The organism is Salegentibacter haimaensis, from assembly GCF_054121495.1.
Genome location: NZ_JBSYGH010000001.1, coordinates 118314 through 174876 on the forward strand (window position 1 = coordinate 118314; position 56563 = coordinate 174876).

Consider the following 56563-nt stretch of genomic DNA (forward strand, 5'->3'; position numbering starts at 1 on the left):
TCGAAAAAATCAGGAACCTTCCTGCAAGGTTTAGAAAACCTTGTAGGTATGCAGAGAAAGGAGTCTTCGGAAGAATCGTTTTCAACTCGAAGGAAAAAGACCTACAAGGTCTTGGAGACCTTGCAGGACAAGCATGAACAAGTGAAAACTTTCGAAAACAGGCAGAATTGAAAAAAATAATTTTAAAAGGGCACAGGCTTCGAAAAAATCAGGAACCTTCCTGCAAGGTTTAGAAAACCTTGTAGGTATGCAGAGAAAGGAGTCTTCGGAAGAATCTTTTTCAACTCGAAGGAAAAAGACCTACAAGGTCTTGGAGACCTTGCAGGACAAGAGTAAACAACTGAAAGGTTGAGAAAACTGGCAGAATTGAAAAAATTAATTTTAAAAGGGTACAGGCTTCGAAAAAGGTAGGAACCTTCTTGCAAGGTTTAGAAAACCTTGTAGGTTTGAGGAGAAACGTGCACAGGAATGATTGGATTAGTCTTTAATAGACTCCTTGAAAGATAATAATTAATATAGAGCTCATCTTGAAACTTGAAGTTTTAAATAAAGATTTTTATTACCACATCTATAATCGCGGCATTAATAGAGAAGTAATCTTTGAGACTGATGAGAATAAGCGCTATTTCCTTTTATTGTATAAGAAATATTTGTCTGATTTAATTTCCACTTTTGCTTACTGTTTAATGGATAATCATTTTCACTTTTTAATTAGAATTGATAGTGACCCAAAGAAAGTTACCCAGGCATTGAGCAATTTATTGAACGCTTACGCAAAAGCTTTTAATAAGCAACAAAACAGAACCGGCAGTCTTTTTGAAAAGCATTTCAAACGAATTAGATTAACTGATGAAAATTATCTACGTCGATTAATACTTTACATTCATCTGAATCCGAAAAATCATTTGGGAATTGACTTTGAAAACTTTAAATTCTCATCTTATCCAGCTTACTTTTCAGACAAACAAAGTGTGGTTAAAAGAAATGAGATAATTAATTTATTCGATGATCTCCAAAACTTTAGAAAAGTTCATAGAAATTCTAATTTTGAATTGGAAGAAAAATATAGTTTGGAATAAAAAGGCCAGGGCTGATTCAGAAGGGAAACCGAAAATAAACAGTAGCAATATCTGCAAGGTTTATAAAACATTGTGGGTATAAATAAAAAATATAATCGCCTTCAAGAAAAAGACCTACAAGGTCTTGGAGACCTTGCAGGACAAGAGATAACGGCTGAAAGATTTGAAAAGATTGACAGCCCGAAAAAAAATTATAAAAAGAAACAGGCTTCGAAAAGGTCAGAAACCCTCCTGCAAGGTTTAGAAAACCTTGTAGGTATGCAGAAAAACGAGTCTCCGGAAGAATCGTTTTCAATTTGAAGAAAATAGACCTACAAGGTCTTGGAGACCTTGCAGGATAAGAGATAACGGTTAAAGGAGTTGAAAAGATTAACAGCACGAAAAGAAATTATAAAAAGGAACAGGCTTCGAAAATGTCAGGAACCTTCCCGCAAGGTTTAGAAAACCTTGTAGGTATGCGAAGAAACGAGTCTCGGGAAGGATCGCTCTCGTTTTTAAAAAACCAAGACCTACAAGGTCCTGGAGACCTTGCAGGACAAGAGATAACGGCTGAAAGATTTGAAAAGATTGACAGCCCGAAAAAAAATTATAAAAACAAACAGGCTTCGAAAATGTCAGGAACCTCCTGCAAGGTTTAGAAAAACCTTGTAGGTTTGAGATATCTACGAACCCAGAGAAGTAAGCGTAAAGCAAAAAAGGACCTGAAAGGATTTAAAGGCCTTTCAGAATAAACCAAAATTCGATATGATTAAAAACGATCTTTTTTTAAAAGCTTTAAAAGGCGAAAGCGTAGAACGTCCGCCGGTATGGATGATGCGTCAGGCAGGAAGGTATCTTCCCGATTTTATGAAGTTGAAGGAAAAATATGATTTCTTCACCCGCTGCCGCACTCCCGAGCTGGCTACCGAAATCACCGTGATGCCCATTCATCAGGTAGGGACCGATGCTGCTATTTTGTTCAGCGATATATTGGTGGTGCCTCAGGCGATGAACATCGAGGTAGAGATGAAACCTGGCGTAGGTCCCTGGTTGCCCAACCCAATTAGATCTCAAAAAGACGTGGATAGTGTGATCGTACCCGATGTGGAAGAAACTTTAGGATACGTACTCGAAGCGGTTAAGATGACCAAAAAAGAACTGAATGACGAGGTTCCTCTAATTGGTTTTGCCGGTTCTCCCTGGACGATTCTTTGTTATGCCGTGCAGGGGCAGGGTTCCAAAAACTTTGATATCGCAAAAAAATTCTGTTTTACCAATCCATTGGCGGCGCATCAATTGCTTCAGAAAATTACCGATACCACCATTGCCTATCTCAAAGCAAAAGTGGCAGCAGGAGTTGATGCCGTTCAAATTTTTGATTCCTGGGGAGGAATGCTAAGCCCTACCGATTATGAGGAATTTTCCTGGAAATATATTCAGCAAATCATCGATGCCTTAAAAGATGAGATCCCGGTGATCGCCTTCGGGAAAGGTTGCTGGTTTGCATTACATACAATGGCAAGATCGGGCGCTTCGGCACTGGGAGTAGACTGGACTATAACCGCACGAAATGCGCGGTACCTCAGCGGCGGACAAATCACCCTGCAAGGGAATTTTGACCCTGCGAGGCTATATTCGCCACCTTCAGAAATAAAGAAAATGGTGAAGCAAATGATAGACGAATTCGGGAAAGATCGCTATATCGTAAACCTTGGTCACGGGATTTTACCAGATATTCCGGTAGAAAATGCGATCGCCTTTGTGGAAGCGGTGAAAGAATACAATTAAAATGTCTGTTTGGAGCAGGCTTAGAGATATGAGTCCGCGGGAATTGTTTGAACTTTCCCGCGTATGCTTCAAACAACCCAAATTTATTTATCCCACATTTCAGGCCACCCGGGAGAGCCTTAAATTATGTGATAATGCCTTCGGAAAAGCCCATCACGGGAACAATCCCACAAATGCTTTCAGGCACGCTTACTGGAATTATTTAATCGCTAAAAAATGTTTTGCAATTTGCAATTCAGAAGAAACCGCGATAAGCTGGGCAAAACGCATCACCGATTTACACGAAGAGCTGGCACCAAATGCCCCGCTTGAAAGAGCCGTAGATTTGCATAATAATGAAATAGGCCGGCAGGTTTTTTTGAATCAGAAATCCGGAGGTTTGGAAGTGCTAAAATTAATGATGAACGATGCGGTAAAAGTTGAAAGTCTGGCAGAGGTTGTTAACTTTCCCAATAATATGATTTATACTGAAGACGACAAATGAGAGAGAGATTTTATCAATATATAGAGAATCTACAGGATCGAATTACCAAAAAACTTGAAGAGGTTGACGGCGAAGCCAAATTTCAACAGGATCTTTGGGAACGCCCCGAAGGCGGTGGAGGCCGCACCCGGGTGATTCAGAACGGAAAGGTTTTTGAAAAAGGCGGAGTAAATATTTCGGCTGTTCACGGCCCGCTTCCCGCTGCAATGCAATCGTATTTCAAGGTTGGGGATGTAGATTTTTTCGCCTGCGGGCTTAGCCTGGTACTACATCCTAAAAATCCGATGGTTCCCACGGTTCACGCCAATTGGCGGTATTTTGAAATGTACGATAAGAGCGGCCAGGTAATCGACCAATGGTTTGGGGGTGGGCAGGATCTCACGCCTTACTATTTGTTTGAGGAAGATGCCCGGCATTTTCATCAAATTTCAAAACAGGCCTGCGACAAACACGATTCAGAATTTTATGCGGAATACAAAAAAAAATGCGATGAGTATTTTTGGAATGCCCACAGAGACGAGGCCCGGGGAGTGGGCGGATTGTTTTTCGATTATTTAAAGGCATCGGAAAGCAGGAGCATCGAAGATTGGTATAATTTCGTTACCGAAGTTGGTGACAGTTTCCTTGAAGCCTATGTGCCGATAGTTGAAAGGAGGAAAAATTTATCTTATTCCAAAGCGCAACGCAACTGGCAGGAGATTAGACGGGGAAGGTACGTGGAATTCAATCTGGTTCACGATAAAGGTACCCTGTTTGGCCTTAAAACCAACGGGAGAATTGAGAGCATTTTGATGAGCCTGCCACCCCACGTACAGTGGGTTTACGACCACCAACCCGAACCCGGAAGCGAAGAAGAAAAATTATTGGAGGTGTTAAAAAAACCGAAGGAATGGGTTTGATTTAAGATTTCGCTCCGCTGACTAAAAACAAATCTTTCTACTATAAATATTTCGCCTCTACGAGGCTTTTGAAAAAATCTAAAAATTATTCCGGTGGTGAAATAATTTATAAACTCTTATCTTTTATTCCATCGGTAAAGTTAGCTCCGTAGGAGAGGTATATTTATAGCGAATAATTCAAAATTTAGAATAGGAGCCTCGTAGAGAATCCTCAATACTGATTACTAAATACTAAAAATATGTATCCATTAAACCGAAACCGCCGTCTTAGAACTTCTGAAGCTATTCGTAGCCTTGTACGGGAAACTGCTATTACGCCTAATGATTTTCTGGTGCCTTTATTTATTGTAGAAGGTAAAAATATAAAGGAAGAAATCAATTCTATGCCCGGTTATTACAGGTTCAGCCTGGATTTACTCAAAAAGGAGGTGAAGGAACTTTGGAAAATGGGTCTAAAATCGGTCTTGCTTTTTGTAAAGGTTCCCGAAGATTTAAAAGATAATGCCGGTACCGAAGCTTTGAATGCCGAAGGTTTAATGCAACGCGCCATTAAAACCGTAAAAGATGCAGTTCCCGAAATGCTGGTGATGACCGATGTTGCCCTTGACCCCTACTCGATTTATGGGCACGATGGAGTTGTTGCTGAAGGTAAAGTAATAAACGATGACACTACGGCAATTCTTTCTGAAATGGCCCTCTCACACGCCCGTGCCGGTGCCGATTTTGTTGCGCCCAGCGATATGATGGATGGACGTATTTTCGAAATTCGAAGTTTGTTGGAAGATGAAGGCTTTCACGATACCGGAATTATGAGCTATAGTGCCAAATATGCTTCAGCCTTTTATGGGCCCTTCAGGGATGCTTTAGATTCGGCGCCGGTAGATGCTAAAGATATTCCGAAGAATAAAAAAACCTACCAAATGGACCCGGCCAACCGGGATGAAGCAATTCGCGAAACCTTGATGGATATCGATGAAGGAGCCGATATCGTGATGGTAAAACCGGGCTTATGTTATCTTGACATAGTACGTGACATTAAAAACGTAGTAAATGTACCAGTGGCAGTGTACCAGGTAAGCGGCGAATATGCAATGATCAAAGCCGCTGCCGAAAAGGGCTGGCTGGAGCAGGATGCGGTAATCCTCGAGCAACTTACCGCCATTAAAAGAGCTGGCGCCAATATGATCGCGAGCTATTTTGCCAAAGATGCGGTAAAATTGATCTCTTAGGCGCGTAATTTGATAATGGTATTTTCAGAAAAAAATTTTTGAACTTGAAAAAGCAGGATTTTAACTTCAAAATACTCTTTATAATATGGGCTTTGCTGGCAGTTTTTGGCCAGCAGAGCTTTGCTTTTTCATCGCCTCAGTTTATTCAGGATGAACCCGATCGCTCCTATTTCCAGACAGAGCAAAATTTCGACGGAATTCTCCTAAGAGAATTTTCCGTTGAATTTTCCCGAGGAAACTCTGAAACATCTTCAGAATACAACACTTCTGGTACCTGGGGGAATTTTACTTTTAGGCTAAACACTTTTTTTGGAAAACAGGCAAAACCTGTTTTCTATCTTCCCGATCACAGGGCGAATATTCATCAGCAAATCTTTCCTTTTCATTTTTTCTGGTGAAGCAGGGCGTTATTTCTAAAAATTTAGAAATGATATGCTGAAGCTTCAGCAATAGCGCACATAATATTCACTTGAAAAAATTAAAAAAATGGATACAGCTTCAACCATTATTGGTTTGGGACTCTTATTGGCATTTATTGGTCCCATAGGACTGCTCATCATAAAAGAGCAAAAAAAACAACATAAAAATTTAGATAAATTAATACAACTAAGCCGGCAATATCAAATTCAGCCCGGTGAAACCGAATACTCCAATAGCTTGATGCTGGGATTGGACAGGCCGGCCAAAAAGTTGCTCGTGGTAGAACCAAAAAATAACCATCAGCATCGTGTTATCGACTTAAGCCAGGTTAAATTCTCAAAAATAAAGCTGCAGGATTTTCCGCATAAAAAAGGAAAAATCAATCAGGTGAGTCTGGAATTATTTTCAGATTCAGGCACCGCGAAAACAGGAGAAATTTTATTTTACGATGAAGATGATAATGAAAACACCGATCCCGAAAACCGGCTTCTTATTGCCCGAAAATGGGAAAGGCTGGTGAATTCTGCGATCTAAATCGCATCGATTAATAAGAAAAGGCCCGGAAAATTAGCAGTTCTTTCGGGCCTTTATAATTTCTTTTTAATATTATCGAAGGAGATTGTCTAAATTAGTCTAACGAACCAGTTTTAAAATTTTATGGGCTTACTCATTTTATATGCCGTGCTTTCCATCTTTTTCTCTTTTATGTGTTCCATTTTGGAAGCGGCCTTATTGAGTTTTACGCCTTCTTTCATCAAGATGAAGAAAAAAGAAGGCAAATCTTATGCTAAAGATCTATTGCACTTAAAACAGGATATCGATAAACCTCTTATCGCAATTCTCACGGTGAATACCGTAGCACATACGGTGGGCGCAATAATGGTGGGGGTACAGGCCGAAAAAGCTTTTGGCGATGGCACTAATGCGGTGGGGATAGTTTCGGCGGTGATGACTTTGGCTATCCTAATTTTGTCTGAGATCATTCCAAAAACCATTGGGGCCACCTACTGGAAAAGCCTTGGAAGTTTTACGGCAACTTCGCTTAAATTAATGATTTTTCCATTAAAATATACCGGAATTCTTTGGCTTATGATGCTTACTACAAAACTAATTGGTAAATCGGCACACGTAACGACCATTAGCAAAGAAGAGTTTGCCGCCATTACCGACGCCGCCGAAGAGGAGGGGGTATTTGAAGAAAGCGAAACCACGGTAATCAAGAATTTACTGGTGTTTAAATCGGTAGAAGCCAAGGATATTATGACCCCTTTTTCGGTTGCTGTGATAGAAGATGAAGAAACCAGTATTGAAGATTTTCACAACACCCACCGAAATTTAAAATTCTCAAGAATTCCCGTGTATAAAGATCACTCCCATAACATCACGGGATTCATACTTAAAGATGATGTTTTGGAAGAGATGATAGACGGGGAAGGTCCCGAACCTCTTACTAAAATTAAACGGGACATTTTTATGACGCCTTCAGACACTCCTATTCCCGAACTATTTGAAAAGTTTGTGCAGCAAAGAGCCCATATTACCCTGGTTGTTGATGAATATGGTTATAGTCTTGGTTTAGTCACTATGGAAGATATTATTGAGACCCTGCTGGGGCTTGAAATAATGGACGAAAGCGACAGTGTGGAAGATATGCAACTGCTGGCCCGAAAAAACTGGGAAAAGCGCGCAAAACGCCTGGGATTGATAAAACAGGATATAAGCAGCAACAATGAACACGAAAATATCGACAGCCCAGCTAAAGACTCCCCTGGGGATAGCGAAGATAAGCGGGAATGAGCAGGGAATTTCAGAAATAAAAATTCTTGATGAAGCTGAAGATACCTCAGCAGCTGTTCCCGATTTTTTGCAGAATGCAATAGACCAGCTTCAGGAGTATTTTGCCGGGGAACGCAAACATTTTGAGTTAAAACTCAATGCGAAAGGCAGCGAATTTCAGCAAAAAGTTTGGCAGGAACTGCTTAAAGTCCCCTTCGGGAAAACCTGCAGCTACCTCGAACTGGCGAAACGGGTGGGCGATGTTAATGCAATTCGGGCAGTAGCGGCTGCCAATGGCAAAAATCCCCTTTGGGTGGTGGTTCCCTGCCATAGAGTTATTGGCAGTAATGGAGAATTAACAGGATACGCCGGGGGTTTACACCGCAAAAAGTGGTTGCTTAACCACGAATCTCCCCATCCGCAACAGGATTTGTTTTCCTGAAAATTGGGAGGGTACTTTTAGCATAAGCAGGAATTTAGGAAAATGTGAACTAAAATTTAAGCTTTCCAAATTTTGAAAATCCCTACATTTAAAGTTCAAAAGATGTAGATGAAGTTATTAAAGATTCTGGGATACGTGTTTGGGCTTATTGGCCTTCTGCTACTTTTCCTTGTTGTTTTCGATTATGATTATTTATTGAGAGGCGTGAGATTAACCTACTTAAAGGGATATACCACGGCCTATATCTCAGATTATCACAGCTTCGACAATCGAATAATTGAGGCGGGGGACCAGGCCTGGGAATGGCCAAAAACCACAGATTATAATGAGATTCCCCCTACCCCTGAATTTGACGAACTCAACAAAAAACTCAATACTGTTGCCTTTCTTATTATCAAAAATGACAGTCTTTGGTATGAGCAGTATTTCGATGAATATACCCCGGCCATTCGTTCCAATTCCTTTTCGATGGCTAAAAGCATAACCGTAGCCCTTTTGGGCAAAGCGATTATGGAGGGGCATATCGAAAGCCTGGACCAACCCGTAGCCGATTTCTATCCTCAATTTTCAGAAAAATTAAAAGTAGGAGATTTGGCTTCTATGGCTTCAGGGCTTAATTGGAAAGAAGATTATTATAATCCTTTTGGACAAACGGCCCGCGCCTATTACGGTAATGATATTTCAAAACTTATAATGGAGCTGGAGGTAATTGAAGAGCCTGGGGAGCAGTTTAAATATTTAAGTGGAAATACCCAATTATTGGGAATGATTATAAGCAAAGCTACAGGCAAAAGTCTATCGCAATATCTTAGCGAGAGTTTCTGGAAACCTATGGGGATGCAAAGCAACGCGTTTTGGCAGTTGGATAGTGAAAATTCCGGAATGGAGAAGGCTTACTGCTGTATTGCCTCTAATGCCCGGGATTTTGCCCGCTTCGGAAAATTGTTTAAAAACAACGGCATCTGGGAAGATAAAAGGCTTCTGAGTGCCGATTTGGTGTCCACTTTTACCCGACCAAGATTTGAGGAAAGTCCGCAGTATGGCTATGGCTTCTGGCTTAGCGATTATATGGACAAAGAAATTTTTTATATGCGGGGCATTCTGGGACAATATGTTATTGCAATTCCCGAAGACGATCTTATAATAGTTAGGTTGGGGAAAAAACTTATAAAGAAGCAGGAAGGAGAAGAACATTCCCCCGATTTTTTCAGGTATATCGATGAGACCTATAAAATGCTGGAAAATGGTAGACAAACTCAAACTTGAAAACATCCTCTTCCTGGATATTGAAAGCGTGCCGCAGTTTGGTGAACACGCTATGCTCGATGAAGAAACCAAAACGCTTTGGGAACAAAAAACCCAGTACCAGAGAAGAGACGAAATTTCGGCTGAAGATTTTTATGAAAGAGCCGGTATTTGGGCCGAATTTGGAAAGATCGTATGCCTCTCGGCAGGTTATTTCCATTTTAAAGGGGAAGCCCGAAGTTTTAGAATCACCAGTTTCCAGGGGCCTGAAAAAGAATTGCTGGAAAAATTCAGCAAACTTCTGGCTGAACATTTTTCTGCAGCACGACATTTGCTTTGTGCTCATAATGGCAAAGAATTCGATTTTCCGTTTATCGCCCGGCGAATGATTATACACGGAATTAAACTTCCCGAGAAATTAAATCTATTCGGAAGACGACCCTGGGAAGTACCCCACCTCGATACGATGGAACTCTGGAAATTTGGCGACCACAAGCACTTTACTTCCCTGAAACTGCTTACCCACGTTTTAGGAATTCCCTCCCCAAAAGATGATATAAGCGGAGCCGATGTTTGCCGGGTGTATTATAAAGACAACGACCTACCCAGAATCGTGGAGTACTGTGAAAAAGATGTAATCGCCATTGCCCAGGTATTGCTTCGGTTACGACAGGAAGCACTGCTCACTCCCGAAGAGATAATTAGCGTTTAAATAAGCTGAGCTCCCTCATATTTCGCTAAACTTCAGTTAATTCCACCCCGAAGGCAATTCAGAAATTTGTAACTTTAAGTTGACTTCGGAAATGTTAAACATTTTCCGGGTTAATTTTTAACCAATTAAAACCTGAATTATGTATCTATATGTAGAGATGTGGAATGTCACTCCAAAATGGATGAAACTTTCAAAAGAAGAGCGCCGTAAGGTCTTTGAGGCAATGGAAGCCAGGATCACCGAGATGAAAAATCGCGGGGTTGAAAACCTGGGTTGGGCGCGAAATGATGAGCTCACTCCGTATCGAAGCGATTACCGTTATTTTACCATTTGGAAGATGCCTTCGATGGAAGACGTTAAAAGTCTGGAAGAAAATTTAAAACAGGCCGGCTGGTATAAATATTTCTCTCAGGCTAACTCGAGAGGCGAAATGATAAACCGCGACCGGGCAATCGACTTTCTGGTAAATTTAGAAGAAACCTCAACTTCGATGTTGGATACCTGATATAGAAAAGGCTGTCTAAACTTAATATTTCAGCAAAGCAGGGAATTATTTTAGAGCTATACTTCCAGGCTTCGTTTTATTAATTTTAGACAGCCTCTATTTTATAATTGCATTTCGGGGATTTCGCCCTCGATGATCAGTTCCCCTTCGGTAGCTTTTTTAATTTCTTCTACCGTAACTCCCGGGGCTCTTTCCAGAAGCTTAAAGCCGTTTTCGGTTACCTCTAACACAGCCAGATTGGTCACCACTTTGGTTACGCAACCCACTCCCGTGAGCGGCAGGGTACAGCGTTTGAGCAATTTTGATTCCCCGGCCTTGTTGGTGTGCATCATTGCCACGATGATATTTTCTGCACTGGCCACAAGGTCCATCGCGCCGCCCATACCTTTAACCATTTTCCCCGGAATTTTCCAGTTGGCAATATCACCATTTTCGGCTACTTCCATTGCTCCCAAAATGGTAAGATCTACGTGTTGGCCGCGAATCATTCCAAAACTCATCGCCGAATCAAAGAAACTGGCTCCCGGCAGTGCCGTAATGGTTTGTTTTCCTGCGTTTATAAGGTCTGGATCTTCTTCACCTTCAAAAGGAAAAGGTCCCATTCCCAGAATTCCATTTTCGCTTTGAAATTCAACATCTATATCGTCTCTCACAAAATTGGCTACCAGGGTAGGAATTCCTATTCCCAGGTTAACGTAATACCCGTCTTTAACTTCTTTTGCTATGCGTTGTGCTATTCCGTTTTTATCTAACATGATTTAATTTGAAGATTATCAATTTGAAGATTTGAGAATTATTTGATTTAATTTGAAAATTATCAATTTGAAGATTTGAAAATTAAACCACTATTCCTTCCCTTTCTTCTTACTTGAACTTATAATTTTGGAGGTAATGCGAATTATGCTTTGAAGATCTGAAAAATATTTAGGATTTGGATCGGGATAATGAGGAGAAGCCTTACAGAGCTTAAGCCAATAATTAGTTTCATCTGCCTCCTTTGCCGCTATTTTGAACTTGTGAATGAAATCTGCAGGACTTTCAGCATTTTGCGCTTCATTAATATTTGCGCCTATTGAAGTGCCACTCTTGAAAAGTTGAGTGGCCATTTCATATTTATGAAGAGACCTCAATTTTTCAGAAAAATCAATTGCATCGAGTGCAAATTGAAAAGACAGATTCACGACCAAATTATCCTTATCATCCCTCATTTTCAAATTATCAAATTTTCAAATTACTTTTCGCGTACAGTTCTCTGTTCAATTCTTTTCTCGTAGTTTTTTCCTTCGAAAATTCGCTGCACGAAAATTCCCGGAATATGAATTTGATTGGGATCGAGTTCGCCCGGTTCTACCAGTTCTTCCACTTCAGCCACGGTTATGCTGGCTGAACCACACATCACCGGATTAAAATTACGGGCCGTGCCTTTAAAAATAAGGTTACCGGCTTTATCGCCTTTCCAGGCTTTTACAAAGGCAAAATCGGCTTTAAAAGCTCTTTCGAGCACGTACATTTTGCCGTCAAAATCCCGGGTTTCTTTGTTGAGAGCTACTTCGGTACCGTAACCCGCTGGCGTGTAGATGGCCGGGAATCCCTGTTGAGCCGCCTGGCATCGAGCCGCAAGCGTTCCCTGCGGAATTAGCTCTACATCAAGCTCGCCGCTTAGCATTTGCCTTTCGAATTCTTCGTTCTCCCCTACATAGGAAGAAACCATTTTCTTGATTTGTTTTTTGTGAAGTAAGAGTCCCAGCCCAAAGTCATCAACGCCCGCATTATTGGAAATACAGGTAAGATCCTTGATATTGAGTTTTACCAGTTCTGAAATGGCATTTTCAGGAATTCCACTCAGGCCGAATCCGCCTAACATGAATGTCATTCCATCCTTTACCCCCTCCAGGGCCTGCTGAACATTATCTACGTTTTTTCGAATCATCGGTTAAAATTTTACCGAAAAATACGAAAATATAAAGCCCGTTACAATGCAAAAACCGGGATAAATTATGATTTTCTAAATTATCCCGGTTTATTTTACGAAAAATTAAAAATCCAGCTCATCCGGCACCCCTTCATCGTAACTTCTGTTTCTTCGGGCGTACTCACTGCAGTTGGTTTCAATACTCAAATTTTCAGGTCTTGGAAAATCGTCGTCAGATACATCTAAATCTTTATCGGCATAAAGCTCTTTCATATAAATTCCCCAAATGGGTAATGCCATAGTAGCTCCCTGACCATAGGTTAATGTCGGGAAGTGAACTGCACGGTCTTCGGCTCCCACCCAAACTCCGGTAACCAGGTTGGGCACCATCCCCATAAACCAGCCATCACTTTGATTCTGTGTGGTTCCGGTCTTTCCGGCAATAGGGTTTTTAAAGTCATAGGGATAACCTGTAACTCCGCGCTTATAATGTTCCTGGTTGCCTGCCCAGGTTCCCCGCAAGCGAATTCCCGATCCAGATTGGGTAACCCCTTCCATCAAATTTACGGTAACATAGGCTGCTTCCTTGCTCAAAACATCACGGGTTTCAGGAATATGCTGGTAAAGAACGGTTCCGTTTTTATCTTCAATTCGGTTTACGACTACGGGCTTAACATATACTCCTTCGTTGGCGAAGGTGCTGTAGGCAGAAACCATTTCATATAAACTCATATCGGCCGTTCCCAGGGCGATAGAAGGTACTTCGGGGATATTTTGAGTATCTACTCCCAGCTTTTTAAGCAAGTCGATTACAGGACCGGGGCCGGTTTTGTCGATAAGCCTGGCCGTAACTGTATTCACCGATTGCGCCAGGGCATTTTTAAGCGAAATCATTCCAGAGTAATTATTATCTGAATTCCGCGGAGCCCAGTCTTTTATGTTTCCAAATTTACCGGCTTCAATAGTAAACCTGTTTCTTGGCATAGTATCACAGGGCGAAAGTTTTAACTGGTCTATCGCAGTGGCATACACAAAAGGTTTAAAGGTAGACCCCACCTGTCGTTTTCCCTGTTTTACATGATCGTATTTAAAGTGCTTAAAATTGGTTCCTCCAACCCAGGCTTTAACCTCTCCGGTTTGCGGAGTCATAGACATAAGCCCTGCCTGCAGAAAACCTTTATAATAGAAAATCGAATCTTTTGGCGTCATCAGGGTATCTTTCACCCCTTCCCAGGTGAAAACCCGCATATTGGTTTCCTTATCAAAAGAAGCCAGGATTTCTTCCTGGTTTTTTCCCTGAGCTTCCATCTTTCTCCAACGATCAGATCGTTTCATCGCTGAATTGATGATCCTGGAAATTTCAGATTCATCTACATCTCTAAAGGGAGCGGTTTTTAAATTCTTGTTCTGCCGGTCAAATTCCTTCTGAAGATGGGAAATATGTTGATACACGGCATCTTCAGCATATTCCTGCATTTTGGAATCTATGGAGGTATAGATTTTTAATCCGTCGCGATAGATGTTGTAATCTTCACCATCAGGCTTGGGATTGTCTTTTATCCATTCTCTCATAAAGCCCTGAAGATATACCCTGAAGTAAGTAGCCATACCTTCATCGTGACCTTCGGGAGAAAAATCTATAGCTAAAGGTAATTGCTGAAGCGAATCTTTTTCCTGTTCAGAAATGTAGCCGTTCTTATACATTTGAACGAAAACCTGGTTTCTACGCTGTTTCACCAACTCGGGTCTTCTAACAGGATTGTAAAGTGCCGAATTCTTCAACATCGCCACCAGCACTGCGCTTTCTTCAATTTTAAGATCTTTTGCCTCCTTGCCAAAGTAAATTTTTGCCGCCGAACGTATCCCCACCGCCTGGTAAACAAAATCATACTTATTGAAGTACATAGTAATAATCTCATCTTTGGTGTACTGACGCTCCAAACGGGTAGCGATAATCCATTCTTTCACTTTTTGCATCACCCGGGCAAAGGGGTTATTGGAAACCTGCTCGGTAAACAACAATTTTGAAAGCTGCTGGGTGATAGTACTGGCCCCACCACGCGTACCAAGGTAGATGGCGGCCCGAAGAGTACCTTTTGCATCAATTCCCGAGTGTTTATAGAAACGCTCATCTTCTGTAGCTACCAGTGCATCTACCAGATGATCGGGTAGATCTTCAAATTTAATGGGAGTTCGGTTTTCGCTGTAGTATTTTCCCAGGGTTTGGCCATCGGCCGAGAAAATTTCGGTAGCCAGGTTGGTTTCCGGGTTTTCCAGTTCTTCGAAAGTGGGCATTTTACCAAATGCGCCCCAACCGGCGAGTAAAAAAATGAAAATTACAGCTAATATTCCAAGCCCGAAAATGGTCCAAAAACCAAGTATATAGGAAGATTTAGATTTCGGGGCTTTTTTCTTTTTTTGAGGTGACTGGGCCATTTATAAGATCAAAGGTTATTCTTCTTTTATATTTTCTATTCTAAACCCAACATGGGTAATCCCTTCCAGGTTTTCTATTGCATCAACCTCGGCATTGCGCCGCATTGCCTGTCTTATGGAAACGCGATACTGGCCGGGTTCATCAAATTTCACATTCTGCTTAAACCAGAGTTTATTCTCCTTCACATCACCAAAACCCGTACCAAGCCAGCTGCCATCGGGATTGGTCATTTCATATTCAAGTGTATCGCTCAAAACCTTTCCCTGCGGAAATTGAATTTCGGTGATTAAAAATATATTGCTGAAGCGGTAATCGCTGTTATTTCGCAGGTTGATAAACAGGTTATAGTTTTTTAAACTGTCTATTTCTCCCAAATTAAATTCTACCAGCGAATCTTTATGCCAGCTGGTTTTGGAAATAGGTTTATATTCATCAAAAACACGATCTCTATCACAGGACAGGCCGGTTAAAATGAGAAGCAGAAAAATAAAAATGACCGGTTTAGGCATTTCTTGATGGTTTACCTCTACGTTTTTTTCTTTTTTTCGACTTATGCTTTTTGTGCTGGTGTTTTGGCTTATCGAAACGCGTTAAGCTATCCTGTCCCACCACATTATTGAAATCGGGCTTTTCTTCTTCAACGATCAATTCGCTTTCATATTCTTCCAGGCTGCCCACATCTTCTTTTTTCTTATTGGCAGCGATAATTGTATTGGCCTGCTCGGCAGTGATTTTGTGCCAGTTCATCCATTCCCCTTCATAGGCATACCAAAGCATTCCCTGGAAAATATCTATTTTCTGGCAAACCGCAGTCCCTTTCTTTGTATAGAGTTTAGTATCGGTTCTTGGAAAGGCTTTGAGTGCTTCAAGATAGGTGTCCAGCTCGTAATTTAAACAACACTTCAGCTTACCGCACTGGCCTGCCAGTTTTTGAGGATTCAGCGATAATTGCTGGTAGCGGGCCGCCGAGGTACTCACCGACCTGAAATCGGTAAGCCAGGTGGAACAACAAAGTTCCCTTCCGCAGGAGCCAATTCCGCCCAAACGGGAAGCTTCCTGGCGAAGGCCTATTTGCCGCATTTCGATTCTGGTGCTGAATTCGCGGGCAAATTCTTTGATCAATTGCCTGAAATCTACACGATCATCGGCCGTATAGTAAAAAGTGGCTTTCGAGGCGTCTCCCTGAAATTCCACATCGCTAATTTTCATACTCAAATTGAGCCTAATAGCAATCTCCCGGGCCCGAACCTTGATTTTTTCTTCCTTCTCCCTAACTTCCTGCCAAACATCGATATCTTTTTGAGAAGCTTTGCGGTATATTTTTAGGACTTCCTCACTATTGGGGGAAACCTTTTTCTTTTTCATTTGAATACGAACCAATTCGCCGGTAAGGCTTACCTGGCCCACATCGTGACCCGGAGAAGCTTCAACGGCCACTATATCGCCCATACTCAGGCTAAGATTTTCTGTATTTTTGAAGAAATGTTTACGACCGTTTTTAAATCGAACTTCAACGATATTAAAGGCCTCTACCCCACCGGGAAGCGACATATTCGAAAGCCAGTCAAAAACACTTAATTTATTACACCCATCGGTTCCACAGGTGCCGTTGTTCTTACATCCTTTTGGCTGACCATCTTTGGTCGAGCAACTGCTGCAAGCCATATATTGTATATATTGAAAATCCTGGCAGGCCAAAGCCCGCCGGATTTGAGGTTTATAATAGATTCTTAAAGGGTAAATATACCAATATAAATTGGCAATGGCAGTTTTAGAACGATTTCTTAGCTCTTATATTTTAATACTGCCGAACGCCCTTTCTTAAAAATTTTATTGCTGTTTCCCTTTCCTTTTCGCAAGGCTTTTTGCTCTTCATAAGGCAAAGCAGCAATTTCCTTACAATCTGTAGAACAGCAATTATTCATCTTTTCAGCACATTTCTCACACTGTATAAATAACAGGTGACAGGCTTCATTAGCACAATTTACGTGCGTATCGCAGGCTTCCCCACATTGGTGGCAATGCGCGATTACATCTTCAGAAATTCGCTCGGCCCTTCGGTGATCAAAAACGAAATTCTTTCCGATAAAAAGATTATCAAGCTTTTGGTTTTCAACCTGCCGGGCATATTCGATAATTCCGCCTTCAAGTTGATACACATTCTTAAAACCTTTATGCTTATAATAAGCACTGGCTTTTTCACAGCGTATACCGCCGGTGCAATACATCACCAAATTTTTATCTTCCTTATGTTCGCTTAGATCTTTCTCAATGATAGGCAGTGAATCTCTAAAAGTATCCACATCGGGGGTGATGGCATTTTTAAAATGACCAATTTCACTTTCATAATGATTGCGCATATCTACCAAAATCGTATTGGGATCGTTGATGAGGTCATTAAACTTTTTAGCATCAACATGTACCCCTTTATTGGTTACATCGAAGCTATCATCATTTAATCCGTCGGCTACAATTTTGTCACGCACCTTCACCTTTAACTTGAGAAAAGATTTTAGATCGTGCTCAATCGCGATATTGAGTCTAACATCTTTGAGGAAATAAATTCCGTCTAAAAAAGCTTTAAATTCATTAAACCGGGTTGCCGGCACCGAGAGCTGGGCATTAATACCTTCGTGAGCTACATAAATGCGGCCCAAAACCTGCATTTGATCCCAGGCGATAAACAGGTGATTTCTGAAAAGATGTGGATTCCCGATCTTTGCATACGCGTAGAAAGAAAGCGTAAGCCGGTCTTCTCCGGCTTCTTCGAGTAAAGCTTCTCTTTCTTTAGCGCTTAATTTATTGTACAGTTGCATGCTATACCAATTTTTTAAGGTTAAAGAAATTTTTTGCAAAGATAGGCTTTAATTCAGTTTACAAAAATTTCGGGTTTTCTGGTGTTTTTTGATTCTTGCTGAAGTTACTTTCCCAATAAATTCTATCTTTAAAAAACTATGCATCAGGCTTCAAAGCGATTCGGGTTTATTCTGAAAATGGCCGGGCTATAAAATTGGGATGCATTAAAACTTATACTATTTTAGCAACTCCAAAATTTTAAAATTTAGCAATGAGCAACGATAAAGAAAAAGAAGCAAAATTAAAGGCACTGAAGCTTACCCTCGACAAAATGGATAAAACCTACGGGAAAGGCACAGTGATGAAAATGAGCGACCAGGCCGTGCAGGATGTAGATTCAATCCCTACCGGATCTCTGGGTCTGGATTTAGCCCTGGGCGTAGGCGGGTACCCAAGAGGAAGAGTGATCGAAATTTACGGTCCAGAATCTTCAGGTAAAACCACGCTTACTTTACATGCCATTGCCGAAGCTCAGAAAAAAGGAGGCATCGCCGCATTTATCGATGCCGAGCACGCCTTCGACCGATTTTATGCTGAAAAACTAGGTGTTGATCTCGATAACCTCATCATCTCTCAACCCGACAACGGGGAGCAGGCGCTGGAAATCGCCGATAACCTTATTAGATCGGGAGCTATAGATATCATCGTGGTAGACTCGGTAGCGGCACTTACTCCTAAAAGTGAAATTGAAGGAGAAATGGGAGATTCTAAAATGGGACTTCACGCCAGGTTAATGTCTCAGGCTTTACGAAAGCTAACTTCTTCTATTAGTAAGACAAACTGTACTATGGTTTTCATCAACCAGCTACGCGAAAAAATCGGGGTGATGTTTGGAAATCCTGAAACCACCACCGGGGGTAACGCCTTAAAATTCTATGCCTCGGTTCGTTTGGATATTAGAAGATCAACTCAAATTAAAGACGCCAACAGCAACGTAACCGGAAACAAAACCAGGGTTAAGGTGGTTAAAAACAAAGTTGCTCCCCCATTTAAAACCGCCGAATTCGACATTATGTACGGGGAAGGAGTTTCAAAAATTGGTGAGATCATAGATATAGGAGTAGATTACGAAATCGTTAAAAAGAGTGGTTCCTGGTTTAGCTACGAAGACACCAAATTAGGACAGGGAAGAGATGCAGTAAAAACCCTGCTTCGCGACAACCCCGATCTTATGGAAGAACTCGAAGAAAAAATAAAGGAAGCCATTAAGGTAACAGCCGAATAATTAAATGGCCCCTCAGGAAGGGGCTATTTTTTTACATATTTCACGCAACCTTTTGATACAGATTGCATCTACATCATACAAAAGAAAAATTAAATTGTATGAAAAGATTAGCTTTAATTCTAATGTTCAGTTTCAGCCTTATGGCATGTAGCCTTGATGATGACGGCCCGGGAAGATTACAGGAACCGGCTGAAATTATCTCAACCAACCTACCCGATTATTTTGAAACTGGTAAATCTTATGACATCGATGTGGTATATAAATTACCTTCGACCTGTCATACTTTTGCCGGCTTTCACTCATCCAGAGGGGATGGAGAGAATTCAACCGACATTTACGTGATTACCATTACCAGTTACCAGGCCGATTTAACCCAATGTTCTATCGAGGCAGATGAAGAGGACCTTATTAAACAGGCCGCATTGGGAAGATTGACCATAGATGCCGAGGTTGGCACCAGCTATACTTTCTTTCTCTGGAAAGGTAGTGATGAAGACGGGCAGGCAATTTATACCGAAGTTGAAATCCCGGTAATTGATCCCAATGATAACGAACTAGAAAACGCCGATTAATTTAAAAATTAACCTATAAAAATTTAGTGGGTTTAAACAAGCTTATACGTCAGTGTAAAAAACAGGATCTCAAAGCCCAGGAAAAGCTATACCGTAAATATTCGGCAGAGCTTTTCGGGCTTTGCCTTAAATACTCAGGCAATTATGAGCAGGCCCAGGATAATTTACAAGACGGTTTTATTACAATTTTTAAGAAAATCGGGCAGTATAAGGAAGAAGGCTCTTTTGAAGGCTGGATGAAACGCATCATCATAAACACAGCCCTTCAAAAACACAGAAAAGAAAAGCTGCTTCAAATTGTAAATGAAGGCCAGATAGAAGATACCGCTGTTGAAGTAGACGAGGATGAAATCCCTTCCGATTTTCTTCTGAAGTGTATACAGGAATTGCCTTCCCGCTACAGGCAGGTATTCAACCTGTATGTGATGGATGGGTTTTCTCATAAAGAAATAGCCGAAATGCTCGAAATAAGTGTAGGCACCTCGAAATCTAATTTAGCCAGAGCCCGACAAATTCTGAAAGACAGAGTTGAGAATTACCAGAATAATATTTCAGTGAATTCAATATGAAGAAGCGAACCAACATAGATGATCTGTACCGGGAGAAGCTGAAAGATTTTTCAGAAATCCCGCCGGAAGAGAGCTGGAAAAATATCGCGAAAACTTTAAAGAAAAAAGATAATCGCAAAGCCGGCATTTTACCATTGTGGTATAAATTGGCAGGCGCAGCTGCAGTAGCTGTAATTCTAATGGGAGCCTTTTGGTTTTTTAATAATCCTTTTCAGCACGAACCTGGAGTGGTGTTCGATATAGATGAAAATGCACTGCCGCAAATCGAATTGCCAGGAGAAAACAGAAGCCTGGAAGAGGCTTCAGAAGAATTGGAGCGCAATAATTCTACTTCAGGAGAAAATTCAAATTCTTCTGACAATCAAAGCCAAATAGCTGAAATTTCAGAAGAAAAATCAGCAGCCAAAAAATCTCAAAATCAGTTTGCAGAAAATTCTGTAGAAAATTCCGGAACCTCTAAAAATTCAGGCCGGGAGCGATCTTCAGAATCTGAAATTGCCGGGATTAATTCAGAAACAAAAGAGCAATTTACCCAGGCAGAGGACGAAAAATCTACTGAAATAAAAAATACAGAAACTCAACTGGCTGAAACTACAAATTCCACTTCAGAAGAAGAAGAAGAAACTCCTGCGACCACAGAGCAGGAAGCCTTAGCCAGCCTGGGAAAAAATCCCGATCCTGAAGCTCCGGAAACCGAAAATAAAAATGGCCAGAAATTAAGAGTAACTCCTTTTGCGGCCCCGGTGGTTTATAACAATTTGGGCAGCGGAAATGCGATAGATGCCAGCCTGGCCGCGAGCCCTACTCAAAGTGAAGTTACCGTGGCTTATGGGGTAAATCTGGCTTATTCAATTTCAGATAAAATTAAAATACGCACCGGGATAGGAAAGGTAAATATGAGTTATCACATCCAGGATGTGAATGTTTCGGCAACCCTGCAACCCAGTGCTATTGCAAACATCGATTTTAACGAGCAAAATCAAAACATTCAGTTAAGAAGTGCTTTGAGCAACAGCCTTCAAACCAGTAGCACTTCGATGTTTCCGGGCAATTCTGTGATGCCCTCTTATGCTGAGATCAATCAGCAATTTGGTTTTATTGAAGTTCCCGTAGAAATTGAATATGCTTTACTGGACTCCAGGCTGGGCGTGAATATCATTGGGGGAGCCAGCAGTTTGTTTTTGGAGGAAAATGCGGTGTTTTTGAATTCCAATAATCAGCGGGACAGATTAGGAAGTGCCAATAATATCAACGAGCTTAGTTTTAGCACCAACATTGGGTTGGGTGTGAATTATGAACTAATAGACAATTTTAGCCTTAATCTGGAACCGATTTTCAAATATCAGCTCAACACCTTCAATAACACCAGCGATATGCAGCCTTATTTCTTCGGAATTTACTCGGGGCTTAGCTTTAAATTCTAAAGAGTTTCGGCTTTTAGTTGCCGCTTTTTCTTTTGCCGGTCGGCCAGAAGTTCATTATGGATTACCTGCCGGGTATGAAGTTTTAATTTTCTTCGCTCCTGAAGTTCCATTCCTTTTGTAGGGATGATTTTGTGCATTTTGACCCTCAGTTTCCCCGGACTTCCGCTTAAGAAATTATAGGAAAATCGCTTTCCGGTATCAAAAAATGTAAAAGGCACCACAGGAATTTGGTGCTCTACCGCCAGCCTGAAGGCTCCATCCTTAAAATGGTCGAGAAGAATACTGCGATCGTCGGGTACGCCGCCTTCAGGGAAAATACAAATACTATTGCCCTGTCGAATGCGCCTTTGGGCCTCTTTATAAACTCCGTGCTTACTACGGTTACACTTACGATCTACAAGTATACAGGTGCGGCGATAGAAAAATCCGAAAACCGGGATTTTAGCCAGCTCCTTTTTTCCAACGAAAATAAAGGGATGTTTTACCACCGCCAGCATTAGCATAATGTCTATCATCGAAGCGTGATTTGCCACGAACATATAGCTTTCTCCTTTTTTAAGGCTGGTTTTGGATTGGCATACCGGATAGAAACCCATTCCGTATAAGACGCATTTAGCCCAAATACGGGCGCATACAAAATAGGCCGGGTAGAATTTTTCTGCAGAAGTGAAAATGAGTAAAAATGGCAACATCACCGCAATTGGTACTATCATTAAGATATAGAACCAAATTCGCCAAAAAAAGACCGCTGTTTTCCGTAGGAAGTTCATGCGCTTCAAAATTACTAAAATGAAATGAGGGAATTTCCCAAAAAAATTACCTTTGTAAAAAACCTGAAAAAGCCGATGTCGAGAATACTCACCGGGGTACAAAGTACAGGCACCCCTCATCTTGGAAACTTACTGGGCGCTATAATGCCGGCCATCGAAATGGCCAACCAACCCGATAATGAATCATTTATTTTTATTGCCGATATGCATTCGCTCACGCAAATTAAGAATGCTGAAACACTTAGGCATAACACCTACTCGGTGGCAGCCACCTGGCTGGCCTGCGGCCTGGACATTGAAAAATCGGTATTTTACCGCCAAAGCGATATCCCTCAAACCTCCGAGCTTTCCTGGTATTTAAGTTGTTTCTTTCCTTATCAGCGCCTCACCCTGGCTCATTCATTTAAAGACAAAGCCGACAGGCTGGAAGATGTAAATGCCGGGCTTTTCACTTATCCTATGTTGATGGCGGCCGATATTTTGCTTTATGATGCTGAAATTGTTCCTGTTGGGAAAGACCAGTTACAACACCTGGAAATTACGCGAGATGTCGCCTCGAGATTCCACAACCAAATGGGTGAGACTTTTGTAATTCCTGAAGCCAAAGTACAGGAAAACACAATGTATGTTCCCGGGACCGATGGCGGAAAAATGAGTAAATCAAAAGACAATACCATCAATATTTTTCAACCCGATAAAAAACTACGCAAACAGATAATGGGAATCGAAACCGATAGCACCCCGCTTGAGGAGCCCAAAAACCCTGATTCCTGTAATGTGTTTGCCTTGTATAAATTAATCGCTTCTGAAGAAAAAATTTCTGAAATGCGCAGCAATTATGAGGTCGGCGGTTTTGGATACGGTCACGCCAAACAGGCTTTGTATGAAGAGTTGGTAGAAAAATTCAGTTATGCCCGCAAGAAATACGAGTATTACATGAATAATTTAACCGAAGTAGATAAAGCCCTGGCCCAGGGCGCCGAAAAGGCAAATGCCGTGGCTACTACAGTTTTAAAGCGGGTTCGCGAACGGGTGGGTTATTAAACCGCTTCGAATAATTTCCCGGGGAGTGGTCTAACCACTCCCTTTAATTCCATATTTATTAAGATTCCGGCGGTTTTAAAGCTTGGAAAACCACAGTTTAAGGCGATGTGGTCTAACTGCGATTTCCCTGAATTTTGCAAATATTCCATCACTTTGCTTTCTTCGGGATCTAGTTCTATGAATAATTGTTTCTGAACCGGTTTGGGGGATTCTTCGGTGTTCCAGCCTAACATATAAATTAGATCGGCGGCAGAATTTAAAAGATGTGCATTCTGGGTTTTAATGAGGTTATTGCAGCCCAGGCTGTAATAATCTGTAGGCCGACCCGGAACCGCAAAAACCTCGCGATTATAGGAATTTGCTATATCGGCAGTTACCAGGGAACCGCCCTTTTCTGCGCTTTCTATTACCAGCGTAGCTTCGCTTAGGCCGGCGATGATGCGATTTCGTTTCAGAAAATTATTGCGATCAAAATCATCACTGCTCCAAAAATCGGTAAGAAAGCCCCCGTTTTGTTCAATTTGCTTTACATATTTGGCGTGTTGCCGCGGGTAGATTTGATTTAAACCGTGGGCCAGGCAACCAATGGTTTGCAGGCCGTGTTTAATAGCGGCTTTTTGAGCTGTAATATCTACCCCGTAAGCAAAACCCGAAACGATGACCGGTTTAAACAAACTAAGCTCTTCAATCAAATTTTCGCAAAAGGCAACACCCTGAGGCGTGATTTTGCGGGTACCCACAATACTGAGAATTTTTTGATTTGTAAGTTGAATATTTCCGCGGGAAAAGAGCAACAGCGGGGCATCGTGGCAGTGCTTTAAACGGGCCGGGTAGTCTTCTTCCTGAAAATAAAGAGATTTTATATTTTCCCGTTGAATAAAATCCAGCTCAGTTTCTGCAGCTTTCAGGTGTTTGCTGTCCTGCAATTCCCTGATGCGCAATTCTCCAATCCCTGATATTTTTAGAAGCTGGGATTTCTTAGCTTTAAAAACCGCTTCAGCCGAACCAAAACGCGCTATCAGTTTCCTGGCACTGCTATCTCCCAGATTTGGAACGCGTTGCAAAGCCAGGATATAAAGTAATTCAGAAGTGTTCATTGCCCCAATTTGACTAAAATTACAGAAAAAAGGTTTGTTAATAAATTTTCTTTAGATAACTTTAGGGAGCCTAATAAAGCTTCTTATTTTTGTGCCAATGAATATAGCTAACTACCTTCAGGACTTACTTTACAGATACGAATGCGTGATTCTTCCGGGATTTGGGGCCTTTCTTTCCCAAAAACAATCGGCTAGAATCGAAGCAGAAACCGGAGCATTGTACCCTCCGAAAAAAGTGGTTTCCTTTAACAACCAATTGCTTAACAGCGATGGCCTGCTAGCCAATTATATCGCAGAAGCCGAAGGTATTGCCTATGCACAGGCCGTTTATAAAATCGATGTTTTTGTAGAGGAATTAAAAAATTCGCTCGAAAACGATAAGGAGGTAGAATTAGCAAAAATTGGTATTCTTAAAAAAACCAGTGAAGATAAACTTCAGTTTGAGCCTTTTAACCAGGTAAATTACCTGGCCGGAGCTTTTGGATTGGATACTACCAGGGCCAAAAAAGTTAACCGCGAAGTTTATAAAGAACAAATCGAAGACCTGGAGGAAAAAACTCCAATCCTCTTCACTCCTGAACGCAGAAAGACTTCATCTTTCCTTAAATATGCCGCGGTTGCAGTTATTGCGCTTGGAATTGGTGGTTTTACAGGATTAAACATCTACAGCAACCAGGTAAGCCAGCATAACATCGCTGAGCAACAGGAAGCCGAAAGCCTGCTGCAACAGCAAATTCAACAGGCTACTTTTGTGATCGATAATCCATTGCCGGCGGTAACTTTTACTATCGAAAAGCAATCGGGTAAATTCCATATTGTGGCCGGAGCCTTTAGAATGCGCGAAAATGCTCAAACAAAGGTAGATGAACTAAGAGAAGAAGGCTTTAAAGCTCATTTGCTTGGCGAAAATAAATACGGCTTGCACCAGGTGGTGTATGGCAGTCATCAAACCCGCAGAGACGCTATTAATATGTTGAGAGAAGTTAAAAAACAAAACGAAGGAGCCTGGCTGCTTATCCAGGAACTTTAATAGTTTTTTAAATTTCTAATCCTTTAATTCGGCTTATTTTTGCCGAAAATTTCTCCTATGGAAGCCAAACGCCCCAGCGAATCAAGAACTACTTTAACCGATCTTGTACTCCCCAGCGAAACCAATCCGCTTAACAACCTTTTTGGCGGGGAACTTCTGGCCAGGATGGATAGGGCCGCCAGTATCGCAGCGCGCAGGCATAGCCGAAGAATAGTAGTCACCGCTTCTGTAAATCACGTGGCATTCAATAAGGCTATTCCTTTAGGTAGTGTGGTTACTGTAGAAGCCGCAGTTTCCCGGGCTTTTAAATCTTCTATGGAAATTTTTATCGATGTTTGGGTAGAAGATCGAGAAAGCGGAAACCGCACCAAAGCCAACGAAGCTATTTATACTTTTGTAGCCGTAGATGAAACCGGTGCTCCTGTTAACGTTCCTCCACTGGAGCCTGAAACAGAGATCGAAAAACAAAGATTCGAGGCTGCGCTTAGAAGAAAGCAGCTTAGCCTTGTCCTGGCCGGGAAAATGAAGCCCAACGATGCTACCGAGCTCAAGGCCTTATTCAAGGATTAAATAATTACATTTTAATAATCCAGTCTTCAGGATTCATTTTTTGAGTATTCTTATACACTAAAAAATGCAAGGTGGTCTTTCCTGTAGTACTGCTTGTCGCAATTTCCCCCAATTCCTGCCCGGTCACAATAACATCACCGCGTTTTACAAATACCTTTGAGAGATTGTTATAGATACTTATATAATCCCCGTGTCTAATCATTACAGCTTTATTGGCTCCTTTTAGCACCTGCACCTCACTAACGGTACCATTAAAAACGGCCCGGGCGTTATTGCCCTCTCCTGTATTAATGCTAATTCCGTTATTATTAATGGTGATGGAGCGCACTATAGGATGCGGCTGGGTTCCAAATTTAGAAGCTATCACGCCCGATCGCACCGGCCAGGGAAGCTTCCCCTTATTGCTTACAAAATCGGCTGCCAGAGCTCTTGCCTCAGGGGTCATCGCATAGGTGTCGCGGGAAGTAGACCCACTCTCTTCATTGGTTTTTGCGATACTCTCCCGAATCATCTTTTCGATTTGCCGGTCTATTTCGTTGATCTCCTGCTGCCTTTTCTTAATTTGGGTAGCAAACTGGCTCTCTTTGCTTCGTATAGTGCGCATCAATTCCTGCTGGGCTTTTCTGTTCTTCTCAAGCTCGGCACGGGTTTTTCGGTTTTCGGAAATTAAAACCTCCTTTTGCTGCTTTTGTTCCACCAAATCTTTATTTAACTGCTGAAGTTCATTTGTTCTGGCCTGGATTTCCTCTCCCTGCTGTTTGCGATAATTCGTATACTGCTTCATATACTGAAGCCGTTTGTATGCCTGTAAAAAGTTTTGTGAAGAAAGCAAAAACATTATACGGCTTTGGCTGGATTTGCTCTTATATGATTTTTCTATCATATTGGAATAGTCTTCCTTAAGCTGCTCCAGATCCTTTCTTAGCCGGGAAATTCGGGATTGATTTGTATTGATCTCCCGGGTTAGCAAATTTGCCTGTTGATTGGTCACCTTAATAAGATTCTCGGTGCTTTGAATTTGCTGATTAAGGTCTTCTACCTCATTCAATACCGAGCGTTCTTTTTGTTTGTTGGAACTGCGCAACTGGCTAATTCGGCCAATTTCTTTTTGCAACTCCTGTCTTTTTTGTTCAAGGCTTTCGCGAGAAATTTGTGCCTGTGCAGTCCATATTCCTCCTAAAAAAACAAAAATAAATATTACAACAAACCTGCAATGATATCTCATTAGTCTACAGCGATTTCTTCATAACCCGACGGAATTTCAAAAGGAAAACTCACTTCTGAATCTATTTCCAGAGAACGGTAGGTTAAATCTATATTAGTGCTTTTTCCGGCCTCATTGGCCACGATTTTAATATCCTGTGGGAATAATTTCCCGTTCACGTTTTGATAATCTGAATAGGTCACCGTTACACTGCGGTTAGCTCCCTCTTCGCTAAGCTGCTGGGCTACGGCTTTATAATTTTCAGCACTTAGCAGAAAAACTCTTTTAATAATACCATTCTCAACCGGAGCTAACTGAAATCCTCTTGGGCTTTGGCTTAACTCATAAGCCTCGTCACGCATATCATAGATACTTTGACCAATTAATAGGTTTTGTAACTTCTGAAAATCCAAGGGAGTCCCCAACATATCGCTCAATAAGCTAAAATCCCCATCAAAGTAGGTTTTGCTTATTTTCTCATAATAGCTCACACGGCTGGGAGTGATATAAGCCCTGGCCACCGGGAATCCCATAACCTGGGCATTCAACCAGATCGCCTTGTCTTTTTCCATCCTGAAGCTCAGGGTTACCGACTGGCTCCTGTCTTCATCTTTGTAAACCGTTCTAAGCCGCCCTGAGAGCGTCTTAAAATCGGTTTCGTTCTCATAGTGTCGCTCTATAACTCCGGCAGCCTCAGCGTTACTTTTTGAAGCTTTTGGGCCGGTTTTTCTTGCGCCACAAGCTACTACCAGTAAAGCCAGTATCAATATTCCAAAAATTCTCTTTAACATCTACTCCTGTTTTTTAGGTTCTTCCAATTTGCGGGTGTATTCTTCGGCCTTCGAAATATTTCCAAGTCCCTTTGCCGCGATGGAGAGTTGGTTATAAAAATCGGCAAGCAATTGCCGGTTATCTATAACATAATCCAGGCCAAAAGTAAGAATTTCATCGGCCCGGCCATATTCACCAAGTTTATTATGAGCTACACCTTTGAATAAATATAAAAGCGGTTGCCCCGGATAAAGATCTAAAGCCTGCTGGCTATTTTCAAGCGCTGCCGCATACTGTTCAAATTCCAGCTGAAGCACAATCGTATTTCTAAAGAGTTCAAAATTTTCAGAATTTTCTGCCAGCGCAGTTTCAAAATATAGCAGGGCATCTTTACGCATTCCATTTTCCAGATAATAATTGCCCAATTGCTCAAACAATAACGGGCTGTTTTCCTGCCCAGATAATAACTGGCTCACTTCCAGAAGATCTTCTTTATATTCGGGATTTTCATTTACAAATAGCAAAAAATCATTCAGCACCCTGAATTTTGAATCGGCATCTATCTCTTCGCTTTCAAAGACGAGCTTCATCGATTTTACAGCCTCTTCAGGCTGGTTTCGGCTAAGATAAAATTTATAAAGTGCGAGATGCACCAGGGTAGATCCCGGATTGATTTCGAGCAAATCCTGAGCTACTTGAAAAGCGCCCTCTTCATCTCCCTGTTCACTATACATGTAAATGAGATTCAGGTAGTTTTGCTCATTTTCGGGATCGGCACTAATGCTTTCTTCCAATTCGCTAATTTGGGCGTTGGTATTACCGGTTCGGGCATAGATTTGACGCTTGAGCTGAGTACGGTAGCCAGATTGCCCGTACTTTTTTTCCAGGTCTTCAATAACCTCCAAAGCCTTGTCGTACTCCCCGGCAAGCATATAAACATTAGCCAGATCTTTTTCATAGTTCTGGTTAAATTCAACAAGCTGCTTTATGCTTTCAACCGCCTTTTGAAAATCTTCCTGAGCCAGATAGGTCTGGTAAATTTCGTAAAGTAAGATTTCCCGCTCAGGGTCCAACTCCCTGGCCTTATTAAAATTTATGAGTGCCGCATCGTATTGCTCTAATTCCCGGTAATTTTTGGCCAGCTCAAAGTAAACTACAGGATTTTGAGGCTCGAGTTTTTTGCAAACTTCAAGGGCAGTGATTGCTTTTTGGTAGTTTTCAATAGCTTTTTGCTTGAGGGCTTCAAAAAATTGTTCCTGAAATTCGGAAGTTACATTTCCCAAATCGTCTTCATTCACCTCGTTCACGATATTTTGTTCTTCTTCCTGGCCGCTTGCAAGAGCCACCGGAAGAAGACAAAATATAAATATGTAAACCAGCTGTTTCATAATTTTTGAAATGCCTTACCAGGGCTTCAGTTTATTCCAAAACCGAATAATCACCAATGCTAACCTGGGTAAATTCCCCGTTAAATTTAGCGTGATTTCCAATCATCGCGTTATCCAGATTCGCATTTTTTATTTCTGAAAAATTCTGGATAAGACTATTTTTAATCGTTGAATTTTCAACCCTTGTGCCGTCACCAATACTCACGTTTGGGCCAATCTTGGCATTGATAAGCTCTACATTTTCTCCTATAAAACAAGGCTCGGTGATTTCAGAATCTTTAATTTTTACCGATTTAGACATTAGCTCTTTGCCCTCCTGGTGAAGGAAATTAAGCATTCGCCCGTTGGTCTCTACGGTTACATTTTTATTTCCGCAGTCCATCCATTCATCTACTTTCCCAGGTACGAATCTCAGACCATTAGCCCGCATAGCCTGAATCCCATCGTTTATCTGGTATTCGCCACCACGGGTTAGTTTTTTATCCAAAACCCCCTGAAGCTCATTTTTAAGCACGGCCACATCTTTAAAGTAATAGATCCCAATCACCGCCAGGTCTGACACAAATTCCTCGGGCTTTTCGACCAAATCCACGATCTCGTTGTTTTGATTGAGCTGCACCACTCCATAGGCTTCAGGTTTATCTACCTGTTTTACCCAAATCACGCCATCGGCTTCTTTGTCTAAGGTAAAATCGGCTTTAAAAAGCGTGTCGGCATAAGCGATAACGGCAGGGCCTTCCAGGGAGTCTTTGGCGCACATAATGGCGTGGCCGGTTCCCAAAGGTTGATCCTGATAATAAATCGTGCCTTTAGCTCCGAGGCTTTCAGCAATTTTAATAAGATCGTTTTCCACCTTATCTCCAAAATCTTCGGCGATCACAAAAGCTACTTCATCGATCTTTTCATCTAAAACTCCGGCGATATCTTCTACCAGTCGATGCACGATGGGTTTCCCTGCTATTGGGATTAATGGTTTTGGAACGGTTAAAGTATGTGGTCGAAGTCGCGACCCGCGACCTGCCATAGGTACTATAATTTTCATGTATTCAATATTTGTAATTTCTGCAAAGGCAGAAATCTTCTGTTATTATTAATTTTCCGCACAACCGGGTATTCCCGGTTAAACAATAATTTAGTGATGCCCGGTGCTGCCAAAGCCACCTGCCCCCCGGCTGGTTTCTTCAAGCACTTCTACTTCTTCCCAGGCGATATGTTCGTGTTTAGCGATCACCATTTGAGCAATTCTCTCCCCGTTTTCGATCGTATAATCTTCGTTGGAGAGATTCACCAGGATAATCCCGATTTCACCACGGTAATCGGCATCTACAGTTCCGGGAGAGTTTAGAACAGTAATGCCCTTTTTTGCTGCCAACCCGCTGCGGGGTCTTACCTGAGCTTCATAACCCACAGGTAATTCTATAAAAAGTCCGGTTTTCACAATTGCGCGCTCAAGCGGCTTTAAGGTGATTTTTTCTGAAATGTTTGCTCTCAGGTCCATTCCCGCCGAGGCTTCGGTTTCGTAATGTGGCAGGTTATGAGCCGACTTGTTTATAATCTTTACTTTCATCAAAAATTTATTTATTTCAATAATTGCTGTAATTGTTTTCGCTCCCTGAAGTAAACCAGCAGTAAAAAGCCAATTACCAGGGCTGTACCGGCATAATAATCGGTCCTTAAAAACTGGAAGGAAATTATGGAAAAGCCAACAGAAACCAGCAGGTAAAAGCCTATTTTTTTAACGTCATAAGGTACGGGATAGTATTTTCTTCCTAAAAGGTAGGAAATAAGCGCCATACTCCCGTAAGCTGCCAGGGTAGCCCAGGCTGCCGCCATAAAGCCTAAAACCGGGATAAAATACAGGTTAAACCCAATGGTGATAATAGCTCCAAAAATAGAGATATACATCCCTATCCTGGTTTTATCGGTAAGTTTGTACCAAACCGAAAGATTGTGATAAATCCCCAAAAACAGGTTGGCCAGTAAAACCACAGGGACTATAGATAAAGCCACCCAATAATCGCTGTTTCTAATAATCAATTCCTTGAAAAAATCCAGAAATACTACCAGAAATAAAAGAATAAAGCTTCCGGCAATTACAAAATAGGTAAGGATAAGCGAATAGGTTTGCCGGGCATTTTCGGCTTTCGCCTGATTAAAGAAAAAAGGTTCGGCACCAAGACGAAAAGCCTGCACGAAAATCGTCATAAAAACCGCGAGTTTATAACAACCCGCATAGGCTCCCATAATTTCATCGGAAAGCATATCTTTCAGCAGCAGTTTATCGAGGTTCTCGTTGATCACGAAGGCAATACCGGCCACCATCACCGGCCAGCCATAGCGCCACATCTTTTGGAGCAGGGGAAAACTAAAATCGAGCCTGGTTTTGAAAAAATAGGGCAATAGTATGAGAAAAGTTAATCCGCTGGCGGCCAAATTTGCCAGGAAAATGTAGCCTACTTTATCGGCATCGGTATAATTATCAAGAATAATTTGAGGAGTCGCATTGGGGAATTTTTGCACGAACCATAGAAAATAAAAGTTCAGCAAAACCACCGTGAGGATATTCAAAATCTTAACCAGGGCAAATTTCATAGGCCGGTTTGAAGCCCTGAGCCAGGCAAAGGGGACAACCACAAGGGCATCGAGCGCTAAAATACCCATCAAAATATTAAAATAAAAAGGTTTTAAGTCGAGCAGGGAAAAGAGATAATCCCTGAAGATTACTACCAGTATAAAAAATATCACAGTGGTAACACTCAGGGAAATAAAGGCGGTAGAAAAAACCTTTGCTTTTTCTTTAGAATGGCTAAAGAACCTGAAAAATGCGGTTTCCATTCCGTAGGCCAGCAAGACGTTAAAAAATGCGGCCCATACGTAAAAAGTAGTGTTGATAGAATAGCTGCCGGTGGTGAGTGCCCAGGTATGCAGAGGCACCAGAATAAAGTTCATCAACCTTGGCAAAACCGTGGCAAAGCCATAGACTATGGTATCCTGAAAAAATCTCTTTAAAGTGCTCAACCGGCCGTTATTTTGATACTGGAGGTTTACTCTTTTTCTACTATTCCGGTGATTTTGTAATATTTGGTTTTGCCAGCCTGCTCAAAAACCAAAATGGCTTCGTTTTCTTTTATATCAAACGGGCTTTTTTCGGGCTTTTGAGGGGCCCTGTTGCCATATTCCTCTTTTGGATCTACGTGCATTACTCTTTCTCCTTTTCCGGTGGCAAAATGCGCTGTATAGATATTTGATTGCTCGGCAGATTGTTTTAAGTCTGAATGCAAGCCACGGAAGTACACACTTTTTAATGCAACCCGGTTTTCCTGAATCGTTGCCACAGGGATATGCAGCGCAAGTCCATCTTCGGTTTCAGAATAATAAGCCTGGTTTAGTTGAGCAGGGGCTCTTTCCTGTAATTCCTTGTTACTGCCACAGCTGCTAAACAGGCTTAAAACAACAATGCTAAATACTAAAAATGGAGCTTTCATATTAAAGTGGTTTTGTGATTTAAAGGTACAAAAACAAAAGATATACCAATTAAAAAACCCTGCCGGGGGACAGGGTTTCTAAAACGGGATTTCTCCCGGAATATTCTAATAAATTATCCGTTTAGCGCCTCGGCACCACCAACGATCTCAAGGATTTCGTTAGTAATCGAAGCCTGACGGGCTTTATTGTAAGATAACTTAAGGTCGTCTCTAAGCTCCTTGGCATTATCGGTAGCCTTATGCATAGCGGTCATACGGGCACCGTGCTCTGAAGCGAAGGAATCTCTTATAGCCTTGAACAACTGCATTTTCAATGACTTCGGAATTAGATCTTTTACGATCTCAATTTTAGAAGGTTCAAAGATATAATCCAGCTGCTTGTTGTCTTCAGTTTCAAACTTTTCAATAGGTAAAAACTGCTCGTGCTGTACGATTTGAGTCCCCGCATTTTTGAACTGATTGTACACCAAAACGATTTTATCATACTTTCCGTCAAGGAAAAGCTGCATTAGCTCTTCGGCGATTTCAGAAGCATTTTCAAAGCTAAGATCATCGAAAATGGCATTTTCATTTTTATAAATGCTATAATCTTTCTTCAGGATATCATTGGCTTTTTTACCAATTCCGTAGATATCAACATTCTTTGCCTGGTAATCGTTCTGAATCTTATACTTTACAGCTTTGATAATGTTAGTGTTAAAAGCACCGGCCAGACCTTTGTTTGAAGAAACAGCAACGATAAGCACATTGTTTATCTCGCGTTCTTCAGCATATTTACTGCTGGCATCATCATCTAAAGTAGCACTTAAATCCTGTAGCAACTGGGTAAGTTTTTCAGAATAAGGTCTCATTTGCGTAATCGCATCCTGAGCCTTGCTCAACTTTGCAGCCGATACCATTTTCATGGCACTGGTAATCTGCATCGTTGAAGAAACCGAAGTAATCCTGCTGCGTAATTCTTTTAAGTTTGCCATAAGCCCTACCTAACCTCCCAAAAGGGGAGGGATTTTTTTAAAAAATTATAGTACCCCTCCCCCCTCGGGGAGGATGGGAGGGGCATTTTTTAGTTTTTATACTTCTCTGAAAGCTCCTTAGCTACCTGAGCAAGAGTATCGGTGATCTCGTCGGTTAATTTACCGGCTTTAAGAGCATCTAAAGTATCTCTATGCTTGGTGTTAAGGAACTCCAGGTAATCTTTCTCAAATTCTTTTACCTTCTCTACAGGTACATCTCTAAGCAGGTTTTTAGAACCGGCATAGATGATCGCTACCTGGTTTTCTACCGGGTAAGGATCGTTTTGTCCCTGCTTAAGGATCTCCACGTTACGCTTACCTTTTTGAATAACTCTAAGCGTTGCAGGGTCAAGATCTGAACCGAACTTGGCGAAAGCTTCCAGTTCACGGAACTGAGCCTGGTCAAGTTTTAATGTACCGGCTACTTTCTTCATCGATTTGATCTGAGCCGAACCACCTACACGCGATACAGAGATACCCACATCAATCGCAGGACGAACCCCAGAGTTAAATAAGTCGGAAGTAAGGAATATCTGCCCATCGGTGATCGAGATCACGTTAGTTGGAATATATGCCGAAACGTCTCCCGCCTGGGTTTCGATAATTGGAAGTGCGGTTAGTGATCCCCCACCTTTTACTCTGTCTTTTAGAGAATCTGGAAGGTCGTTCATATTCTTCGCGATCTCATCATCATTGATCACTTTAGCCGAACGCTCAAGTAATCTTGAGTGAAGGAAGAAAACGTCTCCAGGGTATGCCTCACGTCCCGGTGGACGACGAAGCAAAAGAGAAACCTCACGGTAAGCTACCGCCTGTTTAGATAAATCATCATACACGATAAGTGCAGGACGACCGGTATCACGGAAGTATTCTCCAATAGCAGCACCTGCAAAAGGAGCATATACCTGCATAGGCGCAGGATCTGATGCGTTTGCAGCTACTATAGTGGTATAGGCAAGAGCTCCACGGTCTTCAAGTACCTTGGCGATACCTGCTACGGTAGAAGCTTTTTGACCAATAGCCACATATATACAATATACCGGTTCTCCGGCATCGTAAAATTCTTTCTGGTTAAGAATGGTGTCAATACAAACCGTGGTTTTCCCGGTTTGACGGTCACCAATCACAAGTTCCCTTTGTCCACGTCCTACAGGAACCATAGCGTCGATAGACTTAATCCCGGTTTGAAGAGGCTCATTTACCGGCTGACGGAAAATTACACCGGGAGCTTTACGCTCAAGAGGCATCTCGATGGTTTCTCCTTCGATAGCACCTTTCCCGTCTATAGGGTTTCCTAAGGTATCAACCACACGGCCAACGATGCCTTCACCAACTTTGATGGAAGCAATTCGCTGGGTTCTTTTTACTACCGAACCTTCTTTGATCTCTTTCGATGGACCTAAAAGTACAACTCCAACATTGTCTTCTTCCAGGTTAAGCACCATTCCTTCAAGGCCGCTTTCAAATTGAACCAATTCTCCGTATTGAGCATTTGCCAAACCATAAACATTGGCGATACCATCACCAACGGTAAGTACAGTACCTACCTCGTCTAAACTGGCTTCTGACTCAAAACCTGATAATTGCTGCTTTAATATTGCTGATACTTCAGCAGGATTTACTTCTGCCATAATTATTTAGGATAAAATGCCACGCTTGCACGCGACGGTTTTAATTAAACTTTTGAAACGTATGTGTTGTTCTTTAATTCTCTTTTTAGCCTGTTAAGGTTACTAAGCACACTGGCGTCATATTGCAGGTCTCCCACTCTTAATACAAAACCACCAATCATTTCTGTATCGATAACATTCTTAAGGTTTGCCTGGTTTCCGGTTAGCTGTTTAACCTTAGCCTGCACCTTTTGTTCGAGTTCAGAAGTTAGAGGCACAGCGGTGGTTACCACAGCTTCCTGGATGTTGTTTAACTTATTATACTGTAGCAAATATTGTTTTGCCACCACATCTAATAGGTTAAGCCTTTCGTTAGCGATCAACAGGTCAAAACTACCAAGGGTAATAATGTGGGCCGATTTAAAGATCTCGTTTAATGCATTTTTCTTAAGGCCCGATTTTATCACGGGGCTTCCAAGCATATTACGAAGTTCTTTGCTTTGTGCGATGGTTTCAGAAATGCTTTGCATGTCCTTGTAAACCGCATCGGCTGCGTTTTTGTCTTTTGCCAGGCTTAAAATAGCCTTGGCATATCGTTGTGCTGCCCTGGTTCCTTTCATTTCAAGCTTAGTTTAAAGTAACATCACCCAGCATCTCATCGATCATCTCGTGCTGCTGTTTTTCGTTAGAAAGCTCTTTTCTAACCACTTTTTCAGCAATTTCAATAGAAAGCGCTGCAACCTGGTTTTTAAGCTCGGCCATTGCCGATTGCTTTTCAAGTTTAATGGTTTCCTGTGCCTGGGCTACGATTCTATCGGCTTTTTTCTGAGCGTCTTCGGTAGCTTCGGCGATAACTTTCTCCTTCAACATACGCGCTTCCTTAAGAATAGCATCTCTCTCGGCACGGGCTTCTTTTAAAAGTTGCTCATTATCGGCCTTAAGATTTTGCATTTCCTTGCGGGCTTCGTCAGCAGAAGCAAGCGCATCGTTAATAGATTGTTCGCGGTTATTTACAGCCCCAAGAATTGGTTTCCAGGCGAATTTTGCCATAAGGAAAATAAGTACCAGGAAAACGATGGTTTGCCAGAAAAATAATCCGAAATCAGGAGTGATTAAATCCATAGTCTATTTATATAGTAAAAATTTAAAACATCAAATTAAAAACCGCCTTCGCAACCAACCGTTGCGAAGGGGTTTAAATGGTCTTGATTATCTAAGTACACCAAGTAGCGCGGCAACCACCCCGAAAAGGGCAACACCTTCTACAAGTGCAGCAGCAATAATCATTGCGGTTTGAATCTTACCTGAAGCTTCTGGCTGACGGGCGATAGCGTCCATTGCTGAACCACCAATTTTACCAACACCAATAGCGGCTCCAACAACTGCTAAACCAGCTCCAAGAGCTGCAAGACCTACATACAATAATTCCATAATAGATAAATTAAAAATTAAAATTAATGATGTTCATGTTCCGCAACTGCCATCCCGATAAACAGGGCCGACAGCATTGTAAAAATAAACGCTTGAAGGAATGCTACCAGCAATTCCAGTATTGTGATGAAAAGTGCAAAAGGAACCGAGATTCCAGCTACTCCGGCGCTTTCCAGGATAAATATCAATCCAAGTAAACTAAGAATAATAATGTGACCTGCAGTGATGTTCGCAAACAAACGAATCATAAGTGCGATAGGTTTAATAAACACTCCAAGCACCTCAACAACCGCAAGTATGGGCTTTACGAAAGTGGGAATTCCGGGCATCCAGAAAATATGCTGCCAGTATTCCTTATTTCCATTCATTATGATAAGAGCCAGGGTAAACAATCCCAGAGATACGGTTACCGCAATATTCCCGGTAACGTTGGCGGCTCCTGGCAAGAGACCTAGCAAGTTAGTGATCCAAATAAAGAAGAATACGGTTAATAAAAACGGCATAAACTTCATATATTTTTTATCGCCTATCTGAGGTCTTGCGATCTCGTCACGCACAAATAACACCAGGGTTTCCAGTACATTATTGAAACCTTTAGGTGCGTGCTTATTCTTTTTGTGAAAACTTGCCAGCCCAAAGAAAAACCAGATCATAAGAATCACGGTTAAAAACATAGCAGCCACATTCTTGGTGATCGACATGTTAAGCGGTTTAGACGCATTAACAGGGTGGTGTTCCTCATCAAACTGCACAGTAAAAGCTCCTTCGTCTAACTGGTAGATTTTCTCATGATAATTTACGAATTGCATCCCGTCTTTTTCAACAATATGCTCTCCTTCGGTATCGTGATGAAACTCACTGGACATAAATGTTACCAGCCCATTATCTGTCCAGAGGATTACAGGTAAAGGTAAAGTGTAAGAATTATCGCCTGATCCAAAAAAATGCCAGCCGTGTGAATCTCCAATGTGATGAAGAATCATGTCGGTGGGATTGAATTGTTCTTCAGATTCATTTTCAGCCGGATCGGCCGAAGCAAAAGCTAAAAAAGGAAGTAAGGCGAAGGCTAGTGTTAACGTCACTATAATCTTAAAAGATTTATGTGCTATCATAGTACCTGTTCTGCTTAAAAATTATGGGCTCTAAATTTCCGTGCAAAGGTATACTTTTAATTTTTATCTGAAAGCCCAGCATGTAAAAATTTCCCGCAGGTTGCTTTTTTAACGATTTGCCTGAAAAACAAAGACTTATTTCGAGTTGATGAGTTTGATTACATATAGGGTTTCGAAGAGCAAAAAAGCGAAATAAGGAATGAAAAACGCCAGGATATTGATCAAAACAGCTTCATTTTGACTCAAAATTAAGGGTAAAAGGAAAATTACCGCCGCCAGCATTTTCATCATGCTTAATCCCATAAAGGCATAACCGGTTTTATCAGAAAAATTTCGGCTCACCCAGGCAAGCAGACTATAGATAATCACTGTAGCCAGGATATGGAATAAATAAATAGCCCATATAGGGTAAAATAAAGAAGCATCGACCCATAAATAAAATCCCGTTTGTTGCAGTCCGAATAGGATAATACTAAAGACCAGAAATATTTTTAAAAATTCGGCTATACTTTTTTTCATAGTTTTAATCATCCTGAAGATCGCGCAATCCACGAAACACCATATACAGGGCTATAAAAACGCCCAGGAGGGATACCCCGATGGTAAATGCCGAGTATTTATTGGGAAACCTGCCATCCAGCCAAATTCCACCAAAAACCCCGGCAGCGATGATCGCTCCCATCTGGAAGGCGATATTCACATAGGCCAGAGCTTTATTAGGCCGATTGTTTTTCATTTTTCTTCTTCAGTGATTTCACCCCGCCATTCATCTGGCAGGTAGCGTTAAAAGTAGCGCCGGGCTCTATGGCCAGTTTTCCGGCTTCGACCTCACCATCAATAACAGCACAGCTTCTTAAGCTAAGAATTCCGCTAACGTTAAGATTTCCGGAGATTTTACCTTCTATATCGGCCTGTTCACATTCCAGCTTTCCGTTAATAATGCCGGCCTGGCTAATCACCACTTTCCCGGCAGTGATTAAATTTCCTTCGAGGGTACCTTCAATTCTAAAGCTGCCTTTGCCTTTAATATCTCCGGTTACGATAGTGCCGGCCGATATTTTGTTTTGCTCCTTGCTGTTTTCAGGTTTGGAGTTTTTTTGATCTTTGAACATAAGTAGGGTTTAATTTGGGGGTAATAAGTAGGTATTCAGATTTTTATGAATTTGTGCAATTCTATAATTTTCTGTGGAAATAGCAATAACTTCTCTGTTAATTCTAAATTCATTACCCTGCAGCAGGTCAATAAATCCGCGGGCGCGGGAGGCATCATCCAGCCCGTGTACCACAACGAAAATTTCTTCAGAAGTGTAGACATCCCGGCTTACTTCAAGATCATAATTTATTTGCTGAATAACTTTCTTCAACTCCTCCTGAAACCTCTCTGCTTCCTGCTCATTTTCAACATCAAACCTGTAGACCAGTTTATAATTTTGCTGAAGACTATCGCGGTTAAATTCATTTAACGCAAGTCCCGGCAGGGCCCTGTTGATGATATCCTGAGCTCTTTTTCCCTCTTCAGACTGCGGATAGCTTAGCGCCACCTGATTTAAGGCGTTTTTATACGTTTCAAAGCCTTCAAGCCGGCCCAGGGCCATAGCTTTTAATAATTCAAGCTTAGGAACGATCTCCTCTCCCCTAAAAGCTGAAATATGAAGATTTGCTTCCTCTATCACCCCAACATAATCTCCATTTTCAAATTTTCGATAAAGTTCTTTATAAACAACCTCGGCAGTATTTTCTGAAGCCCGCAGGCTTTCAGGATTTAAAATATACGCTGCATAGCGGGAATCGGGATGATCGCGCAAAATCTGGTCTTTATAAAACTGCTGAAGGGATTGTCGCCCGGTTATGCCATAAATTTCATAAAGGTTGAATTTAGCCGGAAGTTCAAGATCGGCTGCCACTCCGGTTTCCAACATAGCTTCAAACTTTTCGGCAGCCAGCTCATATTCCCTGAATTTTTCTTTATAAATCACCCCAAGCTGGTACCAGGCAAAATTGCGTTCCCGCTTTAAACTATCGAGCAACACAGGGTCGTTAGGAATTTGCTCAACATAAGTCATCGCATTAAATCGAGGATCATTTTCATAATCTATCGCATTGGTATCGGCCTGGGTTTCAGAAGTACGATTCTGGGCAAAAGAAGCTTCGCCATAACGCCAGTTATCGGCCAGGGGTCTGTTTCCCCAGCTGCGTTTAAATTCTTCCAGGCCGCGGCTCAGGCGGTTTTCATCATAAAAATAGAAACTCCTTGCCGCAGCCGGGCTGGGCATTGCTCCCGGCATATTTGAACTTTGTGGTATGTTTACAGCTACCTGTTCTACGCTTTCAGGTTTGGCTTTCAATTCTTCAACATACGCATCAAAATAAGCGATTTGTTCTTCCCTGCTCATCCCTGCCAGCCTAAGAATACTATCGTTTTCTTCGGCCAGATCCTCGTAGAGAATCACATCTTCCAGGTTATCTTTTTTCTTTTTGATTTGCCTGAATTCCCTAAGCCCGGGATCCATAGTAGCCAGGGTGCTGTCGTAATAATTCCCGGCCTTTCGGTACACAGCCCGGTCAAAATACATATCGGCCAGGATTTCATAATTTATGCTTTGTAAATAACGATCGCTCGAAGGTGACCTGAGCGATTTATTATAATATTCTTCGGCAAGGCGGGTAGAATCCAGCGCCTTGTAAAACTCGGCGGTTTGAAAATAGATTTTATCCAAAAATGGGCGGTTCTCCCTTTCATCTTCCAACTCCTCTAAAGCACGCCGAATCTCATAATCACTCCCCTGCCCCATTGGCATATTTCTTATTTTTCCCAGCTCGGCATTGATCATATAAATACGTGGCGATTTTCGGTTTAGATCAATCACCTCATCAAAAGCTAAATTTGCCTGTTCGGGCTGCCCCAGTCGATTGTGAAGTTGACCCAGTATGAAGTAATACCTGCCTTTTTCTTCATTGTTTTTGGTAAACTCGGCGGCGGTTTTGAGCGGTGCCAGAGAACTGTCGGGGTAATTTAAGTTTAAATAGGCCTGGGCTATACTGGCCGAAGCATCGGCCCGATCCTGGTCGTCGAGTTTTTCGGCCTCAAGTACTTTTTTAAGGTTTTCTATAGCCAGCCGATTATTATCTAGCCTGATATTCGCTTTTTCGCGCCAAACCCGGGCGTGGTTTATACTGTTGCTGGCAGGATATTTATGAAGCACGTAATTGAAAGCCTCCAGCGCCGGGATAAATCTCTGGTCATAATACCTCGCTTTTCCCAGCAATAAATAAGCTTCATCGATCTGAGGGTTTCTTTCTTTCCCGCCAATCAGCATCGAATGTCTTTGAATGGCTTTGGCGGCTTTTTCTTCGGCTCTTCCAAAATTTTGATTTCTAATGCTATCGGGCAATAAAATCTGGTCGTCGATTGCCATTCGCTCTACCGGTAAAACATCCCAGAAATTTTCTTCGTAAGACAGCCTTAGCTCTTCTTTTCCTGCTTCCAAAGCTAGCTGGCCATTATAAAGCGTATTATATTCGGTGGTTACGGCGTGCCAGTTGCGGCTTATAAATGTATTTTTCTTTCGGGAACAAGCGGCAAGGCTTCCGAATAAAATCAGAAATATCAGGATTCTGGAAAAATACTTCAAATTCAGGCGGTTAATGCGTATTTGGATAACTCCAAAGCCGCGAATTTAGTATGTAAAAATAAGTTTCTTTTTACAAACTCAAAGCTCTAGCCGAATTTTACCGATTTAAGGCGGGCTCTCCTGAAAAATATTCTTCCAGCTCTTTTAAGGTAGCTTCAGAAGTAGCGATATCTTTCACAATTTCGCCTTTATCGAGTACCACAATTCTTTCACAAACTTCAGTAACATGAATAAGATCATGACTGGAGATCAAAAAACTGGTTTCTTTGGTTTCTGAAAGTTCTTTGATGAGCTTCTTCAGCCTAATTTGAGTGGTGGGATCGAGATTGGCAAAAGGTTCATCGAGAATTACCAGCTGCGGATCACCCAGAAGCGCCGCCACAATTCCAACCTTCTTTTGGTTACCTTTAGAAAGATCGCGCAAATACTTTTTGCGGCCCAGGATTTCACCGTTAAAAAAGTCTTCGAATTTAAGCAAAAAGCTGTCTACATCGGCCCTATTGCGGTTGCGCAATTCTCCAATAAAATAGAAGTATTCTTCAGGAGTTAAATAGCCTATAAGGAAGCTCTCATCGATAAAAGAGGAAGTAAAACTTTTCCAGGCTTCACTTTGACTTACCGTGATCTCATTGTTGAAAATATTACCGGTTGTGGGCTGAATAAGGTCGAGCAGTAAACTGAAAAATGTGGTTTTTCCTGCACCATTATTCCCAACCAGCCCGAAGTTCTGACCTCTGGCGATTTCGAGATGTTCTATGTTGAGCACGGTAGTACCGCTATATACTTTTGAAAGATTTGTAACTGTTATCATAAGATATTTTTTATTCTCCAGATTGCTTAAAACCCTGAATCATTTCATATTTATTTTTTACATACAGGCCTGTGATCTTTTCGAATAAAACAGATCGCAACAATAAGCCTGCGGCACCCATTAAACCTAGAACAGCCAGAGCAATTTCAAAACTGCTGAAACGCTGCACCAACCAGAAAATAAATACAGGCAATGCCATTAAGGGTATGCTTACGAGCCACTGTGCGGCACCCATCCCCTGGTAATTCATAAAAGGACTTTTATCTAAATCTATACGTTTGCGGTTAAAAGCTCCCGAAAACAATAAAACCGGAACATTAACACCTAAATTATAGAGCGCGCAGATAAGATTGATGAGGAAAATATCCCAGCCAAAGTAAACGTATGGTGTGGCTAAAATTGCCAGTACCACTACACTAAAACTTATGAGTGCAGCTTTTGAAGCCAGGTATTCCTTCACCGCAATATTTTGCGTCATTATCATTGGATAGTATGAAGCATCCCAGGAAGGCACAAACTGCCCGAAATTAATCATAAAAACGCCGGTGATAAAAATACCTACGAATATGAAAAAAGAGGGCATCTCCTGGTAGGTGTCGTTTGGATAAAAAATCATTCCATAAAACAGAAAGATTAGCGACATATAAATTGCCGCTTTGGGGCGTTTGTTTCTCCAAATTAGTTTTAAATCAAGCTGAAGAAAAGGTGCGATGCTTCCTAACTTCCTGGTCCATAGAAAATCCTGGGTTTGGGCTTCTTTTTGTTTTTCCTTTAAACCGGCATCCAGATAAAATTTGCTTTGAAGGTAAAATTTATTCCAGTAAAAAAGAATTACCACCAAAATTAAGGGAATAAAAGCCAGGACAGGAGAGATGGCCAGGTACCCCAAAGCCTTTCCGAAGTATAGGCGAAGCGGCACAATTCCGTAGTAATCTAAAGCGGCCAGGCCGGCTATAATAACCACCAGCGGAATCAAAGCTTTTAGGTTTTCGGTAAATTGTTTTTTAATTATAAAGTTGAAGTAGTTAACGCATAAACTCAAACAGCTAATGGCAAACATCCAGGCCACGATGTGAAACTTGCTGTAATCCCCGGTGTAGATGCAAAAAAGACCGAATGGAATAATGACAAACAGCGGTAAAATATTGTAAAAAGAGTATAGGGATTTAAGCAGTAAGAAGTTCACCACTTTTGGTTTAGAAACAGGAAGTATAAGCAGGGGTTTTATATCGATCACCGGAAGGCTTTGCAGCATAAACCTGTAAATCAATTCAAAAACCAGCCAGGCCAGCACCATATTGTTTACCAGTATAAGCGGGTCTTCATCGGGATAGGCGTCTTTTAAAATCGGGTAAAGGGCTGTACCCAGTACAAGAAAAGACACTGCAAAATACAGGGCGAGAAAAATAAGGAGAATGCGAAGTCCTAAACTCTTTCCGAAGCTTGCAGACCTGAAAAAGGATTTCCATTCCAGCTTAAAAAACCGTAGATACATGAAACTGTGTTTGCTTACTAGTATAAAAATTTTACTTTTTGTTACATTTTAAAAAGCCACATACTTTGTACTTTTGTCCACAAATTTTTTTTGATGTACGCATTTCATAAGTTAAAAATAAAAGAAGTTATACGGGAAACCCCGCAGGCTGTAAGCCTTTCATTTGAAGTTCCTGAAGACCTTAAAGAGGATTTTAAATTTAAAGCCGGGCAGTACCTCACTATAAAAGCGCATATAGAGGGCGAAGAATTACGAAGATCTTATTCCCTGTGCTCAGCTCCCGGAAATGGAGAATATAAAGTTACCGTAAAAGAAGTTGAGGGAGGCAGATTCTCCAGCCTGGCCAATAACAAGTTAAAAGCAGGCGATATGCTTGAGGTGCACCCGCCCGAAGGAAAATTTGTGTTGGTTCCCGGTGAAAAAAATAAGGTTTATGCGGCTTTTGCAGCCGGCAGCGGGATTACTCCCATTATGTCTATTATTAAAACCGTACTTAAGGAAGAACCCCACAGCAAGTTTATTCTTACCTATGGAAACAAATCTCCCGACGAAACCATTTTCTTCAGGGAATTATTAAAGCTGCAGTCAGAATATCCTCACCGATTATTTATCGAATTCGTCTACAGTCGTACCCGCGAAGAGCAATCTCATTTTGGGCGTATTGAAACCAGCACGGTGAATTATGTGCTTAAAAATAAATTTAAAGATCATCCTATAGATGATTTCTACCTCTGTGGACCTGAAGAAATGATCAATCAGGTGAAAGAGGTTTTGCTTCAAAACGGGATTGCGAAGGAAAAAATTCACTTTGAGCTTTTCACCAGCAAAAATACCGGCGAGGTAAAAACATTTGAACACGGGCGCACCCAATTAAGTATTCTGGTAGATGACGAGGAAACCAGTTTTGAAATGGACCAGGCCGATACTGTACTGGACGCTGCCCTGGAACACGATCTTGATGTTCCCTACTCCTGCCAGGGCGGAATTTGCAGCAGCTGCATTGCCCGAATTACCGAAGGCCAGGCCGAAATGGCAAAAAATCAAATCTTAACCGATGAAGAAATCGCCGAAGGTTTAATTCTTACCTGCCAGGCGCATCCAAAAACTCCGGTTCTAAAAGTAGATTTTGATGATGTTTAAATAAAACTTCAAAGTATTAAAAGGGCTGTCTAAATTTTGAAATTTTAGACAGCCTTTTTTTATTCTCCCAAAAGCATAGATTTTATTCGTGAGACTACTGCCTGGGGCGGAATGCTGCCTGTGGCATTTTCATAGCCTTCAGGATATTTGTCCCCATATACCGAAGTAGGGATTTTTGGATATTTGCTCAAATCGGGCAACAAACTGTTTTCTTCAGGTTGCATAAAGGGTCTAAATCCGGCAAAGGGATGGGTGACTCCCCAAATACTTAGAACCGGCACCCCAAACATCGCTGCTAAATGCCCATTCCCGCTATCCATAGATATCATCGCGTCCAGGTTAGAAATAAGGGCCAGCTCATCGCTAAAATCATACTTCCCGGCGAGGTTGTATACATTTTCTCCAGTTTCAGCCAGAACCTGCAATTTTTGTTTTTCCTCCTTTCCGCCTCCAAAAAGGAAGATTTGAAAATCGGTTTCCCGGCTGAGTTGAGTTATCACCTCCTTCATCAATTCCAGAGGATAGACCTTAGAAAGATGTTGTGCAAATGGCGCAATTCCCAGCCATTTTCCCGGTTTGTTGCCTACCAGTTCCACTATTTTCTTCGGAATGTTTTTTTTCTTCGGAAAGCTGTATGAATTAAGGTCTATGGGGTAACCCAGGCTGGCAAACACATCGGCGTAGCGCTGGTGTGTAGATTTTAGAGGCTTCAGCAGTTTATTGGTTTCCCGGGTGAGCGCCTTTTTTTCTTCCCGGCCCTTGTCGATTTGCACCACAGGAATTCCGAAGAGAAAAAATACAGATTTTAAAATATTGCTGCGCAATACATTATGAAGATCGGCAACCTTTTCAATTCCCTCATCGCGCAAATCTTTAGCCAAACAACCTAAACCTATCACCCCGCTATGCACTCCATTTACATCGGCTGCATAAAAACTGAGGTTGGGAATATCATCAAAAATCGGCTTAAAAAAAGCCCGCGATAACATAGTGATTTTTAAATTGGGGTAGGTATTCACCAGGCACCGAAGCACAGGCACAGTCATCGCCACATCTCCCATTGCCGAGAGTCTTATCACCAAAATACGAGCTCTTGCTGAAGCAGTTATATTTTTTTCAGAAAAGCTCATAGAATAAGTTTTATTTATTTCGAAGAACCGGGTTGAGTTCGTCGTCGTTATACATTTTCATTTGCCTGTACACTTTCATATACTTTTTCCCGGCAGCAATATCTTCAAGCAATTGATCTATGGCGGTAGAAAGATCTACTCTTTGCTCCAATAACACATCGAGTTTGGCCTTACATTTCATTTGATGTTCCTGCGAAGCATCTTCGCGATTGGCCTCTTCGTGCATATGATAAATCTTAAGGGCTAAAATCGAAAGCCTGTCTATAGCCCAGGCCGGACTTTCTGAATTGATAGTCGCATCTACGGCCGGCTCTACTTCACTGTATTTTTCGAGAAAATAACTGTCGATATATTCTACCGTATCGGTACGATCCTGGTTGGAAGCATCGATTTTACGCTTCAATTCAAGCGCAGCTACCGGGTCTATGTTGGTATCCCGAATGATATCCTCGTAATGCCATTGCACGGTATCTATCCAGCATTTTCTATATAAAAGATGTTCAAGAAGTTGGTTATCATTGTCGTAAGGATTAGAAAATTCCTGATCTACGCTGTCAATTTCGTGATATTTTTCAATTACCTGCTGAAAGATTTTATTGGCTTTATCTGAAAACATAAAATGTAAATTCTGAAGATTTTAAATACGATTATTAAGTGAGCAGAAACTAAATTCCCGCTAAAACTTTGCTTTTGCAAAGGTATTATAAATTCCACAAGTATTTCAGGGTGCTTGCTAAAGAAAGGGTAACACGAAGGGCAGTAAGATGAGCAGGGCTAAAAGTATTTCCTTGAAAATTTTATCTTTTTTACGATCAAAATAATTGGAAACCACGATGCTTAGCGGTACAAAAAAGAAGATAAGCTCGCTGCCGTTTTTTGTAGGAGCTAAAATCGCAACCGAAGCAGCCACCCCCAGAAAAACCAAAACCAGATTAAGCGAGGCACGCATACTTACATTGGCTTTGTTTATTAGCTTTAGAAAAGTTCCCAGCGTCCAGAGCAAAAGGCTTAGAAAAATACTCAGCGGAATCAAAATTTTCAATTCCCTGTAATTTGAAAAATCAAAATTGGAGCTTTGGTGCCACTCCCAAAACCAGTAAATTTCCTCATAAGCCAGCAAATGAAAACAAATGCTTAGCAATGCCACAGCCAGGAAAGCCACCGGGGGTATAAGCCAGTTTTTGAAATAAGGCAGGTAAAACAACACCCCAACATACACCAGCAGAATAAAAAGTATGCTCCAAAAGTAAAAAAGCGAGGCAATAAAGATCCAGAAACTCGCGTCGAAAATCTTCATTTGCATGTCTTTGTTTGACCTTAGGCTAATAATTCTACGAAAGGCCAGCAAGACAAACAAATTCGAAAAAATAACGGGATGGTTTACCAATAAAGGGAAAAAGGAACAGGTGAAAAGTGCAAAAAACAGGACTTTGTAGGCGCTGCGCCGGGTTAATTCATTTTTCTTGGCGATGAAATTAAGCACATAGGCCGAGAGCAAAAAAGCCAGAAAACTTCCCAGTTTTTCACCAATAACCGCTATTTCGAGATCGTAATCCCATAAGCTGAGATTTGCAATCACAAAAAAAACCGCCATAAAAATTGCTATGGCGATTCCGTTAATAGGTTTTGATTTGCTAAAAAAGCTTGTAAGCACTGGTCTTTTTTATATTTTTGTACACTAAAATAATAAAGTTATTATTGAGCGCAGCGCTTTTTAATTTATTGCCTGCATTTCCATAAAATCCTGGTTTTTTAAAACTCCATATTATGAAAGATATTTTTGAAGGCATCGCCTGGTTGTTCGAAGAGATTTTATTCATTCCCCTTGATTTTCTTCGCGAACTTGAGCTAAGCTCCTGGTGGGCAGCCAATGCACTAAATTTCATCTTTGTACTGGTAGGCTTCGCAGCTTTCTTTTACTGGATGAAACAGTTGAAAAAATTCAACGATAACGACGAAGAAAACCGCGATCCTTCAGCTCATTCTTTCTTAGGATAAGTCGAAACCAAGATCTTTTCTAAAATACATCTTATCAAAATGTACATTTTGGGCATTTTGATAGGATTTTTTTAGTGCCTCTTTGTAATCCTTTCCAAAGGAAGTTAGTGCGATTACCCGCCCGCCATTGGTCACCAGCCTGGTATCTTTCATTGCAGTACCTGCGTGGAAAACTATAGAATCTTCTACCTTTTCAAGGCCTGTAATTTGCTTTCCTTTTTCATAAGTTTCAGGATAACCTCCTGAGACCAGCATCACTGTCACCGCCGAGCGCTCATCGATTTCAATATTGGCTTCATCGAGTTTTCCCTGGGCCAGTTTATCAAGAATTTCAACCAGATCTGATTTTAGTCTTGGTAAAACCACTTCGGTTTCGGGATCACCCATTCTTACATTATATTCGATCACTTTTGGTTCGTCTCCCACCTTGATCAGGCCTATAAAGATAAAGCCTTTATAATCTATTTCTTCCTTAGAAAGTCCATCTACCGTAGGTTTTACGATGCGCTGTTCGATCTTTTCCATCAATTCGGCGTCGGCAAAGGGTACAGGGGAAATCGCTCCCATCCCGCCGGTGTTCAGGCCGGTGTCGCCTTCACCAATTCGTTTGTAATCTTTGGCGGTAGGCAAAATTTTATAGTTCTTCCCGTCGGTTAGTACAAAAACGCTTAGTTCAATTCCATCCAGAAACTCTTCGATCACCACTTTTGCACTGGCCTCACCAAATTTCTTATTGGCCAGCATATTTTCGAGTTCAGATTTTGCCTCGTCAAGATCGTTTAAAATTAAAACCCCTTTTCCGGCTGCCAGGCCATCGGCTTTTAAAACGTAGGGAGGTTTTAGAGTTTCGAGGAATTTCTTTCCCGCTTCCAAGCTTTTTTCGGTGAAACTCTCGTAGGCTGCCGTTGGAATATTGTGCATCGCCATAAACTCCTTAGCGCGCTCCTTACTACCTTCCAGTAAAGCTCCGCGTTTTGAGGGACCAATGACTTTAACCTGTTTCAAAGACTCATCTTCAGCAAAGAAATCGCTTATTCCTTCAACCAGGGGATCTTCTGGCCCCACGATTAGCATTTCGATATTTTCCTGAAGCACAAAGTTTTTTATCCTTTCAAAATCGGTGACTTTTAAATCTATATTTTCAGCGATTTCGGCAGTTCCGGCATTACCGGGGGCTACAAATAATTTGCTGCATTTTGGGCTTTGTGATATCTTATAGGCAAATGTGTGCTCACGGCCGCCAGAGCCAAGGATTAAAATTTTCATCTTTGGAATATTTGGTTGTGCAGCCAAAAATAATTGTTTGTAAATTGAAGCACCAATAAAAACGTATAAAATAGTCCTTTGCCCTTGGATTGGTTCAAACTTTCATTACAACTCAACCGTTTTCCCATTAACAGGGCACAAAAGTTGCTGCAGCAAATTCAACAAATTCCCGAATCTGATTTTCCTGAGTACCTGGAAAAAACCCGGCAGGAAATCCTCAGTTTTCATCTGGAAAACAATAAATTTTACAGGGATTTCTGCGGGAGAGATCACATTTTAGATTGGAACCAGGTGCCGGTGCTGGAAAAGAAACATCTTCAGCAACCGCTTAAAAACCGCTTGAGCAAAGGTTATAATCGCAAGAATTCGTACGTAGGGAAAACCTCGGGTAGCAGCGGGGAACCATTTATTTTTGTAAAAGATAAATTCACTCACGCCCTTAGCTGGGCGGGGTTCAGCGATCGTTACCACTGGCACGACATAGACCTCAACAAAAGCCTGCAAGCCCGGTTTTATGGAATCCCCTTAGATTTTTACGGAAATATTCAGGAACGGGTTAAAGATCGCATAAGTCTTAGACGACGCTTTAATATATTCGACCTCAGCGAGGAGAAAATGGCCGGTTTTTTAAAGCGTTTTGCCAGAGAAAAATTCAATTATATCAATGGTTATACCAGTGCGATCCTGCTTTTCGCTAAATATGTGAAAAAGCAGGGCCTAATTTTAAAAGGAATTTGCCCCAGTCTTAAGCTTTGTATAGTAACTTCTGAAAGACTTTTCGAAAAAGACAAAGAACTTATCGAAGCGGCTTTTGGTGTACCGGTAGTAAACGAATACGGCGCCAGCGAAGTAGGCCTTATCGCTTTTGAAAATAGAAAGCAGGAATGGGTGGTGAATTCTGAAGATCTCTTTGTTGAAATTCTCGATGAGAATAATCAGCCTGTAGCTCAGGGCGAAAAAGGCCGTATGGTTATAACATCTCTGTATAATCGCGCCCAACCTATGATTCGCTATGATATTGGCGACACGGGAATGCTATCGCCAAAGAGTACGCTCAAAAAACCAATTTTAGAAAAACTAATAGGCAGAACCAACGACATTGCCAGGCTGGCCAATGGAAAGGTGGTGCCGGGACTAACATTTTATTATGTTACCAAAACCATCATAGAAGATACTGGAAACATCAAGGAATTTGTAATTAGCCAAACCACTCTCGATGCTTTCAAAATTGAGTATGTGGGTGAAAAAGCCTTTACCGAAACCCAAATTAATAATATTCTCACCTCTATAGAGCGCTATGTAGGCAAAGACCTTAGAATTTCATTCGAAAAGAAGGAATTCCTGGAGCGAACAAAAAGTGGAAAACTAAAGCAATTCACCTCACTACTCTAAGGCTTTTACCTGCTTTTGCTTCACGAAAAAATGCTCCTTTAAAAACATCCCCATACATTTTAGGCTTTTAAAAAAGGAGAAGCCAAGCACCCGGTGGTAAATCCTGAAATTGTATTTAAGCAAATCCCATTTATTTCCTGAAACCGAATTTTGTCTTTTTCGGTATATGGCCAGGGGCTCCCTGATGCTTTTTGCGGTACCGCCTTTTTTGATCGCAGCCAGCCATAACCCCCAATCCTGTCGTTTTCGTATTTCAGGGCCGAAAATTTTCCCGGTTTTTCTTACCCAATAGATCCCGGTGAGATTGCCTACATAATTTGCCCTCAATAATTTCTGATAAGTAAGAAACGGAAGGGCTTCAACGATTTCCCGGCGGTGCTTTCCATCTTCGTCGATTCGCTCATAACTTGAAAAACTAACCCCCAGATCATTTTGCTGCATAAAATTTACCTGGGTTTCCAGCTTATTAGCTTTCCAGAGATCGTCGGCGTCGAGAAAGGCGATGAATTCTCCCCGGGCTTTTTCAATTCCCAGGTTTCGCGATTTCCCGGCACCCATATTTTCTGAATTCTCTATAAGCTGAATTCGGGATTCCTCTCTGCTGAAATTTTTAATAATTTCTGAAGTGCGATCTTCTGAAGCATCATCTATAACAATGAGTTCCCAATTTCGCCAGCTTTGCGCACTGATAGATTCAATAGCCTCGCCTATAAATTTTTCAGCATTAAATGCCGGCATAATAATCGAGACCAGAGCTTGTTTTTTCATTACCGCCGTATATGCTTGGAAAAATCTTTATGCTCACTCTTTTCCAGCTCCTCCCGGGATAGGCCTTTAAAGTACTCGTAAGTGATTTTCATCCCTTCCTGGCGGCTCACCCTGGGTTCCCAGTTTAAAACCTGCCTGGCGCGACTTATATCGGGCTGGCGTTGCAGCGGATCGTCTTTAGGCAGTTCTTTGTAAATGATTTTTTGATTGGTTCCGGTTAACTGAATGATTTCTTCAGCAAAATCTTTTATGGTGATTTCTTCAGGGTTTCCAATATTCACGGGCTCGCTGTAATCGCTTAGCAGAAGCCTGTAAATGCCTTCTATTTGATCGTCTACATAACAAAAGGACCTTGTTTGCATGCCGTCCCCAAACACGCTTAAATCCTCTCCTCTTAACGCCTGACCTATAAAAGCAGGAATTACCCTGCCATCGTTTAATCGCATTCGGGGACCGTAGGTGTTAAATATTCGTGCGATCCTGGTTTCCAGGCCGTGAAAGCGGTGATAAGCCATCGTTAGAGATTCCATAAAGCGTTTGGCCTCATCATAAACCCCCCGCGGACCGATGGAATTCACATTTCCGTAGTATTCTTCATTTTGGGGATGTACCAGCGGATCTCCATAAACTTCAGAAGTTGATGCGATAAGAATTCTCGCCTTTTTTTCCTTGGCCAGGCCCAGCAAATGCAAGGTCCCCACCGAGCCTACTTTTAAGGTTTGAATAGGGATTTTAAGGTAATCTATAGGGCTGGCGGGAGATGCAAAATGAAGTATATAATCCAGTTTTCCCGGTACGTGCACGAATTTGGTAACATCGTGATGGTAGAACTCGAAATCTTCGTGATGCATAAGATGTTCGATATTCTTCACATCGCCGGTAATGAAATTGTCCATCCCAATTACCTGGTAACCTTCTTTAATAAACCGGTCGCACAGGTGAGAACCTAAAAATCCGGCTGCCCCGGTAATGAGTATTTTTTTGCTCATAAAGTTTGAAGTTTACTCAAAAGCTGAGTTTCTGAATTAAGCTGCTGAAAATTACTGAAATTTCAGGAAAGGCTGTTTTTATTCAATTTTGCAAGGCTTTCCTGCCAGGTTTGAGGAACTATTCCAAAATTTTCCTGAAGCTTTTTTTTGGATAAAACGCTATAAACCGGACGTTTTGCTTTGGTTTGGTAACTGTCGTCACGCTTGAGCTTAATATGGGAATTACCCGATAATTTCAAAATTTCGGCAGCAAAATCGTACCAGCTTGCCTGCCCCGAATTGCTAAAATGGTAAACTCCGAATTGTTTGTTTCCCGAATTAATAATCTCAATTAAAAATTGAGCCAGGTCGTTTGCGTTGGTGGGAGTTCCGGTTTGCGCCCCGGTAATTTTTAGATCGGCTCCTTCTTCGGCCTTTTTCAGGATGGTATTATAGAAATTATGCCCAAACTGAGAGTAGAGCCAGGAGGTTCTCACAATAAAATATTGCTCCAGTGTTTGCTGAATCAATTCTTCCCCCTTCAATTTTGAAGCTCCGTACACATTTATGGGATTGGCGGGATCCTCTTCCAGGTAGGGAGAATTAGCCTTTCCATCGAAAACATAATCGGTCGAAATATGAAGAAGGCAGGTGTTATGCAACGAACAAACCTCAGCTAAATTTTTTGCTCCGGTGGCATTTACCAAAAATGCTTTTTCTGAAGCACTTTCGGCCTGTTCTACATTGGTATAAGCCGCGCAATTAATGCAAAAATCAAAAGTTTCATTAGTAAATGCCGCTTCGATGGCCTCCCGGTTAGTTATATCCAGCCCACCTGAGCTATAAAAACTGAATTTTATATCGCTCTGTTTTTCGGCCAGAACCTGAAGGCATTTTCCTAACTGCCCGTTGGCTCCGGTTACCAGTACATTTTTCATCCAAACACTGCTTTTAACCGGGGTTGTGCCAGGTCTTTTTCAGAAATAATCATTTCTTCCTCCGGAAATTCCCAATCTATGGCCAAATCTGGATCGTTATAGATAATCCCAGCCTCTGAGCCCGGGTGATAATATTCGTCGCATTTATAGGCAAAAACCGACCTTTCAGAAAGGGTTACAAAGCCGTGCGCAAAACCTGCAGGAATAAAGAGCTGAAGCAGTTCTTCATCGTCAAGAATAATTTTAAAAGTCTTTTTAAAAGTGGGAGAATCGGGTCGCAGGTCTACCACCACATCCAAAACTTTTCCCGAAATAGCCCGCACGATCTTGGTTTGCGCAAATTCCCCGGTTTGATAATGAAGGCCGCGTAAAACCCCTTTGGTAGAAATCGACTGATTATCCTGCACGAAATCTTTCTCAATCCCTGTGAGTTCTATAAATTTTTTTCGATGGTAACTCTCAAGGAAAAGTCCGCGTTTATCCCGAAAAATATCGGGTTTTATGATAAAACAGTCTTTTAAGGGAGTTTCAATTTTTTGCATTTTTTAATCTTTTGATTTAAAGATTTGTTCTAATATTTTTTCGGTAATGAGATAAGTAGGTTTTACACCTGTGGTCCCCAAACCTCCCGAGGCCAGTGTGCTTCCTGTCTCCAAAGGATTATCTGAAGCATAGTAAGCATATCTTACCTTCACGTTTTCTGAAATGCTGCCTCTTATCTTAGAAGCCGCCTGAATCGCTTTTTGGTAATGAACACCTTCCATCTCCAGGCCGCTCACCTTCCAGGTAGATTCGTGAAAGTAAGAGAGTATGTCTTTATTTTGAAGCGAGGTTCCCAAAACCGTGATCATAGCTCCGTCTACGACTTTAATTCCGTTTCCTTCCAGATCTTCTTTGGTAAGTTCATTTATAAAGGGATAATTATCGGCCGTACCTTCAAATAAATGTGCCGAAGGCACCATGATATCGCCTTTTTTGCCATCTAGAATTCCGGCTTTCCCCATAATGGAAACCGAAACCACATTGAGTTTAATCTCGTTTCCTTCAAAAGTATAGGGTTTTAAAAGCTCATCCATAGTTTCGTAGGCCTGTTCTCCAAAGGCATAATCCATCACCACGATCACGGGCATTTTTTCTGTACTCGCATTGGGCACAAGATCTTTATAGCCTCCTTTTATAAGCGTCGTATCAAAAACCTGCACGTCTATATTGGTGCCGCTTTTGTCTTCCAGAAATTTCATCCCGTTATCCAAAGCATATTTCATCACCTGGTTTCGAAGTTGCCCGTTCGAGCTGTCACTTAGCTCTTCATAGATCTCCAAAGCCTTTTGTTTTTTAAGCTTTTCGGCCAGGGCTACAGGAGTATACAGGGTATTCATTACAGAGTGCATATTGGCACTAATTATATGAATTGGCCTTTCCAGCAGATTTTCGGCCAAAAGGTATTTCTTGATATTATCGGCCCAAATTTCACCGTGTAAGTGGTGCCCCAATCTTTCCCGAAGTACCGGACTAAAAGTAATAATGCGTTTTTTATTGTTAATCACTTCTTCGATGGCCAGTTTTCCCAGCCAATAGATAATTTCGAGAAAGCGATCGGGTTTTTGGCTGAAGGCGAATTTCCCGTAAATATTACTTACTTCAGAAAATGTTCTTCCCAGAATATTGGCGGTATGTGTTAGGGCTACTTCGCGTTCTTCCTGGCAAAGTTCTTCAGTTTTTAAAGCTGCTTTTTCAAGTTTTTTCCAGTCGCGGGTAACATTACCTTCCTCATCGATTAAAACCCTGCGGCTTATTTTATGAGACTCGATAAAAAGAAAAGTAAGATGCGTTAAAATATCATAGATTTCAGATCGGCCGCGGGTAATCTCAATATTCATCTGCTCCTCGTCTATGCGGTAGCAATTTCTACGTCGTTTTGGCGGAACAATGGGTTGAAAATGCGAATTTCCATAACCTTCATCGCTGGTAAGGTTAATATAGGTACACTCTTCAATGCCTTTGGGCAAACGATCTATCACATAGAGAAGTCCATCCAACTCGGCCTTATCGTCGGCGATTGAACCGTAAATCTCGGGACGTAAAGTGAGCAAAGCTTCCCTAAGGGTCTCTCCAGAAACCCCCATAGGTTTATAAAAGCCACGATTAAAGAGATGCCGCATAGTTACATACAAACGCTCAATAGCATTTGTACTTTCCTGTGCACGGGTGCGACCCTGTAATTTTAAATTTATCATAGATTTCTATTCATTAATAATTTTCTCCAGGGCATTGGCAATTTTGCGATCGTTAGCCAGCCTTGGTAATTTATTTTGCCCTCCTAATTTCCCGATAGATTTCATATACTGCTGAAACCCATTTTCGGGGACTATAGTCACTTTGAGCGGCTGCAGGATTTTGCCTTCAATAAGGTCAAAATAATACGAATTTTGCTGCTGAAGTGCCTTATCCAGGATTCCGCGAAATTTATCCATATCGGCAGGCTCATTTTCAAACTCTACAAACCATTCGTGATAAGGCAATTCTTCGTTGGCCGGGGTGATTTGCGGAGCTACGCTAAATTCGCTGATTCTTGCTCCGGTCGCTTCAGTGGCTTCCTGCATAGCGTATTCTACCTCCTTGGCAATCACGTGTTCGCCAAAGGCCGAAATAAAATGCTTTATTCTTCCAGAAACTATTAGCTTATACGGTTTTACTGAAGTAAACTGAATGGTATCGCCAATGTTATAGGCCCATAAGCCGGCATTGGTAGAAACCAGCATCACATAATTAACCCCAACCTCAACCTGGCCAATACCTAATCTTGCAGGATTTTCATCGAAAAATTCTTCAGCCTTAATAAATTCATAGAACATGCCCGAATTAAGCTGAAGCAACATGCCTCTATCCTGCTGTTTATCCTGAAAAGCGAAAAAGCCTTCAGAAGCCGGGTAAAGTTCGATGCTAT

At 41.5% G+C, this 56563-nt stretch carries 62 protein-coding genes (1 of these 62 running past the window's edge); 24 read left to right on the plus strand and 38 right to left on the minus strand.

Annotated elements, in window-relative coordinates; genetic code table 11:
- The first annotated feature begins 527 nt into the window (after positions 1–527).
- The 14 genes from ACW6QP_RS00585 to ACW6QP_RS00650 all read left to right on the plus strand — a co-directional run bounded on the left by ACW6QP_RS00585 (position 528) and on the right by ACW6QP_RS00650 (position 10558).
- Entirely contained in the window at positions 528–1079 is a 552-nt protein-coding gene (locus tag ACW6QP_RS00585; RefSeq protein ID WP_457908888.1) for a transposase, read from the plus strand.
- 72 nt (positions 1080–1151) lie between these two features.
- Positions 1152–1379 carry a hypothetical protein gene (locus ACW6QP_RS00590; protein WP_457908889.1) on the plus strand — a complete coding sequence of 76 codons (228 nt, stop codon included), beginning with the start codon at positions 1152–1154 and terminating at the stop codon, positions 1377–1379.
- Between the two features lie 155 nt (positions 1380–1534).
- The gene (locus tag ACW6QP_RS00595; protein WP_457908890.1) at positions 1535–1717 is read left to right on the plus strand and encodes a hypothetical protein; all 183 of its coding nucleotides are present in this window, start codon (positions 1535–1537) and stop codon (positions 1715–1717) included.
- Positions 1718–1823: 106 nt separating this feature from the next.
- Complete coding sequence (hemE, locus tag ACW6QP_RS00600; RefSeq protein ID WP_457908891.1) at positions 1824–2846, plus strand: uroporphyrinogen decarboxylase; 1023 nt, start codon at positions 1824–1826, stop codon at positions 2844–2846.
- 1 nt (position 2847) lies between these two features.
- Positions 2848–3330 carry a DUF6973 domain-containing protein gene (locus ACW6QP_RS00605; protein ID WP_457908892.1) on the plus strand — a complete coding sequence of 161 codons (483 nt, stop codon included), beginning with the start codon at positions 2848–2850 and terminating at the stop codon, positions 3328–3330.
- On the plus strand, positions 3327–4229 hold the full coding sequence (gene hemF / locus ACW6QP_RS00610) for an oxygen-dependent coproporphyrinogen oxidase (protein ID WP_457908893.1): 903 nt from the start codon (positions 3327–3329) through the stop codon (positions 4227–4229). Before ACW6QP_RS00605 ends, hemF begins: the two co-directional genes overlap by 4 nt.
- Before the next feature lie 239 nt (positions 4230–4468).
- Positions 4469–5458, plus strand: a complete 990-nt coding sequence (gene hemB, locus ACW6QP_RS00615; protein WP_457908894.1) for a porphobilinogen synthase — start codon at positions 4469–4471, stop codon at positions 5456–5458.
- 44 nt (positions 5459–5502) lie between these two features.
- Positions 5503–5856 (plus strand): hypothetical protein, encoded by a 354-nt coding sequence (locus tag ACW6QP_RS00620; protein ID WP_457908895.1) that lies wholly within the window; start codon positions 5503–5505, stop codon positions 5854–5856.
- An 88-nt stretch (positions 5857–5944) separates the two neighbouring features.
- On the plus strand, positions 5945–6412 hold the full coding sequence (locus tag ACW6QP_RS00625; protein ID WP_457908896.1) for a hypothetical protein: 468 nt from the start codon (positions 5945–5947) through the stop codon (positions 6410–6412).
- 123 nt (positions 6413–6535) lie between these two features.
- Positions 6536–7675: a CNNM domain-containing protein gene (locus ACW6QP_RS00630; RefSeq protein ID WP_457908897.1), complete on the plus strand. Its 1140-nt coding sequence runs from the start codon at positions 6536–6538 to the stop codon at positions 7673–7675.
- Positions 7608–8096, plus strand: coding sequence for a methylated-DNA--[protein]-cysteine S-methyltransferase (locus tag ACW6QP_RS00635; RefSeq protein WP_457908898.1), 489 nt, complete (start codon positions 7608–7610; stop codon positions 8094–8096). Before ACW6QP_RS00630 ends, ACW6QP_RS00635 begins: the two co-directional genes overlap by 68 nt.
- 108 nt (positions 8097–8204) lie before the next feature.
- A complete protein-coding gene (locus tag ACW6QP_RS00640; protein WP_457908899.1) occupies positions 8205–9362 on the plus strand; it encodes a serine hydrolase domain-containing protein in 1158 nt (385 codons plus the stop codon).
- Positions 9340–10053, plus strand: coding sequence for a 3'-5' exonuclease (locus ACW6QP_RS00645; RefSeq protein ID WP_457908900.1), 714 nt, complete (start codon positions 9340–9342; stop codon positions 10051–10053). The genes ACW6QP_RS00640 and ACW6QP_RS00645 overlap by 23 nt, the downstream gene beginning before the upstream one ends.
- 139 nt (positions 10054–10192) lie before the next feature.
- Positions 10193–10558 carry a DUF6616 family protein gene (locus ACW6QP_RS00650; protein ID WP_457908901.1) on the plus strand — a complete coding sequence of 122 codons (366 nt, stop codon included), beginning with the start codon at positions 10193–10195 and terminating at the stop codon, positions 10556–10558.
- Positions 10559–10659: 101 nt separating this feature from the next.
- On the opposite strand, the gene ACW6QP_RS00655 is transcribed toward ACW6QP_RS00650, so the two are convergent.
- From ACW6QP_RS00655 to trhO, 7 genes are all read right to left on the minus strand, one after another.
- The gene (locus ACW6QP_RS00655; RefSeq protein ID WP_457908902.1) at positions 10660–11313 is read right to left on the minus strand and encodes a CoA transferase subunit B; all 654 of its coding nucleotides are present in this window, start codon (positions 11311–11313) and stop codon (positions 10660–10662) included.
- Between the two features lie 90 nt (positions 11314–11403).
- Entirely contained in the window at positions 11404–11766 is a 363-nt protein-coding gene (locus ACW6QP_RS00660; protein ID WP_457908903.1) for a four helix bundle protein, read from the minus strand.
- Positions 11767–11789: 23 nt separating this feature from the next.
- Positions 11790–12488: a CoA transferase subunit A gene (locus ACW6QP_RS00665; RefSeq protein ID WP_457908904.1), complete on the minus strand. Its 699-nt coding sequence runs from the start codon at positions 12486–12488 to the stop codon at positions 11790–11792.
- 105 nt (positions 12489–12593) lie between these two features.
- Positions 12594–14906: a penicillin-binding protein 1A gene (locus ACW6QP_RS00670; RefSeq protein ID WP_457908905.1), complete on the minus strand. Its 2313-nt coding sequence runs from the start codon at positions 14904–14906 to the stop codon at positions 12594–12596.
- Positions 14907–14921: 15 nt separating this feature from the next.
- Positions 14922–15416, minus strand: coding sequence for a gliding motility lipoprotein GldH (locus tag ACW6QP_RS00675; RefSeq protein WP_457908906.1), 495 nt, complete (start codon positions 15414–15416; stop codon positions 14922–14924).
- Positions 15409–16572 carry a PSP1 domain-containing protein gene (locus tag ACW6QP_RS00680; RefSeq protein WP_457908907.1) on the minus strand — a complete coding sequence of 388 codons (1164 nt, stop codon included), beginning with the start codon at positions 16570–16572 and terminating at the stop codon, positions 15409–15411. Before ACW6QP_RS00680 ends, ACW6QP_RS00675 begins: the two co-directional genes overlap by 8 nt.
- Positions 16573–16691: 119 nt before the next feature.
- On the minus strand, positions 16692–17723 hold the full coding sequence (trhO, locus tag ACW6QP_RS00685; protein ID WP_457908908.1) for an oxygen-dependent tRNA uridine(34) hydroxylase TrhO: 1032 nt from the start codon (positions 17721–17723) through the stop codon (positions 16692–16694).
- A gap of 251 nt (positions 17724–17974) precedes the next feature.
- On the opposite strand from trhO, the gene recA reads away from it, so the two are divergent.
- The 4 genes from recA (at position 17975) to ACW6QP_RS00705 (ending at position 21553) form a co-directional block, all read left to right on the plus strand.
- The gene (gene recA, locus ACW6QP_RS00690) at positions 17975–18988 is read left to right on the plus strand and encodes a recombinase RecA (protein ID WP_457908909.1); all 1014 of its coding nucleotides are present in this window, start codon (positions 17975–17977) and stop codon (positions 18986–18988) included.
- A gap of 98 nt (positions 18989–19086) precedes the next feature.
- Positions 19087–19560: a hypothetical protein gene (locus ACW6QP_RS00695; RefSeq protein WP_457908910.1), complete on the plus strand. Its 474-nt coding sequence runs from the start codon at positions 19087–19089 to the stop codon at positions 19558–19560.
- 26 nt (positions 19561–19586) lie between these two features.
- A complete protein-coding gene (locus tag ACW6QP_RS00700; protein WP_457908911.1) occupies positions 19587–20129 on the plus strand; it encodes an RNA polymerase sigma factor in 543 nt (180 codons plus the stop codon).
- A complete protein-coding gene (locus ACW6QP_RS00705; RefSeq protein WP_457908912.1) occupies positions 20126–21553 on the plus strand; it encodes a hypothetical protein in 1428 nt (475 codons plus the stop codon). The genes ACW6QP_RS00700 and ACW6QP_RS00705 overlap by 4 nt, the downstream gene beginning before the upstream one ends.
- Here ACW6QP_RS00705 and ACW6QP_RS00710 read toward each other — a convergent pair.
- Positions 21550–22323 carry a lysophospholipid acyltransferase family protein gene (locus tag ACW6QP_RS00710; RefSeq protein WP_457908913.1) on the minus strand — a complete coding sequence of 258 codons (774 nt, stop codon included), beginning with the start codon at positions 22321–22323 and terminating at the stop codon, positions 21550–21552. The two genes, ACW6QP_RS00705 and ACW6QP_RS00710, sit on opposite strands and share 4 nt — an antisense overlap.
- A gap of 75 nt (positions 22324–22398) precedes the next feature.
- On the opposite strand from ACW6QP_RS00710, the gene trpS reads away from it, so the two are divergent.
- Positions 22399–23367: a tryptophan--tRNA ligase gene (trpS, locus tag ACW6QP_RS00715; protein WP_457908914.1), complete on the plus strand. Its 969-nt coding sequence runs from the start codon at positions 22399–22401 to the stop codon at positions 23365–23367.
- Here the strand turns inward: trpS and dprA are convergent.
- On the minus strand, positions 23364–24464 hold the full coding sequence (gene dprA / locus ACW6QP_RS00720; protein WP_457908915.1) for a DNA-processing protein DprA: 1101 nt from the start codon (positions 24462–24464) through the stop codon (positions 23364–23366). The two genes, trpS and dprA, sit on opposite strands and share 4 nt — an antisense overlap.
- 97 nt (positions 24465–24561) lie before the next feature.
- Here dprA and ACW6QP_RS00725 point away from each other — a divergent pair, with 97 nt between their 5' ends.
- Both ACW6QP_RS00725 and ACW6QP_RS00730 read left to right on the plus strand, forming a co-directional pair.
- The gene (locus tag ACW6QP_RS00725) at positions 24562–25494 is read left to right on the plus strand and encodes an HU domain-containing protein (protein WP_457908916.1); all 933 of its coding nucleotides are present in this window, start codon (positions 24562–24564) and stop codon (positions 25492–25494) included.
- Positions 25495–25551: 57 nt separating this feature from the next.
- Positions 25552–26064 carry an acyl-CoA thioesterase gene (locus tag ACW6QP_RS00730; RefSeq protein ID WP_457908917.1) on the plus strand — a complete coding sequence of 171 codons (513 nt, stop codon included), beginning with the start codon at positions 25552–25554 and terminating at the stop codon, positions 26062–26064.
- Between the two features lie 4 nt (positions 26065–26068).
- On the opposite strand, the gene ACW6QP_RS00735 is transcribed toward ACW6QP_RS00730, so the two are convergent.
- From ACW6QP_RS00735 to ACW6QP_RS00825, 19 genes are all read right to left on the minus strand, one after another.
- The gene (locus ACW6QP_RS00735) at positions 26069–27289 is read right to left on the minus strand and encodes a murein hydrolase activator EnvC family protein (RefSeq protein ID WP_457908918.1); all 1221 of its coding nucleotides are present in this window, start codon (positions 27287–27289) and stop codon (positions 26069–26071) included.
- On the minus strand, positions 27289–28059 hold the full coding sequence (locus ACW6QP_RS00740; protein WP_457908919.1) for a DUF4292 domain-containing protein: 771 nt from the start codon (positions 28057–28059) through the stop codon (positions 27289–27291). Before ACW6QP_RS00740 ends, ACW6QP_RS00735 begins: the two co-directional genes overlap by 1 nt.
- Entirely contained in the window at positions 28060–29427 is a 1368-nt protein-coding gene (locus ACW6QP_RS00745; protein WP_457908920.1) for a tetratricopeptide repeat protein, read from the minus strand.
- Between the two features lie 31 nt (positions 29428–29458).
- Positions 29459–30469 (minus strand): sugar phosphate nucleotidyltransferase, encoded by a 1011-nt coding sequence (locus ACW6QP_RS00750; protein WP_457908921.1) that lies wholly within the window; start codon positions 30467–30469, stop codon positions 29459–29461.
- 90 nt (positions 30470–30559) lie between these two features.
- Positions 30560–30994 carry a dUTP diphosphatase gene (gene dut, locus ACW6QP_RS00755; protein WP_457908922.1) on the minus strand — a complete coding sequence of 145 codons (435 nt, stop codon included), beginning with the start codon at positions 30992–30994 and terminating at the stop codon, positions 30560–30562.
- An 11-nt stretch (positions 30995–31005) separates the two neighbouring features.
- A complete protein-coding gene (locus ACW6QP_RS00760; RefSeq protein ID WP_457908923.1) occupies positions 31006–32445 on the minus strand; it encodes a lipopolysaccharide biosynthesis protein in 1440 nt (479 codons plus the stop codon).
- 26 nt (positions 32446–32471) lie between these two features.
- On the minus strand, positions 32472–32912 hold the full coding sequence (locus ACW6QP_RS00765) for a hypothetical protein (protein WP_457908924.1): 441 nt from the start codon (positions 32910–32912) through the stop codon (positions 32472–32474).
- Positions 32913–33025: 113 nt separating this feature from the next.
- Positions 33026–33886 (minus strand): ATP synthase F1 subunit gamma, encoded by an 861-nt coding sequence (gene atpG, locus ACW6QP_RS00770; RefSeq protein ID WP_457908925.1) that lies wholly within the window; start codon positions 33884–33886, stop codon positions 33026–33028.
- Between the two features lie 89 nt (positions 33887–33975).
- Positions 33976–35556 carry a F0F1 ATP synthase subunit alpha gene (gene atpA, locus ACW6QP_RS00775; RefSeq protein WP_457908926.1) on the minus strand — a complete coding sequence of 527 codons (1581 nt, stop codon included), beginning with the start codon at positions 35554–35556 and terminating at the stop codon, positions 33976–33978.
- Positions 35557–35600: 44 nt separating this feature from the next.
- The gene (gene atpH / locus ACW6QP_RS00780; protein ID WP_457908927.1) at positions 35601–36155 is read right to left on the minus strand and encodes an ATP synthase F1 subunit delta; all 555 of its coding nucleotides are present in this window, start codon (positions 36153–36155) and stop codon (positions 35601–35603) included.
- 7 nt (positions 36156–36162) lie between these two features.
- Entirely contained in the window at positions 36163–36657 is a 495-nt protein-coding gene (locus ACW6QP_RS00785) for a F0F1 ATP synthase subunit B (protein ID WP_457908928.1), read from the minus strand.
- 87 nt (positions 36658–36744) lie between these two features.
- Positions 36745–36966 carry an ATP synthase F0 subunit C gene (gene atpE / locus ACW6QP_RS00790; RefSeq protein ID WP_072553516.1) on the minus strand — a complete coding sequence of 74 codons (222 nt, stop codon included), beginning with the start codon at positions 36964–36966 and terminating at the stop codon, positions 36745–36747.
- A gap of 23 nt (positions 36967–36989) precedes the next feature.
- On the minus strand, positions 36990–38078 hold the full coding sequence (atpB, locus tag ACW6QP_RS00795) for a F0F1 ATP synthase subunit A (RefSeq protein WP_457908929.1): 1089 nt from the start codon (positions 38076–38078) through the stop codon (positions 36990–36992).
- A gap of 135 nt (positions 38079–38213) precedes the next feature.
- Positions 38214–38597: a hypothetical protein gene (locus ACW6QP_RS00800; protein ID WP_457908930.1), complete on the minus strand. Its 384-nt coding sequence runs from the start codon at positions 38595–38597 to the stop codon at positions 38214–38216.
- 4 nt (positions 38598–38601) lie between these two features.
- Positions 38602–38814 carry an AtpZ/AtpI family protein gene (locus ACW6QP_RS00805; RefSeq protein WP_457908931.1) on the minus strand — a complete coding sequence of 71 codons (213 nt, stop codon included), beginning with the start codon at positions 38812–38814 and terminating at the stop codon, positions 38602–38604.
- Positions 38795–39190: a bactofilin family protein gene (locus ACW6QP_RS00810; RefSeq protein ID WP_457908932.1), complete on the minus strand. Its 396-nt coding sequence runs from the start codon at positions 39188–39190 to the stop codon at positions 38795–38797. The genes ACW6QP_RS00805 and ACW6QP_RS00810 overlap by 20 nt, the downstream gene beginning before the upstream one ends.
- 9 nt (positions 39191–39199) lie before the next feature.
- On the minus strand, positions 39200–41710 hold the full coding sequence (gene porW / locus ACW6QP_RS00815) for a type IX secretion system periplasmic lipoprotein PorW/SprE (RefSeq protein ID WP_457908933.1): 2511 nt from the start codon (positions 41708–41710) through the stop codon (positions 39200–39202).
- A gap of 97 nt (positions 41711–41807) precedes the next feature.
- The gene (locus ACW6QP_RS00820; RefSeq protein ID WP_457908934.1) at positions 41808–42521 is read right to left on the minus strand and encodes an ABC transporter ATP-binding protein; all 714 of its coding nucleotides are present in this window, start codon (positions 42519–42521) and stop codon (positions 41808–41810) included.
- A gap of 10 nt (positions 42522–42531) precedes the next feature.
- Positions 42532–44016 carry a DUF5687 family protein gene (locus ACW6QP_RS00825; RefSeq protein WP_457908935.1) on the minus strand — a complete coding sequence of 495 codons (1485 nt, stop codon included), beginning with the start codon at positions 44014–44016 and terminating at the stop codon, positions 42532–42534.
- Positions 44017–44109: 93 nt separating this feature from the next.
- Between ACW6QP_RS00825 and ACW6QP_RS00830 the strand changes: the two genes are divergently transcribed.
- Positions 44110–45156 (plus strand): 2Fe-2S iron-sulfur cluster-binding protein, encoded by a 1047-nt coding sequence (locus ACW6QP_RS00830; RefSeq protein WP_457908936.1) that lies wholly within the window; start codon positions 44110–44112, stop codon positions 45154–45156.
- A gap of 59 nt (positions 45157–45215) precedes the next feature.
- On the opposite strand, the gene ACW6QP_RS00835 is transcribed toward ACW6QP_RS00830, so the two are convergent.
- The 3 genes from ACW6QP_RS00835 to ACW6QP_RS00845 form a co-directional block, all read right to left on the minus strand.
- Positions 45216–46286: a glycosyltransferase family 9 protein gene (locus tag ACW6QP_RS00835; RefSeq protein ID WP_457908937.1), complete on the minus strand. Its 1071-nt coding sequence runs from the start codon at positions 46284–46286 to the stop codon at positions 45216–45218.
- A 10-nt stretch (positions 46287–46296) separates the two neighbouring features.
- Complete coding sequence (locus ACW6QP_RS00840) at positions 46297–46902, minus strand: DUF4254 domain-containing protein (protein ID WP_457908938.1); 606 nt, start codon at positions 46900–46902, stop codon at positions 46297–46299.
- A 117-nt stretch (positions 46903–47019) separates the two neighbouring features.
- On the minus strand, positions 47020–47940 hold the full coding sequence (locus ACW6QP_RS00845) for a DUF6427 family protein (RefSeq protein ID WP_457908939.1): 921 nt from the start codon (positions 47938–47940) through the stop codon (positions 47020–47022).
- A 113-nt stretch (positions 47941–48053) separates the two neighbouring features.
- Between ACW6QP_RS00845 and ACW6QP_RS00850 the strand changes: the two genes are divergently transcribed.
- Complete coding sequence (locus ACW6QP_RS00850; RefSeq protein WP_457908940.1) at positions 48054–48284, plus strand: DUF6341 family protein; 231 nt, start codon at positions 48054–48056, stop codon at positions 48282–48284.
- Here the strand turns inward: ACW6QP_RS00850 and purD are convergent.
- A complete protein-coding gene (gene purD / locus ACW6QP_RS00855) occupies positions 48276–49550 on the minus strand; it encodes a phosphoribosylamine--glycine ligase (protein ID WP_457908941.1) in 1275 nt (424 codons plus the stop codon). The genes ACW6QP_RS00850 and purD overlap by 9 nt on opposite strands.
- Positions 49551–49634: 84 nt before the next feature.
- On the opposite strand from purD, the gene ACW6QP_RS00860 reads away from it, so the two are divergent.
- On the plus strand, positions 49635–50942 hold the full coding sequence (locus ACW6QP_RS00860; protein ID WP_457908942.1) for a phenylacetate--CoA ligase family protein: 1308 nt from the start codon (positions 49635–49637) through the stop codon (positions 50940–50942).
- Here ACW6QP_RS00860 and ACW6QP_RS00865 read toward each other — a convergent pair.
- From ACW6QP_RS00865 to ACW6QP_RS00890, 6 genes are all read right to left on the minus strand, one after another.
- Positions 50934–51710 (minus strand): glycosyltransferase family 2 protein, encoded by a 777-nt coding sequence (locus ACW6QP_RS00865; protein WP_457908943.1) that lies wholly within the window; start codon positions 51708–51710, stop codon positions 50934–50936. The two genes, ACW6QP_RS00860 and ACW6QP_RS00865, sit on opposite strands and share 9 nt — an antisense overlap.
- Positions 51710–52699, minus strand: a complete 990-nt coding sequence (locus ACW6QP_RS00870) for a UDP-glucuronic acid decarboxylase family protein (RefSeq protein WP_457908944.1) — start codon at positions 52697–52699, stop codon at positions 51710–51712. The genes ACW6QP_RS00865 and ACW6QP_RS00870 overlap by 1 nt, the downstream gene beginning before the upstream one ends.
- Positions 52700–52761: 62 nt before the next feature.
- Positions 52762–53616, minus strand: a complete 855-nt coding sequence (gene rfbD / locus ACW6QP_RS00875) for a dTDP-4-dehydrorhamnose reductase (protein WP_457908945.1) — start codon at positions 53614–53616, stop codon at positions 52762–52764.
- Positions 53613–54158, minus strand: coding sequence for a dTDP-4-dehydrorhamnose 3,5-epimerase (gene rfbC, locus ACW6QP_RS00880; RefSeq protein ID WP_457908946.1), 546 nt, complete (start codon positions 54156–54158; stop codon positions 53613–53615). The genes rfbD and rfbC overlap by 4 nt, the downstream gene beginning before the upstream one ends.
- Before the next feature lie 3 nt (positions 54159–54161).
- Positions 54162–55853: a DUF6909 family protein gene (locus tag ACW6QP_RS00885; RefSeq protein WP_457908947.1), complete on the minus strand. Its 1692-nt coding sequence runs from the start codon at positions 55851–55853 to the stop codon at positions 54162–54164.
- A 6-nt stretch (positions 55854–55859) separates the two neighbouring features.
- Positions 55860–56563: the final stretch of a GH3 auxin-responsive promoter family protein gene (locus ACW6QP_RS00890; RefSeq protein ID WP_457908948.1), read on the minus strand. 796 nt of this gene lie beyond the right edge of the window; 704 of the gene's 1500 nt are visible here — the last part of the coding sequence; its start codon lies beyond the right edge, outside the window — the gene reads right to left on this strand; it ends in the stop codon at positions 55860–55862.

Excerpts from the sequence above, each read along its gene's own strand:
- ACW6QP_RS00595 (WP_457908890.1), top strand. The coding sequence starts at position 1,535 with ATGCGAAGAAACGAGTCTCGGGAAGGATCGCTCTCGTTTTTAAAAAAC.
- hemE (WP_457908891.1), top strand. The coding sequence starts at position 1,824 with ATGATTAAAAACGATCTTTTTTTAAAAGCTTTAAAAGGCGAAAGCGTA.
- ACW6QP_RS00605 (WP_457908892.1), top strand. The coding sequence starts at position 2,848 with ATGTCTGTTTGGAGCAGGCTTAGAGATATGAGTCCGCGGGAATTGTTT.
- hemF (WP_457908893.1), top strand. The coding sequence starts at position 3,327 with ATGAGAGAGAGATTTTATCAATATATAGAGAATCTACAGGATCGAATT.
- hemB (WP_457908894.1), top strand. The coding sequence starts at position 4,469 with ATGTATCCATTAAACCGAAACCGCCGTCTTAGAACTTCTGAAGCTATT.
- ACW6QP_RS00625 (WP_457908896.1), top strand. The coding sequence starts at position 5,945 with ATGGATACAGCTTCAACCATTATTGGTTTGGGACTCTTATTGGCATTT.
- ACW6QP_RS00630 (WP_457908897.1), top strand. The coding sequence starts at position 6,536 with ATGGGCTTACTCATTTTATATGCCGTGCTTTCCATCTTTTTCTCTTTT.
- ACW6QP_RS00635 (WP_457908898.1), top strand. The coding sequence starts at position 7,608 with ATGAACACGAAAATATCGACAGCCCAGCTAAAGACTCCCCTGGGGATA.
- ACW6QP_RS00640 (WP_457908899.1), top strand. The coding sequence starts at position 8,205 with ATGAAGTTATTAAAGATTCTGGGATACGTGTTTGGGCTTATTGGCCTT.
- ACW6QP_RS00645 (WP_457908900.1), top strand. The coding sequence starts at position 9,340 with ATGGTAGACAAACTCAAACTTGAAAACATCCTCTTCCTGGATATTGAA.
- ACW6QP_RS00650 (WP_457908901.1), top strand. The coding sequence starts at position 10,193 with ATGTATCTATATGTAGAGATGTGGAATGTCACTCCAAAATGGATGAAA.
- ACW6QP_RS00655 (WP_457908902.1), bottom strand. The coding sequence starts at position 11,313 with ATGTTAGATAAAAACGGAATAGCACAACGCATAGCAAAAGAAGTTAAA.
- ACW6QP_RS00660 (WP_457908903.1), bottom strand. The coding sequence starts at position 11,766 with ATGAGGGATGATAAGGATAATTTGGTCGTGAATCTGTCTTTTCAATTT.
- ACW6QP_RS00665 (WP_457908904.1), bottom strand. The coding sequence starts at position 12,488 with ATGATTCGAAAAAACGTAGATAATGTTCAGCAGGCCCTGGAGGGGGTA.
- ACW6QP_RS00670 (WP_457908905.1), bottom strand. The coding sequence starts at position 14,906 with ATGGCCCAGTCACCTCAAAAAAAGAAAAAAGCCCCGAAATCTAAATCT.
- ACW6QP_RS00675 (WP_457908906.1), bottom strand. The coding sequence starts at position 15,416 with ATGCCTAAACCGGTCATTTTTATTTTTCTGCTTCTCATTTTAACCGGC.
- ACW6QP_RS00680 (WP_457908907.1), bottom strand. The coding sequence starts at position 16,572 with ATGGCTTGCAGCAGTTGCTCGACCAAAGATGGTCAGCCAAAAGGATGT.
- trhO (WP_457908908.1), bottom strand. The coding sequence starts at position 17,723 with ATGCAACTGTACAATAAATTAAGCGCTAAAGAAAGAGAAGCTTTACTC.
- recA (WP_457908909.1), top strand. The coding sequence starts at position 17,975 with ATGAGCAACGATAAAGAAAAAGAAGCAAAATTAAAGGCACTGAAGCTT.
- ACW6QP_RS00695 (WP_457908910.1), top strand. The coding sequence starts at position 19,087 with ATGAAAAGATTAGCTTTAATTCTAATGTTCAGTTTCAGCCTTATGGCA.
- ACW6QP_RS00705 (WP_457908912.1), top strand. The coding sequence starts at position 20,126 with ATGAAGAAGCGAACCAACATAGATGATCTGTACCGGGAGAAGCTGAAA.
- ACW6QP_RS00710 (WP_457908913.1), bottom strand. The coding sequence starts at position 22,323 with ATGAACTTCCTACGGAAAACAGCGGTCTTTTTTTGGCGAATTTGGTTC.
- trpS (WP_457908914.1), top strand. The coding sequence starts at position 22,399 with ATGTCGAGAATACTCACCGGGGTACAAAGTACAGGCACCCCTCATCTT.
- dprA (WP_457908915.1), bottom strand. The coding sequence starts at position 24,464 with ATGAACACTTCTGAATTACTTTATATCCTGGCTTTGCAACGCGTTCCA.
- ACW6QP_RS00725 (WP_457908916.1), top strand. The coding sequence starts at position 24,562 with ATGAATATAGCTAACTACCTTCAGGACTTACTTTACAGATACGAATGC.
- ACW6QP_RS00730 (WP_457908917.1), top strand. The coding sequence starts at position 25,552 with ATGGAAGCCAAACGCCCCAGCGAATCAAGAACTACTTTAACCGATCTT.
- ACW6QP_RS00735 (WP_457908918.1), bottom strand. The coding sequence starts at position 27,289 with ATGAGATATCATTGCAGGTTTGTTGTAATATTTATTTTTGTTTTTTTA.
- ACW6QP_RS00740 (WP_457908919.1), bottom strand. The coding sequence starts at position 28,059 with ATGTTAAAGAGAATTTTTGGAATATTGATACTGGCTTTACTGGTAGTA.
- ACW6QP_RS00745 (WP_457908920.1), bottom strand. The coding sequence starts at position 29,427 with ATGAAACAGCTGGTTTACATATTTATATTTTGTCTTCTTCCGGTGGCT.
- ACW6QP_RS00750 (WP_457908921.1), bottom strand. The coding sequence starts at position 30,469 with ATGAAAATTATAGTACCTATGGCAGGTCGCGGGTCGCGACTTCGACCA.
- dut (WP_457908922.1), bottom strand. The coding sequence starts at position 30,994 with ATGAAAGTAAAGATTATAAACAAGTCGGCTCATAACCTGCCACATTAC.
- ACW6QP_RS00765 (WP_457908924.1), bottom strand. The coding sequence starts at position 32,912 with ATGAAAGCTCCATTTTTAGTATTTAGCATTGTTGTTTTAAGCCTGTTT.
- atpG (WP_457908925.1), bottom strand. The coding sequence starts at position 33,886 with ATGGCAAACTTAAAAGAATTACGCAGCAGGATTACTTCGGTTTCTTCA.
- atpA (WP_457908926.1), bottom strand. The coding sequence starts at position 35,556 with ATGGCAGAAGTAAATCCTGCTGAAGTATCAGCAATATTAAAGCAGCAA.
- atpH (WP_457908927.1), bottom strand. The coding sequence starts at position 36,155 with ATGAAAGGAACCAGGGCAGCACAACGATATGCCAAGGCTATTTTAAGC.
- ACW6QP_RS00785 (WP_457908928.1), bottom strand. The coding sequence starts at position 36,657 with ATGGATTTAATCACTCCTGATTTCGGATTATTTTTCTGGCAAACCATC.
- atpE (WP_072553516.1), bottom strand. The coding sequence starts at position 36,966 with ATGGAATTATTGTATGTAGGTCTTGCAGCTCTTGGAGCTGGTTTAGCA.
- atpB (WP_457908929.1), bottom strand. The coding sequence starts at position 38,078 with ATGATAGCACATAAATCTTTTAAGATTATAGTGACGTTAACACTAGCC.
- ACW6QP_RS00800 (WP_457908930.1), bottom strand. The coding sequence starts at position 38,597 with ATGAAAAAAAGTATAGCCGAATTTTTAAAAATATTTCTGGTCTTTAGT.
- ACW6QP_RS00805 (WP_457908931.1), bottom strand. The coding sequence starts at position 38,814 with ATGAAAAACAATCGGCCTAATAAAGCTCTGGCCTATGTGAATATCGCC.
- ACW6QP_RS00810 (WP_457908932.1), bottom strand. The coding sequence starts at position 39,190 with ATGTTCAAAGATCAAAAAAACTCCAAACCTGAAAACAGCAAGGAGCAA.
- ACW6QP_RS00820 (WP_457908934.1), bottom strand. The coding sequence starts at position 42,521 with ATGATAACAGTTACAAATCTTTCAAAAGTATATAGCGGTACTACCGTG.
- ACW6QP_RS00825 (WP_457908935.1), bottom strand. The coding sequence starts at position 44,016 with ATGTATCTACGGTTTTTTAAGCTGGAATGGAAATCCTTTTTCAGGTCT.
- ACW6QP_RS00830 (WP_457908936.1), top strand. The coding sequence starts at position 44,110 with ATGTACGCATTTCATAAGTTAAAAATAAAAGAAGTTATACGGGAAACC.
- ACW6QP_RS00835 (WP_457908937.1), bottom strand. The coding sequence starts at position 46,286 with ATGAGCTTTTCTGAAAAAAATATAACTGCTTCAGCAAGAGCTCGTATT.
- ACW6QP_RS00840 (WP_457908938.1), bottom strand. The coding sequence starts at position 46,902 with ATGTTTTCAGATAAAGCCAATAAAATCTTTCAGCAGGTAATTGAAAAA.
- ACW6QP_RS00850 (WP_457908940.1), top strand. The coding sequence starts at position 48,054 with ATGAAAGATATTTTTGAAGGCATCGCCTGGTTGTTCGAAGAGATTTTA.
- purD (WP_457908941.1), bottom strand. The coding sequence starts at position 49,550 with ATGAAAATTTTAATCCTTGGCTCTGGCGGCCGTGAGCACACATTTGCC.
- ACW6QP_RS00865 (WP_457908943.1), bottom strand. The coding sequence starts at position 51,710 with ATGAAAAAACAAGCTCTGGTCTCGATTATTATGCCGGCATTTAATGCT.
- ACW6QP_RS00870 (WP_457908944.1), bottom strand. The coding sequence starts at position 52,699 with ATGAGCAAAAAAATACTCATTACCGGGGCAGCCGGATTTTTAGGTTCT.
- rfbD (WP_457908945.1), bottom strand. The coding sequence starts at position 53,616 with ATGAAAAATGTACTGGTAACCGGAGCCAACGGGCAGTTAGGAAAATGC.
- rfbC (WP_457908946.1), bottom strand. The coding sequence starts at position 54,158 with ATGCAAAAAATTGAAACTCCCTTAAAAGACTGTTTTATCATAAAACCC.
- ACW6QP_RS00885 (WP_457908947.1), bottom strand. The coding sequence starts at position 55,853 with ATGATAAATTTAAAATTACAGGGTCGCACCCGTGCACAGGAAAGTACA.